This window comes from Methylobacterium sp. E-041 (assembly GCF_022829665.1).
Classification (GTDB): domain Bacteria; phylum Pseudomonadota; class Alphaproteobacteria; order Rhizobiales; family Beijerinckiaceae; genus Methylobacterium.
Genome location: NZ_JAKSYQ010000121.1, coordinates 1 through 54,894 on the forward strand (window position 1 = coordinate 1; position 54,894 = coordinate 54,894).

The following is a 54,894-nucleotide window of genomic DNA, read 5'->3' on the forward strand; positions in this document are numbered from 1 at the left end:
CGTGGCCTGGGCGGTGGCGATCACCTCGCCGGCCCGCTTCGTGATCTGCGCGCCCGAATGGGTGATCTCGTCCACCGTCGCCGCCGTCTCCTGCACCGCCGCGAACTGCTCCTCCACCGACGCCGCCTGCTCCTGCGCCGAGGCGCGGATCTCGGCCGCCGCCGCGTTCAGGTCCGACGTCGCCGCACGGTTCGTCCGGGCCAAGTCCGCAAGCCCAGAGACCATCCCGTTCAGCGCACGGGACAGCCGGCCGATCTCGTCGCCGCCGCGAACCTGCAGCGTCTGGGACAGATCGCCGCCGCCGACCGTCTCGGCGAACGCCATCACGCTCTCCAGCGGCCGCACCACCGCGCGGCTGATCAGGATCGTGACGAGGATCGCCAGGAGGACGCTGGCGAGCAGCGTCAGCAGGATCGAGAGCCGCGAGCGCTCGTGGATCGCGCCGATCCCGCGCTGGCCCACGGCGATGCTCTCGTCGAGGGCGACGCGGGTGCGCTCGACGGCGGCGATGGTGGCCTCGTAGGCGCGGCCGATCTCGGCGTTGCGGGCCTCGACGCCGGTGACGTCGCCGCCGACCGCGGCCACGAGCTGCGCCTCGCTCGCATCCCGGTACGGACGATAGATCGCGACGGCCTGCCTCAGGACGCCGTGCAGGCGGTCCCAGGCCGTCGTCCGATCCACCGAGAGGGCGCGGGCGCGGTAGGCGTCGGCCTCGCGGATCAGGTCGTCGAAGAGCGCGTCGGTCGATGCGGCCGTGCGACGCCAGGTGGTGAGGACGTCCTCGTCGCGCATGGGCTGCCCTTGCGCCTTCATCAGCGTGGCGAACACCGCGTTGCGGCGCAGGATGCCGAGGTCGCGCGTCTGGTTGCCGAGGATGTCGAGCTGGCGCAGCACCGCGAGGTCGCGGGCGACGATGGTGTCGGTGGCGTCGCGGACCGAGCCGATCTGGCCGATCGCGTAGAGGCCGAGGGCGATAAGCACCACCGTCACGGCCGTGAAGCCGAGGAGGATCCGTTTTCCGATCGAGATCGACAAGGCGGCTGATGCTCCGGGTCGGGCGGCGTCGTGGATCGCGCGCGTCTCGCGCCTCAAGGCAGGGTGCGCCGCAGCAGCTGCGGCAGGTCGATGACGACGAAGTCGCCGAGACCGGACGGGCCGGGATCGGCCGCGGCATAGCGCGAAACCGCTTCGCCGCCGAATCCGCCCTCCGCCGCGGCGGCCTCGGCGAGGTGGGCGAGCCCCAGCACGCGGTCGACGGCGAGCGCGATCGGCGTCGCGGCCGTGCGAAGGACGACGAGGTGGCCGCCTTCGACGCGGTCCGCGCCCGGGCGACCGAGCGCGCGGGCGAGGCCGACGACGCTGACGATCCGTCCGGACAGGGCGACGAGGCCGAGGATCGCGGGCGGCGCGCCCGGCACGGGCGTGCATGATCGCATGGGCACCACCCGCGCGACGTCGGCGAGGGGCAGGCCGAAGCGCTCCGGGCCGCAGGCGCAGACGAGATGGGCCTCGACCGGCACAGCTTCGCGCGCCGTCGCCCCGCGCCGGGCGAGGGCGGCCGTGCGGTCCGCGCGCAGCGCCGCCTCGCGCCTGTGCCGGCCGTCGCCCCGTTCCATCTGGCGATCCGCCGCGTTCACGACGCCCCCGTTCCGATGCCGTCGCGGATCGCCGCCGCGCTCAGGGCGATCTCCCCGGCACGCGCCCCGTCGCCCTCGGGCAACGCCGCATCCGGCGGCAGCGCTTGGCTCAAGGCGACCGCATTGTCCAGCGCCCGGCGGGCGTCGGCGGTCCGTCCGAGGGCTCCGAGCAGCAGGCCGAGATGGTAATGGGCCATCACGTAGCCGCGATCGAGGTAGAGCGCGCCGCGGAAGGCCCGCTCGGCTTCGGCCTCGCGGCCGAACCCGAGCGCGAGCAGGCCCTCGTAGAGCCGAAGGGACGCATCGGTCGGCCGCGCGGCGAGCGCGTTCCGCAGGAGGCGCCACGCCGCGCCGGTGTCGCCGGAATCGGCCAGCATGCGGATCGTGCGCGCCACGTCCTCCGCCGTCTCGTCGACGACGGTTGGAGCGCTCGCCGCCGGCACCGGACGGATCGCTTCGGCGACGGCGTCTCCGGCAGGCGCCGCGAGCAGCGCCTCGAGAGCCGGACCGGGTTCGATGGGAGTGGCGGCGGGCGGACGCTCGAGCCCGGCCGGCTCGGCAGGATCGGGAGGCGCGGGCAGTGACGCCGATTCGAGCGGGCGGCGATAGGCGACCGTGCCGGGGAGGTTCACCGCATCGAGCCAGCCCGCGAAGGCCGGATGGGGCTCCGCATGGCCGATCAGCAGCCAGCCGCCGGGCCGCAGGCGCCGGCCCAGCGCCCGCACGATCGCGGCGACGGTCTCGGCGCTGAAGTAGATCAGCACGTTGCGGCAGAGAATGAGATCGAACCCGTCGAAACCCTCGGCCGCCGTCCCGTCGACGAGGCTCATCAGGTTCTGGCGCTCGAAGCGCACCATGCGACGAAACTCCGGCCGCAGGGCGTAGCCGCCCTCGCGGGCCGCCCCGGGGCTCGCCGGGATGCGATGGAAGTGGCGCAAGCGCTCCTCGACCGGCAGCGTCCGCAGCGCCCAGCGGCCGTACTCGGCCGCCCGGGCGGTGGCGAGGGCGGCGACGCTGATGTCGGTGCCGACGATCGCGACGCGCCAGTCCGCCAGCGCCGGGCCGAGCAGCTGATGCAGCAGGATCGCCACCGAGTAGGGCTCGGCCCCCGTCGAGCAGCCGGCGCTCCAGACCCGGAGGCTGCGCTCGGCCGCGCGCCCGGCGATCAGGCCGGGCAGGATGGTCTCGCGCAACGCGGTGAACTGCTCGGCGTAGCGGAAGAAGAAGGTCTCGCCGATGGTGATCTCGGCCTCGAGCGCGGCCCATTCGCCGGCGCCCGCGTTCAGGCGCGCGTCGTAGGCCGCGGCATCGGCCACGTTACAGGCCTTGAACCGCCGCCGCAGGCGGTCGAACAGCAGGTCGTCCTTGTCGGCGTAGTAGTGATGGCCGGTGCGCGCGATGATCCGCGCCTTGAGGGCCGCGTAGCCCGGATCGTCGTGGGGGCTCGGACCGGGCGGCCGACGCATGGGGTCCCGCGCCTTCCGCTCAGGCAGCCGGCAGCGCGGCGAGGCGCGCCTTCGCCGCCCGCGTCAGGTGGCCGACCCGGGCGCGCTCCTCAGCGCTGAGCAGGCGCGCCGGGTCGAGGGCGTGGATCAGCCGGTCGCCCCGGGCGATCTCGGCGGAGACGCAGCCGTTGAGGCTCGCGCCCTCGGCGACGGGCCGGATCGCGGCGGCCTCGACGGCGACGAGGTCGGTCACCCGGTCGACGAGCCAGGCCGCGGCGGCGTCCGGCGTCAGGACCAGGTGGGCGTAGGAGCCCGGGTCGTGCGCGCCCTCGCGCAGGCCGAGAAGGCGCGCGAGGTCGACCACCGGAACCGGCTCTCCGCCGAGGTTGAGAAACCCCGCGAGCCAGCCGCCGCAGGCCGGCGGCCGGAACAGGTCCGGCAGCGGCAGCACCTCGCCGGCCGCGGATCGCGGCAGCGCGCATGGGGTGCCCGCGACGTCGAGGAGCAGGTAGCTGAGCGAGGCCGTCTCTGGCTGGGCCACCGGCGTTCCGTGCTCTCGCGCTCGTTGGGAGGGGGGGACGAGGATCGGTGATAGGCCGGGCGCCGATGCGGGGCAATCGCGCCGCGCGCCGTCGGGCCGGGCTGCGGCAAATGCTTCGCGGAGGCCGGATCCTTCGCGGCGGCCCGGCTCTCCGCCGGAATGCCGTTGACCATCGCCGAGGCCTTCGTTAAGACACCGGTCACTTTTCACGCGGAGCGCCATGCGGGCGGCCCGCGTTGGGCGAGAGATCGATCCCGATGACGACGATCCTTATCGTAGCGGAAGCGCCACCGACGGGGCGGCCCTGATCTCAGGGCCGCGATCCGGGCGGTGGCGCATGCAGGGTCCCTCGCGGGGCCCTTTTTTGTTGCCCGCGCCGATCGACGACATCGAGACGACGAAGACCAGCAAGGCGAGCAGGAGGAAGACGATGGGCGGCGAGGTCATGACCGGGGCCGAGATGGTCATCCGGGCGTTCCAGGATCAGGGTGTCGACACGCTGTTCGGGTATCCCGGCGGCGCGGTGCTGCCGATCTACGATGCGCTCTTTCACCAGGACGCGGTCAAGCACGTGCTGGTCCGCCACGAGCAGGGCGCCGTGCACGCCGCCGAGGGCTATGCCCGCTCGTCGGGCAAGGTCGGCTGCGTGCTCGTCACCTCGGGTCCCGGCGCCACCAACATCGTCACCGGGCTGACCGACGCGCTGCTCGACTCGATCCCGCTCGTCTGCATCACGGGCCAGGTCCCGACGCACCTGATCGGCACCGACGCGTTCCAGGAATGCGACACGGTCGGCATCACGCGCCACTGCACCAAGCACAACTACCTGGTCAAATCGATCGACGACCTGCCGCGCATCCTGCACGAGGCCTTCTACGTCGCCTCTCACGGCCGCCCCGGCCCCGTCGTCGTCGACCTGCCCAAGGACATCCAGTTCGCGAGCGGGCTCTACGAGCGTCCCTCGGTCGACGGGCACAAGACCTACAAGCCGGCGGTGAAGGGCGATGCGGACAAGATCCGCGCCGCCGTCGAGCTGATGGCGCAGGCGCGCCGCCCGGTCTTCTACACCGGCGGCGGCGTGATCAATTCCGGCCCCGAGGCCTCGCGCCTGCTGCGCGAGCTCGTCGCCGAGACGGGCTATCCGGTCACCTCGACCCTGATGGGCCTGGGCGCCTTCCCGGCCTCCGACGACAGGTTCCTCGGGATGCTAGGGATGCACGGCACCTACGAGGCCAACCTCGCGATGCACGAGTGCGACGTGATGATCTGCGTCGGCGCGCGGTTCGACGACCGCATCACCGGCCGGCTCGACGCGTTCTCGCCGTTCTCGAAGAAGATCCACATCGACGTCGACGCCTCCTCGATCAACAAGGTGGTCAAGGTCGACGTCGGCATCGTCGGCGATTGCGGATCCGTGCTCGCCGACATGCTGGAGGCATGGCGCGCCCTGCCGTCGCAGCCCGAAAAGTCCAACCTCGACGGGTGGTTCGCCAAGATCCGCACCTGGCGGGCGCGCGAGTGCCTCGCCTACTGGCCCTCGGGCACGATCATCAAGCCGCAGCACGCGGTGCAGCGCCTCTACGAGGCGTGCAAGGACCGCGAGACCTACATCACCACCGAGGTCGGCCAGCACCAGATGTGGGCGGCGCAGTACTTTAAGTTCGAGGAGCCGAACCGCTGGATGACGTCGGGCGGCCTCGGCACCATGGGCTACGGCCTGCCCGCGGCCATCGGCACGCAGCTGGCCCATCCCAAGGGCCTGGTCATCGACATCGCGGGCGAAGCCTCGATCCTGATGAACATGCAGGAGCTCTCGACCGCGGTGCAGTACCGCCTGCCGGTCAAGATCTTCATCCTGAACAACGAGTACATGGGCATGGTGCGCCAGTGGCAGGAGCTGCTGCACGGCTCGCGCTACTCGCAGAGCTACTCGGAGAGCCTGCCGGACTTCGTCAAGCTGGCGGAGGCCTACGGCGCCAAGGGCATCCGCTGCGACAAGCCGGGCGACCTCGACGCGTCGATCGCCGCGATGCTCGACTACGACGGGCCGGTCGTGTTCGACTGCATCGTCGACAAGAAGGAGAACTGCTTCCCGATGATCCCGTCGGGCAAGGCGCACAACGAGATGCTGCTCTCCGACTACCTCGGCGAGACCGGCATGGAGATCGGCGACGTGATCTCCGAGGAAGGCAAGATGCTGGTGTAGCCTCTTGGTTGCAGCCCGACCCTGGGGTCGGGCTGCGGTCCGCCGCCTCGGCGGCGACGCGCAGCCGTGCTTGCCTCGCGCCAGGGGTGCGAGACCGCGGATCGAACGAACTGGACGACGAGGACGCGCCCCGCGATGAACGCCATGAACACCCACTACCCCGATGCCGGCCGGATCGAGGCCGTCAACCGGCACACCCTCGCCGTGATCGTCGACAACGAGCCGGGCGTGCTCGCGCGCATCTCCGGGATGTTCTCGGGACGCGGCTACAACATCGAGAGCCTGACGGTGTCGGAGACGGAGGAGGCGCGCCATCTCTCGCGCATCACCATCGTCACCGCCGGCACCAACGCGGTGATCGACCAGATCAAGGCGCAGCTCGACCGCCTCGTGCCGGTGCACCGGGTCGTCGACCTGACCCTCCAGGGCAGCGCGCTTGAGCGCGAGCTCTGCCTGGTGAAGGTCGCGGGGCAGGGCGAGCATCGCGGCGAGGCGCTCCGGCTCGCCGCCGCCTTCGGCGCCAAGACGCTCGACGCGACGCTGACCTCCTTCGTGTTCGAGCTGACCGGCGCGACCGAGGAGATCGACCGCTTCATCCGCCTGATGACCGTGCTCGGCCTCGTCGAGATCTCCCGCACCGGCATCGCCGCGATGGGCCGCGGCGCCGACCCGATGTGACGGATTTCCGACGACGGTGCTAAGGTGCCGTCGCGATGCCGGAGGGCTGGGGATGCGGGCACGGCTCGAACGAAAAGGGGACGACCTCGTCCTCGCGGTGTCGGAAGACGACGTGCGCGAACTCGGGTTGGTGGTCGGCCAGGACGTCGAGATCCATCCTGTCCGGGTCGCATCCGCTTCCGAGCCCGCGCGGCGCTTCGTGAACGGTTTCCCGATCTATACGATGGCCGAGATGGCCGCGGAGATGCGGCGGCTCGGACCCGACTTCGAGCCTCCGACCGTCGATTGGGGGCCGGATGTCGGCTCCGAGATCATCGATGACGACGATCCCCGCTGAACGCATCCTCCGCCCCGGCGACTTGATCCTCGTCGACCTCGATCCTGTCCTTGGGACCGAGCAGCGCGGGCGACGTCCGGCCCTGATCGTTTCGACCCTCGAGATGAACACGCTGACCCGGCGGATCATCATCTGCCCGATCACACGGAACCTCGATCCCTGGCCGACGAAAGTTCTCCTGCCCGACGGCGTCGGCGCGGCGGGGGCGATCCTCGTCGATCAGGCTCGCTCGATCGACCGAAAGGCCCGAACGCTCCGGTCCCTCGGAGCCGTTCCCGCCCCCATCCTGCAGGAAGTCCGCTCGAAGCTGGCCGCTCTCATCGGCGTGCGCATCGGCGATGCGGCGGAGACAAGCGCGCGCCCATGACCACCCTCTACTACGCCCCCGGCGCCTGCTCGCTCGCCGCGCACATCGCGCTGGAGGAGGCGGGCGCGCCCTACGACACCGTGCGCCTCGACCTCGCCGCCGGCGACCAGCGCGCGCCGGAATACCTCGCGATCAACGAGCGCGGCCGGGTGCCGGCCCTGGTCGCGGGCGACTGGGTCCTCACCGAGAATTCGGCGATCCTGCGCCACGTCGCCCGCGCGCACCCGGAGGCGAGGCTCTGGCCCGAGGACCTGAAGGCGCAGGCGGTGGCCGACGAGTGGCTGTGCTGGCTCTCGATCAACCATCACCCGGCCTACGCCCATATCCGCCGGCCGGAGCGCTACAGCGACGACGAGGCGGCGCTGCCCGGCATCCGCGCCAAGGCGGCCGACACGTTCGGCGACCTGTGCACGATGACCGAGGTCCGGCTCTCGAACGGCGGCTGGGCTGTGCAGGATCGCTACAGCGTGGTCGACGCCTACCTGATGGTCTTCTGGGTCTGGGCCCGCGGCCCGACGCTGCGGTTCGACATGCCGGCGCGGTTCCCGTCCTGGACCGCCCATGCCCGCGCGATGGCCGAGCGGCCGGCCGTGCAGGCGGTCTTCGCCCGCGAGGGCCTGCCGCTTCCCGCCTGACGCGCGCCTGCGACTGGACACCTTGCGGCCGGCGCCGAATCGCCCTATCAGGCGAACCGTACGGTACGGTACGGCTCGGCACCCGATGGCAGCAGGCTCGGCGATCCACGACGCGACCCCCTCGGTCCGCCAGCAGGCCGTGCTCGACGCGGTCCTGGACCTGATGGTGGAGGAGGGCGACCAGCTCACCATGGATGCGGTCGCGCGCCGGGCGAGCTGCTCGAAGGAGACGCTGTACAAGTGGTTCCGGGACCGCGACGGCCTGCTGACCGCGACGGTGCAATGGCAGGCCTCGCGCGTGCGTGCCGGGCAGTACGAGGCCCGCGCGCTCGACGTCGCCGCCCTGAGCGAGAGCCTTCGCGATTTCGCGACGACCTGGCTCGGCGTGATCTCGAGCCGGGCCTCGATCGCCCTGAACCGCATCGCCATCGGCGACGCGGCGTCTCGGAAGAGCAACCTCGGCAGCATCGTGCTCGCCAACGGGCGCTTCGCGATCGGCGACCGCCTGAAGCCGGTGCTGGAGGCCGGCCGCGCGGCGGGGCTTCTCGCCTTCGACGACAGCGAGACCGCCTTCCGGACCTTCTTCGGCCTCGTCGGCCGCGACGTGCAGATCAGACTTCTGCTCGGCGATGCGATCGTCTTCGACGCCGCCGAGATCAGACGCGACGCCGCCCGGGCGGTGGAGCAGTTCCTGGCCCTCTACGGCCAGCCCAAGCGCTAACCACACCCCCTTCACGAGAGAGGACACACATCATGCGGGTCTACTACGATCGCGACGCCGACCTGAACCTGATCAAGGGCAAGAAGGTCGTCATCGTCGGCTACGGCAGCCAGGGCCATGCCCACGCGCTCAACCTGCGCGATTCCGGCGTGAAGGACATCGCCATCGCGCTGCGCGAGGGCTCGGCCACCGCCAAGAAGGCGGAAGGCCAGGGCTTCAAGGTGATGTCGGTCGCCGAGGCGGCCAAGTGGGCCGACGTCGTGATGATGCTCACCCCCGACGAGCTGCAGGGCGATATCTACAAGGAGTCGCTGGAGCCGAACATGAAGCAGGGCGCCGCCCTCCTGTTCGCCCACGGCCTCAACGTGCACTTCAACCTGATCGAGCCGCGTCCCGACCTCGACGTGCTGATGGTCGCCCCGAAGGGCCCCGGCCACACGGTCCGCGGCGAGTACCTCAAAGGCGGCGGCGTGCCGACCCTGATCGCCATCGCCCAGGACGCCTCGGGCAACGCCCACGACCTCGGCCTGTCCTACGCCTCGGCCAACGGCGGAGGACGTGCCGGCATCATCGAGACCACCTTCAAGGAAGAGTGCGAGACGGATCTCTTCGGCGAGCAGGCCGTGCTGTGCGGCGGCCTCGTCGAGCTGATCAAGGCCGGCTTCGAGACCCTGGTCGAGGCGGGCTACGCCCCCGAGATGGCCTATTTCGAGTGCCTGCACGAGGTGAAGCTCATCGTCGACCTCATCTACGAGGGCGGCATCGCCAACATGAACTACTCGATCTCGAACACCGCCGAGTACGGCGAGTACGTCACCGGCCCGCGCATCGTCACGTCCGAGACCAAGGCCGAGATGAAGCGCGTCCTGGACGACATCCAGTCGGGCATCTTCACTCGCAACTGGATGCTGGAGAACAAGGTCGGCCAGACCTCGTTCAAGGCCACCCGCGCCAAGCTCGCCCGTCACCCGATCGAGGAGGTCGGCGCCAAGCTCCGCGGGATGATGCCGTGGATCTCCGAGAAGGCGCTGGTCGACAAGACCAAGAACTGATTCTTTTCGGACCTTCGGTCGCGCCGTTCCCGACGACCGTCGACGAGGAAGGCCGGCCCCGTGGAAGCGGGGTCGGCCTTTTTCATGCGCCGGCCAAACGCGGCAATTGCCCACGCGGACGTTTGAGGGGACAGTGCCGCCGCGAAATTCCGGGACAACTCGGCGACGCAAGGATCGCGGAGGCTCGGCCGGCTCAGGAGGAAACCATGGCCTCGCTCTATTCGGACGCGCACCGCGCGCTCCAGCAGGAATTCAAGACCACCAAGCTCGCCGACCGCCTCGACACCCAATGGGTGCACGAGACGATCCAGGACGACGAGGCGGCCTTCATCGGCTCGCGCGACATGTTCTTCCTCTCGACCGTCGATCCCGACGGCATGCCGACCGTCTCGTACAAGGGCGGCAGCCCCGGCTTCGTGAAGGTGCTGGACGACCACACCCTGGTGTTCCCCGGCTTCGACGGCAACGGGATGTTCTATTCGATGGGCAACATCGAGGGGCAGGCCAAGGTCGGGCTGCTGTTCATCGACTTCGAGACGCCGCACCGCATCCGCGTTCAGGGCGCCGCCACGCTGCTGCGCGACGACCCGCTGATGGCGCGCTACACCGAGGCCAAGTACCTCGTGCGCGTCGACGTGTTGAAGATCTGGGTCAACTGCCCGCGCTACATCCACAAGTACGAGAAGGTCGCGCAGAACAAGTACGTCCCGACCCCCGGCAGGGAGACGCCGCTGGCCGCGTGGAAGCGCCTCGACCTCGCCGGCGACGTGATCTCCGACGCGGACAAGGCCCGCGTCGCCAAGGAAGGCCGCCTGGAGGTTCCGGAATACCAGGCGCTGGTCGCCCGCGGCGAGGCTTAGGCCTCAGGCGCCGAGCTGGCGCGCGAGGTCGGCGAGGTCGGCGGCCGCGAAGGTCACCGGCACGCTCGGCGCCGTCTCGCCGCCGGCCGGCCCGTGCTCGCGCGGACGGGCGACGTGGGCGGTCGCCAGCCCGTGCTGGGCGGCCGCCGCGAGATCGCTCGAATGCGCCGCGACCATCAGGGTCTCGGAGGCCGCGAAGCCGAAAGCCGCGACGGCGTCGCGATAAAGGGTCGGCTTCGGCTTGTAGTCGCGGGAATAGCCTGCGCCGAGGATCGCATCGAACCCCAGCCTGTTGCGCCGCGCCAGGTCGACCATCAGCCGGACAGGCCCGTTCGAGACCGGCGCGAGCAGGTGGCCGATCCGCAGGCGCGCCAGCGCCTCCGGCACCTCCGGCCAGGCGTCGAGCCGGTGCCAGGCTTGGACGAGCTCGGCCCGGACGGCCTCGGGAACCCCGGCGATGCCGAAGGCGGCGAGCACCTCCGGCAGCGACTCGCCCTGCAGCGCGTCGAGGTCGACGTAGGCGCGGGCGCCCGACCGCACCGTCTCCTTCGACGGCCCGTAGCGCGCCCGCCACGCATCGGCGAAGGCGCCGCCGTCGAGCGCCGCCGCGTAGGGCGCGAGCAGCCGCTCCGCCTCCCGCGCCACGCCCGAGCGCCAATCGACGAGCGTGCCGAAGACGTCGAAGACCAGCGCCCGGATCGTCATCACACGCTCCGCAGCCGGGTGCGGCGGACGAAGCCGACGATGTCCTTGACCGCGTCGAGGGTCGGCGCGGCGATCGCCTCGGCGCGCTCGGCGCCGTCGGCCAGCACCGCGTCGATGTGGGCGGTGTCGGCGGTCAGGCGCTTCATCTCGGTGGCGATCGGCGCCAGCGTCTCGACGGCGAGCTCGACCAGCGCGCCCTTGAAGGCGGAGAACTGCGCGCCGCCGTGATCGGCCAGCACCGCGTCGCGCGTCGTGCCCTTGAGCCCGGCGAAGATGCCGACGAGGTTGTCGGCCTCCGGCCGGCCGGCGAGGCCCGCGACCTCCGAGGGGAGGGCGTCCGGGTCGGTCTTGGCCCGGCGCACCTTGCTGGCGATCGCGTCGGCATCGTCGGTGAGGTTGATGCGCGAATTGTCCGAGGCATCGGACTTCGACATCTTCTTGGTGCCGTCGCGCAGGCTCATCACGCGGGCGGCAGGTCCCCCGATCAGCGGCTCGGTGATCGGGAAGAACCCGGCGCCCGCATCGTGCCCGTGCGCGGCGATCGAGCCGGCGAAGTCGGTGTTGAACTTCTGCGCGATGTCGCGGGTCAATTCGAGGTGCTGCTTCTGGTCCTCGCCCACCGGCACGTGCGTCGCGCGGTAGGCCAGGATGTCGGCCGCCATCAGCACGGGATAGTCGTACAGGCCGATCGAGGCCGCCTCGCGGTCCTTGCCGGCCTTGTCCTTGAACTGGGTCATCCGGTTGAGCCAGCCGAGCCGCGCGACGCAGTTGAACACCCAGGCGAGCTCGGCGTGCTGAGGCACCTGGCTCTGGTTGAACACGATCGAGCGGTTCGGATCGATGCCGGCGGCCAGGAAGGCGGCCGTGACCTCGCGGATCTGGCCTTTGAGCGCCTCCGGGTCCTGCCACAGGGTGATCGCGTGCAGGTCGACGACGCAGTACAGGCACTGCGCCTCGCGCGCCTGCATCTCGACGAAGCGCTTGATCGCGCCGAGGTAGTTGCCGAGATGCAGGTTGCCCGTCGGCTGCACGCCCGAGAACACCAGTTCCTTGAACGCGGCCATCGGCGCGGTCCCTCGAATGCCGGGCCGAGGCGATCTCGCGTCCCTGGAAGGCCGGGTTTCTGGCACCCGGGGGACGAACCGGTCAAGGCGAGGGCTGCTAGGGCTCGCGATAGGCGCCTTGCGCGCTCGGGCAGAGGTCGAGCAGCACGCAGCGGCCGCAGGCGGGCTTGCGGTGGTGGCAGACCTGCTGGCCGTGCAGCATCAGGATCTCGTGGTTGTCGTAGAGGTCCTGCGCCGACCAGTCGGCCGGAAGCTGCGCCCGCAGGATCGGGTGCGAGGGGCCGACATCCACCTTCGCGCCGATCAGCCCGAGGCGCTGGGCGACGCGGTGGTGGTGGCTGTCCACCGGCAGCGCCGCCATGCGCAGCACCGAGAACGACAGCACCGCCGCGCTGGTCTTCGGCCCGACCCCGGGGATCGCCTCGAGCCAGGTGCGCGCCGCCTCGACCGGCATGTCGGCCAGGAAGGCGAGGGACAGGCTGCCGCGGCGCGCCTCGACCGCCCGGAGCACGGCCTGGATGCGCGGCGCCTTCAGCTCCGGCCAGGTCACGCCGCGGATGGTGTCCTCGATCGCCTCCACCGGCGCGGCGAGCATGTCCGCCCAGTCGGGATAGCGGGCGCGCAGCGCCTTGAACGCGCGGCCCGAATCGGCGTTGCGGGTGCGGTGCGAGAGCAGCGACGACACCAGCTCCGAGAGCGGGTCGAGGCTGTGGAAATACGGGATCGGGCAGCCGTAGACCGGGCACAGCCTGCGGTGGATCTCGAGCGCCTTCGCCGCGAGGTCGGCGGGCGCGTCCTCCGGGACCGCGGCGGTGGGGCGCGGCGGACGTTCGGCGGCGAAGAGGTCGTGGCGGTTCGCGCTGGGCATGAGGGCGGAATCCGCGAGGATTCCCGCCGGTTCCGCCCGCGCGACGTCGCAGGTCCACCGCGTCGGCGCGTCGACGTTACCGCGTCAGCGCGTAGATGTTCACGTCGAGCTTGTCGTCGGCCTTGTCGTTCAGGTCGGTGACGTACTCCTCGATGAAGCGGTCCTGGACGACGATGTCCTTGGCGTCGAGGTAGGTCGTCAGGGTCTCGTAGGTGCCGTCGATGTCGTCGTAGGAGCCCTTGTGCGGGAAGCGCAGGGCCTTGCCGGAGGGCGTCGTGCCGAAGTGCAGGCCGTCGGCGGCGCTCGGCGCGGGCTCGGGGGCGGAGGCCACCGGGATCATCGCCTCGTAGACGAAGCCGTCGTCGTCGGTGCGGGTGAAGACCGCGAGCGGGCGCCCGGTCGCGGCGATGCCGGCCTTGGCGAGGCCCGCCTCGATCTTGGCAAAGGCTTCCTTCAGGCTCGGCACAGCCTCCTCCCACTTCGCCTTGCCGGACAGGATCGCGGCGGGCTTGGCCGGCAGCGTCACCGCGTCGACGTCGTCGGCGTTGGCCGGGGTCTCCACCAGGGTCTTCCACCCGGAGGCCTGAGCCGGGGACGGTGCCTGCGCCTGAGGCGGTGCCGGGGGCGGCGCCGGCGCGGGAGCGGGCGCCGACGGCAGGGTCGGCGACGTGATCGCCTTCTCGGGCGCGGGCGCGGACGACTTGTTAGGATCGGCGGGCGGGTTCGGCGCGGTCGTGGTCGGGAGCGGGTCCGTCACCGCGGGCGAGGGCGCCGTCGAGACCGGCGGCGGGGGCTGCTCGGCCAGGACCGGCAAGGCCAGGACGGGAAGGACGGCGGCGCCGAGAAGGCCGGCGGCGAGCGTGAGGCGAGGGCGGGTCAAGGCAGCGCTCCGGCAAAGGCATCGAGGCGACGACCGAAGGCCGCCGCGGACCGAATCGGCACGGTCCCGTCACGCCCGAACGTAGTGACGAACACCGGTCTTCGCGAGGCCGTCGATGCAGGTTCCGAAGCGCGGCGTGCGGGCGCGGCGGATCTGCCACGCTCCGGCGCGCGCGGAGCCGCCCCTCGCGTCGGACGCCGGCCTTGCCATATACGGGGCCTCGACGACGGGCCGTTCGGAGGCCCGACCCCGCATCCCGCGACGACGCAGCTCGAACCACCATGGCCGCATGAGCGCACTCGCCCACAGACGCTTCCTGAAGATGCACGGCGCCGGCAACGCGATCGTGGTGCTGGACCTGCGCGGCAGCGGCGTCCGCGTCGCCGCCGCCGAGGCGCGCGCCATCGCGGCCGACCCGTCCTCGAGCTTCGACCAGCTGATGGTGCTGCACGATCCGCGAAGCCGCGGCACCGACGCGTTCATGCGGATCTACAACACCGACGGCTCGGAATCGGGCGCCTGCGGCAACGGCACCCGCTGCGTCGCCTACGCGATGCTCGACGACCCGGCCATGGCGCGCCCCGTCGAGACCGGGCGGCTGGTCCTGGAGACCGATGCCGGCCGCGTGGAGGTGAAGCGCGTCGCCGAGCGCTCCTTCACCGTCGACATGGGCCGCCCCCGGCTCGCCTGGAACGAGATCCCGCTGCGCGACCCCTTTCCCGACACGCGGCGGATCGAGCTGCAGATCGGGCCGATCGACGACCCGATCCTGCATTCGCCGGGCGCGGTGAACATGGGCAACCCGCACGCGGTGTTCTTCACCGACCGCGACCCGGACACGTTCGACCTCGGGCAGATCGGCCCGATGCTGGAGAACCACCCGATCTTCCCCGAGCGCGCCAACATCTCGATCGCGCAGGTCCGGGGGCGGGAAGCGATCAAGCTCCGGGTCTGGGAGCGCGGCGCCGGGCTGACGCTCGCCTGCGGGACGGCCGCCTGCGCCGCCGTGGTCGCCGCCTCGCGCCTGCGGATGATCGGCCGGCAGGCCACCGTGAGCCTGCCCGGCGGCGAGCTGTTCGTGGAGTGGCGCGCCGACGACCACGTGCTGATGACCGGCCCGGTCTGCCTCGTCGCCGAAGGCCGCTTCGCCCCCGAATTGTTCGCGCAGGACGCCGCCTGATGGCGGTCGAGACGCTGACCTTCGGCTGCCGGCTGAACACCGTCGAGGCCGAGGTGATGCGCGGCCATGCCGAGGCGGCATCGCGCGACCGCGACCTCGTCGTGGTCAACACCTGCGCCGTCACGACGGAAGCCGGGCGGCAGGCGCGCAAGGCGATCCGCCGCCTGCACCGCGAGCGGCCGGGCGCCGAGATCGTCGTCACCGGCTGCGGCGCGCAGATCGAGACCGCGGCCTACGCCGCGATGCCCGAGGTCGCCCGCCTCGTCGGCAACGGCGACAAGCTCTCCTCCGCCGCGTGGCAGCCGGACCCCGACCGTCCGCGCGATGCCGTGGGCGACGTGTTCGCCGCCCGCCACGCCGCGCCGACGCGGATCGCGGGCGTGGCCGGGCACACCCGCGCCTTCGTCCCCGTGCAGAACGGCTGCGACCACCGCTGCACCTTCTGCGTCATCCCGTTCGGGCGCGGGCACTCGCGCTCGGTGGCGCCCGCGGCGGTGATCGATCAGGTGGCGCACATCGTCGCCCATGGCGGCCGCGAGGTCGTGCTCACCGGCGTCGACCTCACCGCCTACGGCCGCGACCTCGCCGGCGCGTCCGAAAGCCTCGGCACGCTGGTGCTGGCGATCCTAGCCGCGGTGCCGGACCTCGCGCGCCTGCGCTTGTCCTCGATCGACTCGATCGAGGCCGACGACGCCCTGATGCGCGCGCTCGCCGACGAGCCCCGGCTGATGCCGCACCTGCACCTGTCGCTGCAGGCCGGCGACGACCTCGTGCTGAAGCGGATGAAGCGGCGCCATGCGCGGTCCGACGCGATCCGCTTCTGCCGGGAGGTGCGGCGGTTGCGGCCGGACGCGGTGTTCGGCGCCGACCTGATCGCCGGCTTCCCGACCGAGACCGAGGACCAGTTCGCCCGCTCCCTCGAGCTCGTCGCGGAATGCGGCCTGACGCATCTCCACGTCTTCCCGTATTCGCCCCGGCCGGGCACCCCGGCCGCGCGGATGCCGCCCGTGGCCCCCGAGATCGTCCGGGGGCGCGCCGCCCGCCTGCGCGCGGCGGGCGCGGCGGCCCTCGTCCGCCACCTCGACGGCGAGGTCGGGCGCTCGCACCGGGTGCTGGCCGAGCGCGGCGGCATCGGCCGCACGGAAGGCTTCACGCCGGTGCGGCTCACGGCGGAGCCGGGCACGATCCGGACGGTAGCGATCCTGGGCCACGACGGCCGGGCGCTGCTCGCCGCCTGATCGCAGGCCGTCGGCTGCGCACCCCGCCCGCTCAGGCGGTCCAGCCGCAGGCGAGGAGCCCGCTCCGCATGTGCTCCGGCGCCGGCGCCTCGGCGACGACCGGCGGCTTCTTCGGGTAGAGCGGCAGGGCGAGCTGCCGGGCATGGAGCCGCAGGCCGGGTCCGCCGTGGCGCGGCGCGGTGCCGTAGATCGGGTCCCCGACGATCGGAAACCCCGATGCGGCGCAGTGGACGCGAAGCTGATGGGTGCGGCCGGTGACCGGCACGAGCTCGAGCCAGGCCTGGCTCCCGGACCGGCCGAGCACGCGCCAATGCGTCAGCGACGGATCGCCGGCGGGATCCGCCTTCATCCACCACGAGCGCGGATCGCTCGAGCGCCGGGCGAGCGGCAGGTCGACGCTGCCGGTCTCCTCCGTCGGGCCGCCCTCGACCAGGGCCCAGTACGCCTTCCGGGCCCGCCCGTCGGCGAACAGCTTGTTCAGGCGGGCGAGCGCCTGCGCGTGGCGCCCGAGCGCGAGGCAGCCGGAGGTGTCGCGGTCGAGCCGGTGCGCGGCCTCCGGGCGCCGCGGCAGGCCGAAGCGCAGCCCGTCGAGGTGGTCGGTCAGGGTCTCGCCGCCCTTCGGCCCCGGATGCACCGGCAAACCCGCAGGCTTGTCGATGACGAGGACCAGGGCATCGCGGTAGAGCAGGCGCGCGCCTATGTCAGGGTGGATAGCGGCGGGCGACGACATGCCTCCCGGCTAACGGTGCCGGGGCGCGGGAGCAAGGACGACATGAGTCAAGACGAGAAGCCGGGCTGGTTCGGCCGCCTGTTCGGGCGCAAGGGCGCGACCGAAGCCCCCGAGCCGCCGGCGGACTCGCCCGCCTCGCCGGCGGAGGGCCAGCCGGACTTCGCCACCGGCGCCGACGACGTGGCGCACGTGCCGTTGCCGCCGGCCGAGCCGTCGCCGGTCGACCCCAACCGCAACGCGGTGCCCGACGCGACCGAGGGCGCCGACCTGCAACCGATCGAGGGCGAGCCCGAGACGCCGCCGGCGGGCACCGCGGGCGACGACCCCGCCCACGGCGCGGGGCCGGCCGACGCCACCACCGTCGCCCGGGAACCGGCGACCGGGACCGAGACCGAGACCGAGACCGGTGCGGCGGCCAGCGCGCCCGACATCCAGCCGGTCGACGTCGCCGCCTCCCTCGCCCACGACGCCGTCAACGACGCGGCGCCGGCCGAGGCGGAGCCGGAGAAGCGCGGCTGGTGGACCCGGCTGACCTCGGGCATGAAGCGGACCTCCTCGGCCCTGTCCGACCGCGTCACCGGGTTGTTCACCAAGCGCAAGCTCGACGCCAACACCCTGGAGGACCTGGAGGACGCGCTGATCCAGGCGGATTTCGGCGTCGAGACCGCGACGCGGATCTCGGAGGCCGTCGGCAAGGGCCGCTACGAGAAGGGCATCTCCCCCGACGAGGTCCGGGCGATCCTGGCGACCGAGGTCGAGCGCGCGCTGGAGCCGGTGGCCAAGCCCCTGGTGATCGACGCCGCCAAGAAGCCGTTCGTGGTCCTGATGATCGGCGTGAACGGCGCCGGCAAGACTACGACGCTGGGCAAGCTTTCCCTCAGCCTCAAGGCGGAAGGGCGCTCGGTGATGCTTGCGGCGGGCGACACCTTCCGCGCGGCCGCGATCGAGCAGCTCAAGGTCTGGGGTGCGCGCACCGGCACGCCGGTGGTGAGCGGGGCGCAGGGCGCGGACGCGGCGGGCCTGGCCTTCGACGCCCTGAAGCGCGCCAAGGCCGAGGGCACCGACGTGCTCCTGATCGACACCGCCGGCCGGCTCCAGAACAAGGCCGGCCTGATGGCGGAGCTCGAGAAGATCATCCGCGTGCTGCGCAAGAGCGACCCGGAAGCGCCGCACGCCACGCTGCTGGTGCTCGACGCCACCGTCGGCCAGAACGCGCTGTCGCAGGTCGAGCTGTTCTCCAAGGCCGCGCCGGTCTCGGGCCTGGTGATGACCAAGCTCGACGGCACCGCGCGCGGCGGCATCCTGATCGCGCTCGCCGCGAAGTTCGGCCTACCGGTCCACTTCATCGGCGTCGGCGAGGGCGTCGACGACCTGGAGCCGTTCGCGGCACGGGACTTCGCGCGGGCGATCGCGGGGTTGGAGAAGGGCTGAGGCCGATCGCCTCCGGTAGACCTCACCATTCCCCGTCGATAGAGACGCCCTGACGTGACGGACCGTTCGGGGACGTGACGGACCGCTCGGATTCCCTGGCCAGACGCATGCAGATCGAATCCGTCCCCCCGCACCGCCACCTGCCGCCGGCCCTGAAGCTCGCCCTGGAGATGGGGCCGCTGGTGATCTTCTTCCTCGGCAACGCCTATGCCGAGCGCTTCGGCGTCGCCGCCGATCAGAAGCTGTTCGTGGCGACCGGGGTGTTCATCGCGGCGACGGTGCTGGCGCTCGCCGTGCACTTCGCCCTGGTGCGCCGGCTGCCGATCATGCCGATGGTCTCGGGCGTGGTGGTGGTCGTGTTCGGCGGGTTGACCCTCTATCTGCAGGACAAGACCTTCATCATGGTGAAGCCCACCATCGTGAACACCCTGTTCGGCCTGGTGCTGCTCGGCGGGCTCGCCTTCGGCAAGTCCCTGCTCTCGGTGGTGCTCGACTCGGTGTTCTCGCTCACCGAGGAGGGATGGCGGAAGCTGACCTTCCGCTGGGGCCTGTTCTTCCTCGCGCTGGCACTGATCAACGAGGTGGTGTGGCGGACCCAGAGCGAGGATTTCTGGGTGAACTTCAAGGTCTTCGGCATCATGCCGCTGACCGTGGTGTTCGCGCTGGCCCAGACGCCCCTGCTCACGCGCTACGAGCGCAAGAAGACCGACGCTTGAATCGGGCGCAAGCCGAACCGGCGCCGCCGGCTCGGCGGACGGCCCGCCCGGGCCGGTGAGGACCGTCCCTTCCTACTTCGCGGCCACCTTCCCGGCCGCCCGGATCTTGGCGATCACGTCCGCGAGGTTCTCCGGCGTGACGATGCCGACGAGCTTGTCGCGGATCACGCCGTCCGGGCCGATGATGAAGGTCTCGGGCACGCCGTAGACCCCGAAATCGATGCCGACGCGGCCGGTTTCGTCGTGGCCCACCGCCTGGAACGGGACGCCGTTCTTGGCGAGGAAGCGGCGCCCGTTCTCGGCCGCGTCCTTGTAGTCGATCCCGACGAGCCGGATGCCGGGCTCGCGCGCCAGCCGCATCAGCATCGGATGCTCGACCTGGCACGGCGCGCACCACGAGGCCCAGACGTTGAGCACCGTGACGCCGCCCTTCAGGTCGGCGCTCGACAGGCCCGGCACCGGCTTGCCGTCCGCGGTCAGGCCGGGCACCGCCGGGAGCGCGAAGCTCGGCACCGGCTTGCCGATCAGCGCGGAGGGGAGGGCGGCCGGATCGACGCCGGAGCGCAGGCGCAGGAAGAACACGCCGGCCAGCACCGCGAAGGCCAGCACCGGGACGACGACGAGGAGCGAGCGGCGGACCGGCTCCGGAGGGGCCTCGACGCTCACCGGCGATCCTCCGGCTGGAGCTGGGCCAGCGCCCGCCTCTGGGCCCGCCGGTCGCGGATCGCGTTGAGGACGAGGGCCGCCATCACCAGGGCGGTGAACGCGTAGGAGGCGAGGATGAAGCCGCCGTGGCTGCCGAGGTCGAAGGTCATGGGTTCAGGCGATCCGGATCGGTTTCATGCGTGGGCCGCCCGCTCGAGGGCGGCGACGTCCAGCTTGATCATGCCCTGCATGGCCGAGAAGACCCTGGCGGACACGGCGGGGTCCGGGTCGGCCAGGAGGCGGGGAAGCACCTCCGGCACAACCTGCCAGGGAATGCCCCAGCGGTCGCGGAGCCAGCCGCACATGATCGCGGTGCCGCCGTCGGCGGTCAGGCCCGCCCAGAGCCGGTCGACCTCGGCCTGATCGGCGCAGGAGACGGAGATCGACGCCGCCGTGCCGTACTCGACCGGCGTGCCGCCGTTCAGCGCCTGGAAGCTCTGGCCGCCGAGGGTGAACGCGACGAGGATCACGTCGCCCGCGGCGCCGCCCGGCCACGCGCTCGGCGCGCGCTGGATGTGATCGATGCGGGAATCGGGCACGAGCCCGACATAGCGGCGCACCGCCGCCTCCGCATCGGTGCCGAACCAGAGGCAGGTTCTCACCGTCTTCATGGGCCGCGTCTCCTTCCGGGATGCGGGGCGCGCCGCACGCGGGCGCGTCTCGCGATCAGACGGCCTGGCCGAGCGGCAGGTCGCGCCCGGCGTCCGAGGTCGACACGGTCGACCCGGCATCGAGGCGCTCGGCCTCGCGGATCGTCAGGGTCCGCACGCGCCGGCGCATGATCTCGGTCCGCATGGCATAGAGGTGCAGGGTGGTGCCGCCGAGGGTGGCGGCGCCGATCATCACCAGCAGCGGGTAGAGCATCGACGGGTCGATGGTCGAGCCGCCCATGCGCAGGATCGAGGCCGGCTGGTGCAGGGTCGACCACCAGTTCACCGAGAACTTGATGATCGGCAGGTTGATCGCGCCGACGAGCGTCAGGATCGCGACGGAGCGGGCGGCCCGGTTCGGGTCCTCCATCGTCCGCCACAGGGCGATGATGCCGCAGTAGATCAGGAACAGGATCAGCATCGAGGTGAGCCGCGCGTCCCAGACCCAGTAGGTGCCCCACATCGGCTTGCCCCAGAGCGAGCCGGTGACGAGGCAGATCAGGGTGAAGGCCGCCCCGATCGGCGCGGCGGCGCGCTGCGCCACGTCGGCGAGCGGATGGCGCCAGACCAGGGTGCCGATCGCCGACAGGCTCATCGACGCGTAGAAGAACACCCCGAGCCAGGCCGCCGGCACGTGGATGAACATGATCCGCACGGTCTCGCCCTGCTGGTAGTCGGGCGGGGCGACGAACCAGGACAGGTAGAGCCCGAGCGCGAGGATCGCGGTCGAGATCGCGGCGAGCCACGGCACCAGCGTGCCGGACCAGCGCATGAAGTGACTCGGGTTGGACAGGCGCGTCCACAGGGGCGTCGACATGGGCGATGTCTTAGCCCGGGGTGCGGTGCAGCGGCAATGCGCACGTCTGGCGCAGCCTCGCTCGGCGCGGGCACCGGCGGCATGAGCCCTCGACGCGCGCAGGCGTCGATGTCGCCGCATGCGCCGTCCGGTGAGCCCGGTCGGCCGACGCGGCGATCGATCACCTCGGCAAGCCGCCGATCCGTCGTGCGGCGTCGCAGGGTGGAACGGTCATTCGCACTCGGAGAGGACGAGCTTGCAGCTGGGGCACTTGTCGAAGGCCATCTCCTTGGCGGCGGCCTCGGTCCGGCCCCAGCCCACGCCGTAGGTGGTGCGATTGGAGACGTAGGCGCCGCAGGCGTCGAAGCGGGCGACGACCTTGCAGTTGTCGTTGCCCATCTTGGCGCATTGGCGCATCGCGGCGGCGCCCGCGGCCTCGCGCGAATCGCCCCAGCCGATGCCGTAGCCCTCGTCGCCGGCCTTCTGGCCCTCCTCGGTGTCCACGGCGAAGGCGCCGGCCGCGGCGGCGGGAGCGGTCGCGAGGAGCGTCAGGAGCAGCGCGGACATCAGGGTCTTCATCGTTACGTCCCCATCGAGCTTGACAGGGCGGCCGAACCCGTCGCGCCGCCGCTGCCAGCCGTCTGATAAGGCAGTGCGGCGCAAAGGAAATTGCACGACCGTTCCGATCTCTTGTGCGAGCGTCCCGCCCTCTATTCCGACCAGCGCAGGGCCGCCGCCGCCGCGAAGGTGCCGACCAGCGCGGCGATCAGGCTGAGGCCGGACAGGATCATCAGCGGGGTGGCGAAGGGGACGGTGCCGCCGAGGGCCGACTGCGCGGCCGAGACGCCGAAGATCAGCGTCGGGATCATCAAGGGCAGCACCAGCACGGCGAGGATCAGGCCGCCCCGGCGGATCGAGGCGGTGAGCGCCGCGCCGACCGCGCCGACGAAGGTCAGCGCCGGCGTGCCGACGAGCAGCGTCAGGGCGGTCGCGGCCATGGCGGTCCCGTCGAGCGCGACGAGCAGGCCGAACAGCGGCGAGGCCAGCGCCAGGGGCAGCCCGGTGGTGATCCAGTGCGCGATCACCTTGGCCAGCACCACGATCTCGAGCGGCACCGGCGCGGCGGTCATCAGGTCCAGCGAGCCGTCCTCCTCGTCGGCCTGAAACAGCCGGTCGAGGCCGATCAGCGTCGCCAGCACCGCCGAGAGCCAGAGGATGGCCGGGCCGATCCGCGAAAGCAGGTTGAGGTCCGGCCCGAGGGCGAACGGCACCAGCGCCACGATCATCAGGAAGAAGACCAGCGACAGCATGCCCGACCCGCCGACGCGGGAGGCCAGCGTCAGGTCGCGGGCGACGAGGGCTGCGAGGATGCGGATCACGCCCACGCCTCCTCCGCGTCGTCCGCCGGCTCGGGCGCCCGCGGGGCGGCCTGCGCGATGTGGAGGTTGCGCGCGTCCTCGAGCCCGAGGGCCTGGTGGGTGGCGGCGATGACGAGGCCGCCGGCCGCCCGGTGCTCGGCCATCAGCCCGGCGAGCACGCCCTGCGAGGCGGTGTCGAGGGCGGCCGTCGGCTCGTCGAGGAGCCAGAGCGGGCGCGCGCAGACGAGGAGCCGCGCCAGCGCCACCCGCCGCCGCTGCCCGGCGGACAGGTAGGCGACCGGCAGGTCGAGCGCGTGGGCGAGGCCGAGCCGGTCGAGCGCCGCCCGCGGGCTCAGCCGCTTCGTCCCGAGAAGGCTTTGCGCGAAGGCGAGGTTCTCGGCCGCCGTCAGGCTGCTCTTCAGCCCGTCGCGATGGCCGACGGCGTGCAGGCACTCGGGCAGGGCCGCCTCGCCCATGTCGTGGACGGTGAGCCGGCCCGAATCCGGCCGCAGCCGCCCGGACAGGATCGCGAGCAGGCTCGACTTGCCCGCGCCGTTGCGGCCGGTGACGGTGATCGCCTCGCCCGGGCCGATGGCGAAGGTCAGCCCGGAGAAGATTTTTCGCCCCGAGCGGCGGCAGCAGAGGGCATCGACGGTCAGCCGCACGAAGGTTGCCTGTTCAGAGAATGAAACGCTTCGATCTACCGGTAGATCGCGCGCCGGTGGCCGATCCGTACCACGACGACCCTGACGGTCGCGTCGTCGATCGCAGCGATGATCCGGTAATCGCCGACCCAATATTTCCAGAGGCCGCCCAGCCGCGAACCTTTGAGCGCCTCACCGAGGCTTCTCGGATCGTCCAGGGGCGACAGGCGATCCCGCAGGAAACGGAGAATCCGCGCGGCGGCCTCACGATCGAGCCTATCGAGTTCGCGTTCCGCGGACCGTTCGAACTCAATCCGACAAGCCATGCCGATCCATCACCGCCTGCAGCGTGACGGTCCGGCTCTCGCCGCTTTTCAGAGCTGCGACCCGGCTCTCCGCGAGCTCGACGTCCTCGATCTCGTCGAGGTGGTCCTGGATCGCCTCACGCACGTGATCGTACGCGCTGCGGCCGGTGCGTCGGGCCAGGGCGTCGAGGCGGCGTTCGATCTCCGGCGGCAGGTCGAGGGCGAGCATGGAAGTCTCCGAGGCGCGTCAGGCTTACGATGGCGGCGCGCATCCGTCCATTCTCGGCACCAAGCCCTCTTGCACGACGAGCCCACGGCACCCGCGCCGCCTTGCCCGATTGCGCAAGACGAAGGAGCCGCGCAACCTCACCGTCATCGGGCAAGCGGCGTTCCGCGATCGTGGGACGCCGGGACGCACCGCCGACACGGAGGATGTCGCCATGACCAAGCCGTCGCAATCCGCGAAGCTGCGCGTGAACGACCCGCGGGTCCGCACCGAAGCCGAGATGGCCCGGGATCCCGACGCGCTCGCCGGCCGCGCGATGGTGGAGGCGCGGGTCGCGCGCTGCACCGCGGACGAGCAGGCCGCGTTCTGGGCGGCGGTGCGGCGCTGCTTCGGCGGCCCGGCGCCGGAAGCCGCCGCCTGAGCCGGACGGGACCGAGGACGCGGGCGGACAGCCTCGCGGCACTGTCACCCGCGACCCGGTAGCGGGCAGATTCGAATCGTTCTATACGGTCCCCAGGCTGCGCCGCGCGACCTTCGAGCGTCCAATTCGCTCCTCGCGCACCCTCCTGCCCGGGCACCCCCGGGGCGGCGCGCGCTCCCTGCGAGCGCAGTCAGGCCGAACACCGGTTTCGTGGCGCGGGTTATGCCTGCGCGTGTTCGACAAACGCCAGCGAGGATCAGACCAGCCGTGGCTTCCATCGACAGCTTCAAGTCCCGACAGACGCTTCAGGCGGCGGGCAAGACCTACACCTACTACTCGATCCCCGAGGCCGAGAAGAACGGGCTCGCCAACTCCACGGCCCTGCCGTTCTCGATGAAGGTGATCCTCGAGAACCTCCTGCGCTACGAGGACGACCGTTCGGTCAGGAAGGGCGACATCGAGGCGACGGTCGCCTGGGTCGACAACCGCGGCAAGACCGAGACCGAGATCGCCTTCCGCCCCTCCCGCGTGCTGATGCAGGACTTCACCGGCGTGCCCGCCGTCGTCGACCTCGCCGCGATGCGCGACGCGATGGTGGCCCTCGGCGGCGACCCGCAGAAGATCAACCCGCTGGTGCCGGTCGACCTCGTGATCGACCATTCGGTGATCGTCGACGAGTTCGGCACGCCGAAGGCGCTGGCCGACAACGTCGCGCTGGAATACGAGCGCAACGGCGAGCGCTACACCTTCCTCAAGTGGGGCCAGTCGGCGTTCGACAACTTCTCCGTGGTCCCGCCCGGCACCGGCATCTGCCACCAGGTCAACCTCGAGTACCTGTCGCAGACCGTGTGGACGAAGCGGGACCCCGACGCCTCGGACGGCTCCGAGATCGCCTATCCCGACTCGCTCGTCGGCACCGATTCGCACACCACCATGGTCAACGGCATGGCCGTGCTCGGCTGGGGCGTCGGCGGCATCGAGGCGGAAGCCGCGATGCTCGGCCAGCCGCTGTCCATGCTGATCCCCGAGGTCGTCGGCTTCAAGCTCTCCGGCAAGCTGCCCGAGGGCACCACCGCCACCGACCTCGTGCTCACCGTCACGCAGATGCTGCGCAAGAAGGGCGTGGTCGGCAAGTTCGTGGAGTTCTACGGCCCCGGCCTCGACGAGATGGCGGTGGCCGACCGCGCCACGATCTCGAACATGGCGCCCGAATACGGCGCGACCTGCGGCTTCTTCCCGATCGACCGCAAGACCATCGACTTCCTGAAGGTCACCGGCCGCACCGACGAGCGCATCGCGCTGGTCGAGGCCTACGCCAAGGCGCAGGGCATGTGGCGCGACGCCCAGACCCCCGACCCGGTCTTCACCGACACGCTCGCGCTCGACATGGGCGACGTGCGGCCCTCGCTCGCCGGCCCCAAGCGCCCGCAGGACCGGGTGCTGCTCGACGCCGCCAAGCCCGGCTTCGCCGGCTCGATGGAGACCGAGTTCCGCAAGGCGGCCGACATCGCCAAGCGCTACCCGGTGGAGGGCGCGAACTACGACATCGGCCACGGCGACGTAGTGATCGCGGCGATCACGAGCTGCACCAACACCTCGAACCCGTCGGTGATGATCGGCGCCGGGCTGCTGGCCCGCAACGCGGTGGCCAAGGGCCTGCGCTCGAAGCCCTGGGTGAAGACCTCGCTGGCGCCGGGCTCGCAGGTCGTCGCCGAGTACCTCGAGAAGGCCGGGCTGCAGCAGCCGCTCGATGCGCTGGGCTTCAACCTCGTCGGCTTCGGCTGCACCACCTGCATCGGCAATTCCGGCCCGCTGCCGGCCGCGATCTCGAAGGCGATCAACGACAACGACGTCGTGGCCGCGGCGGTGCTCTCGGGCAACCGCAACTTCGAGGGCCGCGTGAACCCCGACGTGCGGGCGAACTACCTCGCCTCGCCGCCGCTCGTCGTCGCCTACGCCCTCGCCGGCTCGATGCAGATCGACATCACCACCGAGCCGCTCGGCACCGGCTCGGACGGCCAGCCGGTCTACCTCAAGGACATCTGGCCGACGACGGCTGAGGTGGCGCAGTTCATCGAGGCGAACATCACCTCGGCGCTGTTCAAGTCGCGCTATGCCGACGTCTTCACCGGCGACGCGAACTGGCAGGGGGTCGAGGTCACCGAGGCCGAGACCTTCGCCTGGAACGGCGGCTCCACCTACGTGCAGAACCCGCCCTACTTCGAGGGGATGCAGAAGGAGCCGGCGCCGATCACCGACATCCAGGACGCCCGCATCCTCGGCCTGTTCCTCGACTCGATCACCACCGATCACATCTCGCCGGCCGGCAACATCCGCGCGGCCTCGCCCGCCGGCGCCTACCTGCAGGAGCATCAGGTCCGGGTGCAGGACTTCAACCAGTACGGCACCCGCCGCGGCAACCACCAGGTGATGATGCGCGGCACCTTCGCCAACATCCGCATCAAGAACCAGATGGTGCGCGATCCCGCCGGCCAGGTGGTCGAGGGCGGCTGGACCCTGTTCCAGCCCTCGGGCGAGCAGATGTACATCTACGACGCGGCGCAGAGATACGCCGAGGCCGGCACCCCGCTCGTGGTCTTCGCGGGCAAGGAGTACGGCACCGGCTCGTCGCGCGACTGGGCGGCCAAGGGCACGAAGCTGCTCGGCGTGCGCGCCGTCGTGGCCGAGAGCTTCGAGCGCATCCACCGCTCGAACCTCGTCGGCATGGGCGTGGTGCCGCTGGTGTTCCAGGGCGAGACCTCGTGGGCCTCGCTCGGGCTCAAGGGCGACGAGACCGTCACGATCAAGGGCCTCGCCGGCGAGTTGAAGCCGCGCCAGACCCTGACGGCCGAGATCACCGCGGCCGACGGCACCAAGCAGGAGGTGCCGCTGACCTGCCGCATCGATACGCTGGACGAGCTGGAATACTTCCGCAACGGCGGGATCCTGCCCTACGTGCTGCGCTCGCTCGCAGCCTGAAGCTCGGGTCGGGCGGCCCTCGGGTCGCCCGGCCTCACGACCCGTCGTCGAGCCGCCGCGGGTCCGTCCCGCGGCGGCTCTTTTCATGCGGTGCGTGCCGGTCGGATCAGGCGGCCGCCTGCGCCGCGTCGAACGCCGCCGCGAAGGCGGCGCCGGGCCGCGCGGTGCAACGATCGACCCAGGCATCGATGGCCGGCACGCCGGGCTTGCCGAACCACGCGAAGGGCGAGTGCAGCAGCAGGTCGACCGCGGTGAAGCGGTCCCCGAGCAGGAACGGGCCGCCGGCGAGTGCGGAGGCCAGGCGTGCCCTGGCCTCCGCGCCGTTCCGGAACGTCTGCGTCAGGAACGGGTGATCCAGCCCGGCGGCCTCGACGACCAGAACCGGCTCCAGCACGCCCGCGTACCAGGCGAGCCACCCGAGATAGGCGCCGCGCTGCCTGTGCCCGTGGGGGACGGCGAGCCCGGACTTCGGGAACAGCTCGGCGAGGTACTGCACGATGGCGCTCGATTCGCGGACCAGCGTGCCGTCGTGGTCGAGCAGCGGCACCTTGCCCTCGGGATGCGGGTTGCCGGGATCGCGGATCCCCGACCCGTCCCTGCGCGGGATGGTCACCCGCTCGATCCGGACGTCGTCGAGGGCGTCGAGCTCCTTGAGCAGGGCGACGATGCGGGTCGAGCGGCTGTTGGGGGAATGGTAGAGCGTGATCACGGCGATCTCCTGCTGGCGGGTCGGCAGGGGATGGTCTAGCCAAGGTCTCCTGCCAGTTTCCGTCAGTTGCACGATGGCCCGAGCCGACCGGCTGCTCCGACTGCTGCATGCGATGCGCGTCCTGCCGGCGCCGGTGACGGCGGCCCGGCTGGCCGAGGAGACCGGGGTGTCGTTGCGCTCGATCTATCGCGACATCGACAGCCTGCGCACGGCCGGCGCCGGGATCGAGGGCGAGCGCGGCTACGGCTATCGCCTCGTCGAGGACGTCGCGCTGCCGCCGCAGACCTTCGACCGGATCGAGATCGAGGCCCTGGTGCTGGGTCTCGGTGAGGTCCGCCACATGGGCGACCCGGCGCTCGCGGAGGCCGCCGCCTCGGTGCTGGCGAAGGTCGCGGCAACGCTGTCCGACCGGCGCGAGCAGCACCTGCTCCACGCGGTGTCGCAGGTCCGCCGCTTCGGGACGCGCTACCCGGCGACCTTCGACATGACGACGATCCGCACCGGGTGCTGGCGCGAGGAGGCGGTGACCATCCGCTATGCCGACAAGGACGGAGCGACGACCGTGCGGACGATCCTGCCCCTCTCCATCGTCTACCTCGACGACAAGATGACGGTGCTGGCCTGGTGCTGCCTGCGCGCGGCGTTCCGCATGTTCCGCGCCGACCGCATCGCGGCGGCGGAACCGGCCGGCACCAGCTTCCGCCCGCGACGGGTGGCGTTGCTGCGCAGCTACGTCGCCGAGCTCGGCCGCCGCGGATGATGCGGGCCGGGCGCGCCGGCCGGGCGATGCGCGTCTGAGCCAGAAATAAGAGCCGGCGACCGCGAATAGATTGTGCGCAAGGGTGTTTTGCGGCCGCCGCCGCCCCATAACCTTCCGACCACAACCGGGAGATGCCCCATGAAGACCCTGAATGTCCTCGCCCTTGCCGGCCTGATGACCCTGTCCGGCGCCGCCTTCTCGGCCCAGGCGCTGGAGCGCGTCCGCGGCACGATCGAGAAGGCCGACGGCGGCATGGTGACGATCAAGACCGTCGACGGCGCGACCGAGACCGTCGACGTCGGCGGCGCCAAGTTCGCCTGGGTGGTGAAGTCGAGCCTCGACCAGATCAAGGACGGCGTCTTCATCGGCACCGCGACCAAGGGCGAGAACCCGATGACGGCGCTCGAGGTGGTGCTGTTCCCCGAGTCGATGCGCGGCACCGGCGAGGGCCATTACGGCTGGGATTCGATCACCGACCACACCGCCGCGGGCGGCACGGCGGTGAAGAGCTCGATGACCAACGGCACCGTCAAGGCCGAGTCGGGCACGCCGCGCGTCAAGAGCGCGATGACCAACGGCACGGTGAAGGCCGACACGGCCGGCGCCTCCGGCACCAAGACGCTGACCGTCGGCTACGGCAAGGACGGTGCGGCCAAGACCATCGAGGTGCCGCCGACCGCGCCGATCGTCGCCTTCGAGCCGGCCGACAAGGCGATCCTGATGCCCGGATCGAAGATCTTCGCCGTGGTCGACAAGGCCGGATCGAAGATCGAGGGCAAGCTGATCGCCGTCGGCAAGGACGGCCTCACCCCGCCGATGTGATCCCGGGCGCCGGCGGCACGCGGGTCCGTGCCGCCGCGCCTGACTGGTCATGTCCGAACGGCCGCGGGATCTCGGATCCCGCGGCCGTTCGCATGTCAGGGGGCCTTCGCGTCCGCGCCGACCGTGAACTCGCGCCACAGCAGCATCAGCGCCGCCATCACCGCCGGGCCGAGGAACAGGCCGAGCAGGTGGAAGGTCTCGACCCCGCCGAGGATACCAAGCAGCACCCACAGGAACGGCAGCTTGGTCGTGCCGCCGATGAGCGCCGGGCGCACGAAGTGGTCGGCCACGAACGTCACGACGAAGCCGGCCACGGCCACGATCACCGCCGCCTTCACCGAGCCGGCGGCCACCAGCAGCAGCGCCGCGATGGCGATGGCGAGCGCGGCGCCGAACGGGATCATCGCGGCGACCGCGGTGAACGCGCCGAGCAGCACCGGGTGCGGCACGCCGGCGAAGTAGTAGACGATGCCGAGCACGACGCCCTCGCCGAGGCCGACGAGGACGAGGCCGTCGACCGTGCCGTGCACCGAGGCGACCATCTGCCGGCCGACCCGCTCGCCGCGCGGCCCGAACAGGCGGTTGCAGGCGACGAGGACCTGATCGCGGATGGTGCGGCCGTCGCGGAACAGGAAGAACAGCGCGACCAGGCTGAAGCCGAACAGCACGACGCGGTGCACGACCTCCTTGCCGACGTTGCGCGACACCCCGATCACCGAATCGTTGTCGAGCCTGCGCAGCATGTCGGAGCCGGCATCCGGATGGCTGAGGTTGGCGCTCCACCACGCCGAGGCCTGCGCCGCGCCGTAGGGCAGGTGGTTGACGACGTCCGGCACCGGAATGCCGTCCTTCTCGGCCGCGCGCACGAAGTCGAGGACGTCGTGCGCCTCGCGCGCCGCCTGGATGCCGAGGACGACGAGCGGCGCGAGGAAGACGAGGGCGACGAGGAGCGTCGCGACGAGCGGGAGCACGACGTTGTGTCCGCCCGGCGGGAAGCGCCGCTCGACGCGCACGTAGAGCGGCCACAGCGCGATCGCGAGCACCACCGCCCAGGCCAGCGCCGGCAGGAAGCCGGACAGGATCCAGAGCCCGAGGGCGGCGAGCGCCAGCACCAGCACGACGCGGGCGACGCCCTGGCCCCTGGCCTTCTCCACCGGCGGAAGCGGCGGCGCGTGTTCGGTGCGAAGCGTCTGGTCCATCAGGCGGGTCCTCCGGCGCGATCCGCCGCGCGCTCATGTAGGCCGCCGCGGGACCTTTGCCATACGCGGAATCCGGGCCCCGGGGGCGGCACGGTTGCCGGGCCGGACCCCCTCGTGTAGAGGTCGCGGCCACATGACGGGGCGGCGCGCGGCGCCCTCCGCCACTGGGCCGTGCGGATGGGGGCGCCGCGTCGAGCACCGGCGGCGGCCCGTCGCACCAATCCCGATTCGGCGAGAACGCATGTCAGACCAGCCCAGCACCGGCACCGCCACCTTCGAGCGCGTGGCCGATATCATCGCCGACACCGCCGACATCCCGCGCGAGAAGATCACGCCCGAGAGCCACGCGATCGACGATCTCGGCATCGACAGCCTCGCCTTCCTCGACATCGCGTTCGCCGTCGACAAGGCCTTCGGGATCAAGCTGCCGCTCGAGCGCTGGACCCAGGAAGTCAACGAGGGCAAGGTCCCGGCCGAGGAGTACTTCGTGCTGAAGAACCTCTGCGCCCGCATCGACGCGCTGGTCGCGGAGAAGGCCGCCAAGGTCTGATCCCGGGGTCTCGGCACCGAGACCGGCACCGGCAAGACCCGGGCGGCGACGCCCGGACCGAACGACCCTCCGAAAGCCTGCGGATCGGCAGCCCATGCGCCTCGAATATTTCGAGATGATCGATTCCGTGGTGAGCCTCGACCGCGCCGCCGGCCGGATCGAGGCCCTGGCCCAGGTGCCGATGGAGAGCCCGGTCTTCGAAGGGCACTTCCCCGGCCATCCGCTGGTTCCTGGCGTGCTGCTCACCGAGACGATGGCGCAGGCCTCGGGCTACCTCGTGCTCGCGCACCTGAACTTCGCGCAGATGCCGTTCCTGATGGCGGTGGACAAGGCGCGCTTCCGCTCCTTCGTCGGCCCCGGGGCGACGCTCAGCGTCACCGCGAGCCTGGAGCATGACGGCTCGGGCTACGCCGTGACCAAGGCCGCGATCCGCCACGACGGCAAGCTCCTGGCCGATGCCGAGCTCCGCTTCCGCACCATGCCGTTCCCGGACGGGCTCGACGCGCTGATGCGCGCGCGCACCGCGAAGATCGGCCTGGTGATGGACGGGGATCCGGCGGAGGCCCCGGCAGGAGAACCCGCATGAGCCGCGCCGTCGTCGTCACCGGGATCGGCCTCGTCTCCTGTGCCGGCGAGGGCTTGGCCGCCCATCTCGACGCGCTCGCGGCCGGCACGCCGCCGCGGACCGACGCGACGACGTTCGCGCCCTATCCCGTCCACCCGGCGCCGGCGCTCGCCTGGGACGGTCAGATCCCGAAGAAGTCCGACCAGCGGCAGATGGAGGCGTGGCAGCGCCTCGGCGTCTACGCCGCCGGGCTCGCCCTCGACTCGGCCGGCGTGAAGGACGACGCCGCCTTCAAGCAGGCGCTCCACCTCGTGGTCGCGGCCGGCGGCGGCGAGCGCGACTACGCGGTCGACGGGGCGATCCTCACCGGCCTGCGCGATGCCGCCGATCCCGGCGCCTATCTCAACGAACGGTTGCAGAACGACCTGCGGCCGACGCTGTTCCTGGCGCAGCTCTCGAACCTGCTCGCCGGCAACATCGCCATCGTCCACGGCGTCAGCGGCGCGTCGCGCACCTTCATGGGCGAGGAGGCGGCCGGCGTGGACGCGCTGCGCATCGGCCAGGCGCGGATCGCCTCCGGCCAGATCGACGCGATGCTGGTCGGCGGGTCCTACAGCGCCGAGCGGCCGGACGTGATGGTCGTCCACGAGATGGGCGGCTTCCTGCGCAAGCCCGACTACGCGGCGGTCTTCGCCCGCGAGGACGCACCCGGGTTCATCCTGGGCAGCTGCGCGGCCTTCCTGATGCTCGAAGCCGCCGAGACCGCCGCGGCCCGTGGGGCGCGGGCGCTCGCCCGCCTCGGGCCGGTCGCGAGCGACCGCACCCGGCGCGCGCCCGGCAGCGTCTCGACCAGCCTCGACGCCCTGTGGCGGCAGGCCGGGATCGGGCAGGCGCAAGCGGTCGTCTCCGGCGCCACCGGCGTCGCGGCGATCACCGGCGAGGAGCACGCGCGCCTGTCCGCCCTGGCGCCCGACCGGCCGGTCCATGCGCTGGGCGACCTGATCGGCCACGGCCTCGAGGTGACGGCGCCGTTCGGGGCCGCCCTGGCCGCCGGGCTCGTGGCCGATCGCGGCCTGTCGGAGGTCGCGGTCACCGCCGTGGGCCACCGCCGCGGCGAGGGCGTTCTGCGCCTGATGGCCGTCTGAGCGGCGGCCGTCGTGACAGTCTCCCCGATGCGCCTTCGGCAAGGGCCACTCCGACCCGCCGCCTCATCCTGAGGCGCCCGCCTCGGCGGCCCTCGAAGGAGGCCTCCCGCCGACGCGCGATCCCTCAAGGTCTCCTTCGAGGTCTCCTTCGCGGCGGCTCGCGCCGCGCCTCAGGATCAGGGGGGGAATGGGAGTCGGCCGCCACGGGTCGACCGCTTCGTCCCTGCTTTCCGGTCCTACTTCGCCGCCGTCGTCAGCGGGCAGCCGCTGGCCTCGGCGGTGGCGAAGGCCTCCGGTCCGGGCACGGTGGCGAGCTTCCTGTAGAGGTCCCACTCGCCCTTGGATTCGGCGGGCTTCTTGACCTCGAACAGGTACATGTCGTGGACCATGCGCCCGTTCGGCAGCACCTTGCCGCCCTTGGCGAAGACGTCGTCGACCGGCATCGTGTGCAGCAGCGTGTTGACCGCCTCGGTCTCGTCGGTCCCGGCGGCCTTCACCGCCTTGAGGTATTGCAGCACCGCCGAATAGGTGCCGACGTGGATCATGTTGGGCATCTTGCCGGTGCGCTTCATGAAGCGCTGCCCGAAGGCGCGGGTCTCGTCGGTGAGGTCCCAGTACCAGCCCTCGGTGAGCGTCAGGCCCTGCGCGACCTTGAGGCTGAGGCCCTTCACCTCCGCCAGGGTGAACAGCAGCGCCGCGAGCCGCTGCCCGCCCTCGACGATGCCGAACTCGGCGGCCTGCTTGATGCTGTTGGAGGTGTCGAGGCCGGCATTGGCCAGCCCGATCACCTTGGCGCCGGAGCCCTGCGCCTGGAGCAGAAACGAGGAGAAGTCCTGCGCCGAGAGGGGGTGGCGGACGTTGCCCAGCACCTTGCCGCCCTTCGAGGTGACGTAGCGGGCGATCTCGGCTTCCAGCGAGTAGCCGAAGGCGTAGTCGGCGGTCAGCATGAACCAGGTGTCGCCGCCCTGCTGCACCAGGGCGCCGCCGGTGCCGACCGCGAGCGCGTGGGTGTCGTAGGCCCAGTGATAGCCGTAGGGCGTGCAGGCCTTGCCGGTGAGGTCGGCGGTGGCCGCGCCGGTGGTGATGGTGATCTTGCGCTTGTCCTTCGACAGGCCCTGGACCGCGAGCGCCACCGACGAGGTCGTCAGCTCCATGATCGCGTCGACGTTGTCGCGGTCGTACCATTGCCGCGCGATGCCCGACGCGATGTCGGGCTTGTTCTGGTGGTCGGCGGAGACGAGCTCGATCGGCGTCCCGTTCATCGAGCCGCCGAAATCCTCAACCGCCATCCGAGCCGCCTCGATCGAGGAGCGGCCGCCGAACTCGGCGTAGGTGCCGGACTGGTCGTTGAGGATGCCGATCTTCACGACCCCGTCCGAGAAGCCCTGCGCGGCGGCGGGTGCGGCGGGTGCGGCGAGCGCGGCGAGCGCGACCGCCAGCGCGAGACGGACCTGTCCCTTGGTCATGCGTATCCTCCCGGAAGACGTGATCTTGTCGATCGGCCGCCGTTCGGGCGGTCCGGGGCGCATGCTAGGCGAAGGGCGGCCGCGCAACCACGGCGGGCGTCGCCCTCCGTGTTACGCTTTGCGCGGAGCTTCATTCTCGAGGAAGGGGCGGAGCGCCGCGAGGGTCGCGGCCGGGTTCTCCTCGGCCAGGAAGTGGCCGGACTCGATCTCGGCGCCGACCGCGTTCGGCGCCAGCGTCCGCTGCCACGCCGCGAGCGCCGTCTCCGGCTTGTCGCGATCCAGGTAGCGGCTGCTGGCGAGAACGAGGACCGGCATCGCCAAGGTCCGCCCGGCGGCGATGTCGGCCCGGTCGGCCGCGCGGTCGGGGCCGGCGCCCGCGCGGTAATCCTCGCACATCGCATGGATGCGCTCGGGCACGGACCAGGCCTGGGCATAGAGGTCGAGCGCGCGCGGGTCGAACGCCGAGAGGTCCTTGGCCGACGTCCAGCTGGCGATCAGCGTCCGGAAATAGCCGTCGGGATCCCTGCCGATCGCGGTCTCCGGGTTCGGGGCCGGCTCGGCGAGGAACGGCCAGTGCGGGTTGGCGCCCGGCGCGGCCTCGATCCGCTCCCACTGGACCGCCGTCGGCACGACGTCGAGCAGCGCGAGCGTCGAGACGCGGGCGGGCTGGTCCAGGGCGAGGCGGTAGGCCACCCGCGCGCCGCGATCGTGCCCGGCGAGCGCGAAGCGGACATGGCCGATCCGCTCCATCAGCGCGACGATGGCGGCGCCGATCCGGCGCTTGGAGTAGCCGTCGTGGGCCGGATCGCCCTCTGGAGCGGCCGACCAGCCGTAGCCCGGCAGGTCGAGGCAGATCACGCGGTGGTCGCGGGCGAGGTCGGGGGCGATGCGGTGCCAGAGCGCGTGGCTCTGCGGGAAGCCGTGGAGCAGCAGGAGCGGCGGTGCATCCGCCGGGCCGCCGACGCGGGCGAAGGCCTTGCCCCAGGCGGCCTCGGTCCACAGCGCCTCGAACCCGGGAAACAGATCGTCGCCACCGCTCGACATGGGCCTTGCTCCAACCTTCGCCGATCGCGACCCGCGGGTGGCGGCGTCGCGCGCCAGCGTCAAACGCGCTCAGGGGCGTCGGGCTCCGGCGGCGATGCGCCCACGCGCGGCAGGGAATGCGAATAAAATCTTAATCCCTGTCGTGGAGGGTCGCATCACGACTGATGGTGCCCGAATGCCCGTTCAAACCCTGGAAGAGCTCGCGAGGATCGACTCCGACTGGGTCTGGCAGACCGATGCCGCGCAGAACTTCACCTATCTGTCTCCCGAGGTGGAACGCTTCCTCGGCCGAACCGCCGGCGCGCTGACCGGCACGTCGCGGATGACGATCGCCGCGAACGGCGGCGACGGCAGCTTCTGGGAGCCCTACTTCACGGCGCTCGACCGGCGGCAGGCCTTCACCGGCTTCATCTATCCCTACGCCCATCCCGACGGCCACGTGCGCTGGTTCCGCATCAGCGGCGAGCCCGTCGTCGCGCCGGACGGGACCTTCTGCGGCTATCGCGGCACCGGCACCGACATCAGCTCCGAGGGCCAGGCGCGCAGTGCCCTCGCCGACGCGCTCGCGGAGCTGCGCACCTCGCACGCCAGCCTGGTGGAGCAGAACAAGCGCTTCGAGGCGGCGCTGAGCAACATGACCCAGGGCCTGTGCCTGTTCGACGAGGCGGCACGCCTCGTCGTCTACAACCAGCGCTATTGCGAGATCTTCGGCCTGGCACCGGAGGCCCTGCGGATCGGGATGTCCCAGCGCGAGATCTGCGCGATGCTGGTGGGGGCCGGCTGCTATCGCGGAGGCACCACCGTCGACGCCCTGTGCGAGGGCACGCGCCAGGCCCTGCTCGACCCGGACCCGAAGCCGATCCAGCGCGAGCTCGCCGACGGCCGGATCCTCGCCGTGTGCTATCGGACGATCGAGGACGGCGGCTGGGTCTCGACCTTCGAGGACATCACCGAGCGCCGCCGCAACGAAGCGCGGATCGCGCACATGGCGCGCCACGACGCGCTCACCGACCTGCCCAACCGCACGGCGTTGCGCGAGCACGGCCTCAGCATGCTCGGCAAGCCGCGGCGTGCGGGCGAGACCACGCGGCTCGCGATCCTCTGCCTCGACCTCGACCGGTTCAAGGCGGTCAACGACACGCACGGGCACGGCGCGGGCGACGCGCTCCTGCGCGCGGTGTCCGAACGGCTCTGCGCGCGGGTCCGCACCGGCGACCTGGTGGCGCGCCTCGGCGGGGACGAGTTCGCGGTGCTGCACCGCGTCGCCGACGCGGCCGGCGCGCTGGCCCTGGCCGAGCGGATGATCGAGCTGGTGAGCACGCCCTACGATCTCGACGGCTACACCGTCGAGATCGGCATGAGCGTCGGCATCGCCATCGCCGACGAGGCGGCCGACGACATCGACCGCCTGCTCAAGAACGCCGACACGGCGCTCTACCACGCCAAGGGCAAGGGCCGCGGCACCGCCTGCCTGTTCGAGGCGGCGATGGACGAGACCGCCGAGGTCCGCCGCGCGATCGAGCGCGACCTCGCCGACGCCCTGAAGCACGGGATGTTCGAGGTGCATTACCAGCCGCTGGTCAACCTCGACAGCAACCGGGTCACCGGCCTGGAGGCCCTGGTCCGCTGGCGCCATCCGGAGCGCGGGCTGATCCCGCCGGCCACCTTCATCCCGGTGGCCGAGGAGACCGGGCTGATCGTCGCCCTCGGGGAATGGGTGCTGAACCGGGCCTGCCGCGACGCCGTCGCCTGGCCGGCCGGGATCAGCGTCGCCGTCAACGTCTCGGCCGTGCAGCTGCGCCACCGCACCTTCGCGCAGACGGTGCTGCTCGCCCTGGCAGCGAGCGGGTTGCGGTCCGACCGGCTGGAGCTCGAGATCACCGAGAGCGTCCTGCTCGACGACACCGAGGCCAACCTCGAGACCCTTCATCTGCTGCGCCGGACCGGCATCCGCATCTCGATGGACGATTTCGGGACCGGCTACTCGAGCCTGACCTACCTGCGCCGCTTCCCCTTCGACAAGATCAAGATCGACCGGTCCTTCGTCCAGGATGCCGGGAAGGCGACCGAGGCCGGGGCGATCATCCGCGCCCTGGTGAGCCTCGGCACCAGCCTCGGCATCACCACGCTGGTCGAGGGCATCGAGACCGCGGAACAGCTCGCCGCCGTCCGGGCCGAGGGCTGCCAGGAGATGCAGGGCTTCCTGTTCAGCCGGCCGCGCACGGCCGACGAGATCACGGCGATGCTGACGGCCGCGCGCGACGAAGCCGCCGCAGCCTGAGACCGGCATATACAACTCCGGATTGTATTTACACCTTTCCTTAAGCCGAAACCCATACGGTAGGTTGCATGGCCGGTTTGCGATGCAAGCTCATGGGATCGCGTGCGATGGGAACGAGGGCGGGACGCGGGGGTGGAAGGCTGGCGGCCTGCCGCGGCGGAAACGCGGCGGTCGAGTTCGCGCTGGTCACGCCGCTCCTGCTGCTGCTGTTCGCCGGCATCTCCGCCTTCGGCATCTATCTCGGCGCCACGCACACCCTGCGCGAGATCGCGGCGGAGGCGGCACGCGCCTCGGTCGCCGGCGTCAGCGACGGCGAGCGCGCCTCCCTCGCCCAGGCGGTGGTGCAGCGCAGCCTCGCCGCCAGCGCGATGTTCAAGGCCGGCAGCGTCGGGGTCTCGGTCGGCACCAGCCCGAGCGACGCCACCGTCTACACGGTCACGCTCACCTACGATTCCTCCGGGCTCGGGCTGAAGTCCCTCGGCAAGCTGGTCCCGCTGCCGCCGGACATCTTCACCAGCACGGTCAGCGTGCGCCGGGGCGGGCTGTGAGCCGCCGGGCGCGCGACCTGCGATCGGCCCGGGGCGGCTCGGTCGCGGTTCTGGTGGCGCTCGGGGCCACCGCGCTGATGGGCGCGGCCGCGGTCGGGATCGATCTCGGCATGGTGGTGCAGACCAAGCGCAAGGCGCAGGGTGCCGTCGACATCGCCGCGATGCTGGCCGCCGCCGGCGGCGGCGGGGCCGACGCGCTCGCCCGCCGCTCGCTGGCCGACAACGGCTACGCCGCCGCCACGGTGACGGTCTCGCCCGGGAGCTACGCCGGCAACGCCAGGATCGCGCCCGCCAGCCGGTTCCAGGCCGGCGCCAGCCCCGCCAATGCCGTCCGCGTCGGGCTGCGGACGGGGGTGCCGGTGCATTTCGCCCAGGTGCTCGGCCTGCCCAGGACCGTGCCGATCCAGGTGACGGGCACGGCCGCGAGCGCGCAGTTCGCCGCCATCTCGATCGGCTCCGGCGTGGCCGCGCTCGATGGCGGCATCGCCAACGCCCTGCTCGGGGCGATGCTGGGGACGAAGCTCTCGCTCTCCGTCCTCGACTACAACGCGCTGCTGTCGATGCAGGTCGACGCCTTCCGCTTCCTCGACGCGCTGGCGACCAACCTGAACCTCCAGGCGGCGGACTACACCGACCTCGTCGCCGCCAACGCCAGCGTCGGGCAGCTCACCGCCGCCCTCAAGGTCGCGGCACAGGGCACGTCGGGGGCGGGCGCCGCGGTGACGGCGCTGACGAAGCTGATGGGCGCGCTGCCCAACGCCGGCGCGCTGATCCCCGTGGCGCAGGTCGTCGACCTCGGGGATGCGGCCGCCCTGTCCCCGGCGCGGGGCGCGGCCGGCCCCCTCGTCGGCCTGATGGACGTGATCTCCGACATCGCCGCCAACGCCAACGGCCAGAACCAGATCGCGCTCGACCTCGGCGCGACGGTCCCGGGCCTGCTCAACACGCGGCTGACGCTGGCGATCGGCGAGCGGCGCCAGGATTCCGGCTACGTCCAGCCGGGCACGCCGAACGCGACGGTCCACACCGCGCAGGTGCGGATGCTGCTTGAGACGACGCTGACCGCGCCGCTCGGCCTCGGAACCGTGACCCTGCCGATCTATCTCGAGGCGGCGCAGGCCTCGGCGACCCTGCGCGGGGTCGCCTGCCCCTGGACCGCCTCGACCCGGCGGCAGGCGACGGTGGATGCGCAGCCCGGCCTCGCGACCCTCGCCGTCGCCAACGTCCCGCGCAGCAGCATCGCGGTCGGCGCCGGCACGCCCGACCTGAGCCGGTTCGCGAACCTCATCGCGCTGCCGCTGCTGACGGTGCAGGGAACGGCGCGGACGACCATCGCCAGCCCGGCGCCGCAGACCCTGATCTTCTCCGACGACGAGATCACGCGGCAGGTCACCAAGACCGTGTCCACCACCGGCCTGACGCAATCGCTGACCGGAAGCCTGGTCCAGGGCCTGTCGCTCTCGATCAACGGGTTGATCGTGCCGCCCCTGCTCGGGCCGCTGCTGTCGACCGCGCTGATGGCGGTGACCCCGGCCCTCGACAGTGTGCTCGACACGACGCTGCGCATCCTGGGGCTGCGCCTCGGCTACGCCGACGTCACCGTCGACGGCACGATGTGCAACCAGGCCGTGCTGGTACAGTAGCACGCCGCCGCTTCGGCCCGGCGCCTGCCGGACGCCCGGCCCGGCACGATCGATGTGCCGAAGCCCGGCCTCGCCGGCGGCGCGGCGGCACGCGCGCCGCACCGGCCGGTTCGACGATCAGTGCCCGCGCCCCGGCCCGCGCGACAGGGCGGCGATCTGCTGGCCGAGGCTGAGGAGCAGCACGTCGACGAGAAGACGCAACTCCGAGTTGTCGAGCTGATCGATCGTCTCGCGGCAGGCCAAGGCGTGGGCGGCGGCGGTGTCGAGGATCGCCGAGGGGTCCTTCCGCTCGATCTCGGCGAAGGCGCCGAGGTCGAGATCGCCCTCGGTGACGTCGATGATGATCCCGTGGCCGTGCAGCACGGTCCCCGACTCGTTGCGGACGAGCCGGCCGCGATCGAGGATCCGGCGGACGCGGCCGGCGGTCGAGACGGTGCGGTATTCCGCGACGAACAGGCCCCCGCTTCGGCGCAGGCGCTTGAAGTGGCGCGACAGCTTCGGCAAGTCGTCGGGATGGACGCGGGCCTTGGCCCGCTCGAACGGCACGGGCAGCCCGGCGATCGCATGGTCTCCCGCCAGAACGTCGGCGGCCCCGGCATCCAGAATGCAGCGGTCGGGCTGGGCCGACCAGGCCCAGGTTCCGACCACGCCGGAGGCCGACAGGGCCGCCGTCAGGTCGACGGGCCGCGAGCGGGACCGGTCGATCGTTTCTGAGCGCATGGAGGACCTCCACGGTTCGGTTGCAGTTTCGCTTGGGAACCGCCGACATACAACCCAAGATGGAATTAACAACGCGTTAATTCAACACTCGGATCAGGCTCGACACCGCTGCATTCTACCGATTCCTGGGGGATGCAGGGCTATCCGATGCTGGGAATGCTGTTCGAGCCCAGTGCAGGCGCGCAGGCCCGGCCGACGAGGCCGAGACGTCGCCCCGTTCGATTCCCGACATCGCTCGGGCGAGGCCCGAGACCGGACGAGGGGGGACGATCAGCCGATCTGGCTGAACAGGGTCACGGCCCCGAAGATCAGAACGGATACGACCACGACGGCGATCAGGATCAGGGCCGCACGCGATTCCTGCAATTCCGGCGACATGCCCGCTCCATCACAGCCGGCGGACACGATGCCTCCGGCCGGCGCTATCCCGAACGAAACCTTGCATCGATCGATCCGGCTGTCGAGATGCGCGCGGTCGCCGGCCGCGGTGCGACAGCGCACAGCTTGGCCGCACGTTCACCCCTACGTTGAAGTCCTGCCGAAGGCCGACCCGTGCTCGCGCGTGAACGGCCGAGCCGGCATGGAGTGATGATCATGACATCGTCCCTGCGCATCGCCGCCCTCGTCCTCGCCGCCCTGCCGATCGCCTCGGCTCACGCCGGCGACACCCGGTCGAAGCCGCTGAGCCCGCGCGACCGCGCCGCCCTCGAGACCGCCCAGAAGTTCTCCGCCCGCATGAGCCGCCTCGATGCGCTGATGGGCGGCGTCCCGCAGAGCCCGGGGACGGCCCGCTCCCGCTCGGCCAACGCCGAGCACTAACGCGACGGCATCCCACCGAGGCCGCCGGCCTCGACGACGAAGCGCGCGACCGCGTCGGCTCCCGCGCCCTCCCGCAGGGATGCGAACACGTAGGGCCGCGGCCCGCGCATGCGCCGGGTGTCCGCCTCCATCACCCCGAGATCGGCGCCGACCAGCGGCGCGAGGTCGGTCTTGTTGACGATGAGCAGGTCCGAGCGGGTGATGCCGGGGCCGCCCTTGCGCGGGATCTTCTCGCCGCCCGCCACGTCGATGACGTAGAGGGTGATGTCGGCGAGCTCCGGCGAGAAGGTCGCCGCGAGGTTGTCGCCGCCCGACTCGATCAGGATCAGGTCGAGCTTCGGGAAGCGCCGGCGCATCTCGGCCACCGCCGCCAGGTTGATCGAGGCGTCCTCGCGGATCGCCGTATGCGGGCAGCCCCCGGTCTCGACCCCCATGATCCGCTCCTCGGGGAGCGCGCCGGCCACCGTGAGGATGCGGGCATCCTCCTTGGTGTAGATGTCGTTGGTGATCGCGCAGATCTCGTAGGTGTCGCGGAAGCGCTTGCACAGCTGCTCCATCAGCGCGGTCTTGCCCGAGCCGACGGGCCCACCGATGCCGACGCGCAGGGGTCCGTTGTTCGATGCCATGGGGGCAAGCTCCGTCAGAGGATCACGAGCGGAAGATCCGCGAATACTGGGTCTCGTGCCGGAACGAGCCGAGATCGAGGCGAAGCGTCGCCGAGCCGAGGTCGTCGAGGCTGCAGGCCTCCGCCTGCTGGGCGAGCGCGGCGATGCGCGGGCTCAGGCCGGCGATGATCCGCGTGCCCGCGGCCTGCCCGATCGGCGCGGCGCGCAACGCGGCCGAGACGAGGTTCTGGACGAAGGCGAGTCCGTAGGTGGCCAGCATCCCCGGCCGGTCCATGCCGTGCGCGCCCGCGGCGGCCCCGACCGCGACCGGGTAGGCGACCGCCCCCGGCAGCGCCCCGGCGACCCCGTCGAGGGGTGGGCACGGCCAAGCCGCCAGGGTCGCGTCGAGGAAGCTGCGGCCCTGCTGGCTCGTCTCGAGGTGAAGCTCGCGCGACGGCGCCAGCGCCAGGGCGAGATCGTTGATCCCGGCGAGGTCCGGCAGAGCCGCCGCCGCCGCGGCGCGGTGGGCGTGGGCCGCCAGGATCAGGTCGTTGCGGCCGGCCCCGTGCTCCATCACGTCGCCGAGCCAGCCGGAGATGCCCGCCTCGTCGGCGACGTCGCCCGCCTCCACCGCCCATTCGAGCCCGTGCGAGTAAGCGTAGGCGCCGACCGGGTAGGTCGGCGACAGCCACGCCATCAGCCGGATGCGCTCAATCATGGGTGTGGTAGCGCCCGTCGCCGTGATGATGGGCGCGGCCGCCCGCGAGCTCGCCAGGGTCGCCGACATCATGGCCATGCGCCTGGGCGTGGCCGCCGGCATAGGCGCCCCCTTCCGGTCGGAACGGGCGCTCGACCGGCTCGGCGCTGCCGCCGAGGCCCCGCACCATCTCGGCCAGCACATGGTCGAAGGCGATGAACACCGCGTCCGCGGTGATCTCGGCCGGGATGTGCCGGTTGCCGATATGCCAGATCAGCTGCTTCAGGGCGTGGTCCGACCCGGCCCGGACCTCCAGCAGGCGCTCGGGCGCGGCCTCGACCCAGACGAGCCGCCCATCCTCCAGCGCCAGCGCGTCGCCGTCGTCGAGCACCATGGGCTCGGGCAGGTCGAGCAGGAAGGCGAGCCCGCCGACGCCGCGCATCGCCATGCGGCGGCGATGCCGGTCGCCGTGGTCGAGCACGATGCGGTCGACGATCTCGGCTCCGGCGAGAACGTCGGCGCGGATGACGCGGGTGGCGCGGATCATGGGGTCAGGACTGATCCAGCAGGTCGGGCTCCTTGGGCAGGTAGTCGAGGTCGAGCGCCTGAACGACCGTGAACGGCGGCACCTCGGGAAACAGCGTGAAGTCGATGCCGGTCTCCTTCGACGCCAGCAGGCGGCCGGACAGGTAACACGCGTCGAAGACATCCGCCGGGTAGCGCTTGAGGCTGGGGCTGGCGCGCAGAACACGGCCGATCCGGGTCCGCTGCTCGAAGATCGTGGCCGTCCAGCTGTTGTTGCGCAATCCCGGCTGGTACTTCCACTTGAGGAGATGGCCGAGAAGAACGTCCAGGCGGCTTTCGATCTGGTGCTTCTCGCTGCCGCCCACGCTCCTCACCTCGTCGATCAGGTTCCTCAGGTCGAGCTCGTCGAACCGGCGTGCCCGCAGCAGCTCGGCCTGGGCCTGCGTCCAGAGATAGAAGTCCGTCTCATAGGGATCGGCCGCCGGAGGCGGTCTCAGCGCGGCGTTCGACATCGTGGCTCTCCTCGAACGTGCCGATCCTACCTCAAAACAAAAAGTACCGCTGCGCCATCGGCAGCACGTCGGCCGGCTCGCAGACCAGCAGCTCGCCGTCGGCGCGCACGTCGTAGGTCTCGGGATCGACCTCGATCTCGGGCGTCGCGTCGTTGAGGATCATGCTCTTCTTCGAGATGCCGCCGCGCACGTTCTCCACCGCGACGAGCTGCTTCTGGACACCCAGGCGCTCGCGCAGGCCGTCCTCGATCGCGGCCTTCGAGACGAAGGTCAGCGCGGTCGCGAACGGCGCGCGGCCGTAGGCGCCGAACATCGGGCGGTAATGCACCGGCTGCGGCGTCGGGATCGAGGCGTTGGGATCGCCCATCGGCGCCACCGCGATCATCCCGCCCTTGATCACGAGGTCGGGCTTCACCCCGAAGAAGGCCGGCGACCACAGCACGAGGTCGGCGAGCTTGCCCGGCTCGACCGAGCCGATATGGGCCGACACGCCGTGCGCGATCGCCGGGTTGATCGTGTATTTCGCGATGTAGCGCCGCGCCCGCATGTTGTCGTTGCCCGAGGCGTCGCCGGGGAGGGCGCCGCGCTGGCGCTTCATCTTGTCCGCCGTCTGCCAGGTGCGGATCGCGACCTCGCCGACCCGGCCCATGGCCTGGCTGTCCGACGACATCATCGAGAGCGCGCCGATGTCGTGCAGGATGTCCTCGGCCGCGATCGTCTCCTTGCGGATGCGGCTCTCGGCGAAGGCGAGATCCTCCGGGATCGACGGGTCGAGGTGGTGGCACACCATCAGCATGTCGAGATGCTCGTCGATGGTGTTTTTCGTGTAGGGCCGCGTCGGGTTGGTGGACGAGGGCAGCACGTGCGCGAGCCCCGCCACCTTGATGATGTCGGGCGCGTGCCCGCCGCCGGCGCCCTCGGTGTGGAAGGCGTGGATGGTGCGGCCGGCGAACGCCGCGATCGTGTCCTCGACGAAGCCCGACTCGTTCAGCGTGTCGGTGTGGATCATCACCTGCACGTCGTGCTGGTCGGCGACCGTCAGGCAGGTGTCGATCGCCTTCGGCGTGGTGCCCCAATCCTCGTGCAGCTTGAGCGCGCAGGCGCCGGCCCGCACCATCTCGACGAGAGCGTCGGGGCGCGAGGCGTTGCCCTTGCCGGCAAACGCCAGGTTCATCGGAAAGCTGTCCGCCGCCTCGATCATCCGGGCGATGTGCCAGGGGCCCGGCGTGCAGGTGGTGGCGAAGGTGCCGTGCGCCGGCCCGGTGCCGCCGCCGAGCATGGTGGTGATCCCCGAGCACAGGGCCTCGTCGATCTGCTGCGGGCAGATGAAGTGGATGTGGCTGTCGAAGCCGCCGGCGGTGAGGATCTTGCCCTCCCCGGCGATCACCTCGGTGCCCGGGCCGACGACGATGTCGACGCCCGGCTGGATGTCCGGGTTGCCGGCCTTGCCGAGCCGGACGATCCGCCCCTTCACGATCCCGACGTCGCACTTCACCACGCCCCAATGGTCGAGCACGACCGCGTTGGTGATCACCGTGTCCACCGCGCCGTCGGCGTTGGTGACCTGGCTCTGCCCCATCCCGTCGCGGATCACCTTGCCGCCGCCGAACTTCACCTCCTCGCCGTAGGTGGTGAAGTCGCGCTCGACCTCGATCTCCAGGCAGGTGTCGGCGAGCCGGATGCGGTCGCCGGTCGTGGGCCCGAACATGTCGGCATAGGCGGCGCGGGGGAGGGCGGCGCGGGGGGGCGTGTTGGCCATGCTAGAGCGCCCCCATCACGTCGCCGCGGAAGCCGTACACCGTCCGCCCGCCGGACAGCGGCACCAGGGCCACCTCCCGCGTGGAGCCGGGCTCGAACCGCACCGCCGTGCCCGGCGCGATGTCGAGGCGCCGGCCGCGGGCCTTCTCCCGGTCGAAGCGCAACCCCGGGTTGACCTCGAAGAAATGGTAATGCGAGCCGACCTGGATCGGCCGGTCGCCGACGTTGGCGACCTCGACCACGGTGCGCTCGCAGCCTTCGTTGAACACGATCTCGCCCGGCAGCGTGGTGACGGCGCCCGGCACGTCGGGGGAGGGCGCGCCGCGCACCGGATGGTGCACAGTGACGAGCTTGGTGCCGTCGGGGAAGGTCGCCTCGACCTGGATGTCGTGGATCATCTCGGCGATGCCCGGCATCACCTGGTCCGTGGTGAGCACGTTGGCGCCCGCCTGCATCAGCTCGGCGACCGAGCGCCCGTCGCGGGCGCCCTCGACCACGACGTCGGTGATCAGCGCGATCGCCTCCGGGTGGTTGAGCTTGACGCCGCGGGCAAGGCGGTTCCGCGCGACCTGAGCGGCCATGGCCACGAGGAGCTTGTCTTTTTCGCGAGGCGTCAGCAGCACGAGGAGCCCTCTCGGATTTCGGCCGGTCCGGACTCATTTCGGCCGGTTCGGACCTGGAGCAAGGATCATGCTGGTGCGACGGTCAAGCCTCACTAAAGCTTATCACCACATCAAACAAAAAATCATCGTCTGCTCAGAGCGTTATAACACCAACCTACCGTGGGAAGACCGCAGGCACAATGGTCAAAAAGGTACCGTGGAAGGCTGTTTTTGACGCCATCTGTGACAGAAAGTGTGACAGGATTCTTCGAAGCACCGATGATCTTCGTAACTAGACGAACACGCGCGTGGCCTGATCATATCGAGGGGCAACAAGTTGATGACGCAACCAACCTCTTGCTGAAAACCCATTATGGATATCACGGAAACAGAAATAGCTAGGACCAAAAATAAAATGCTCCCGTGCCTTGCATACTTCTAAAACCCATGCGAATTTTAGAATTCAGGCTGCGCTATCACAACTATGAACCATAAATCAAAACGAGATGTCTAACTTATAGCATTGTACGGTTTGTACAGAATTCTAGATACTGGACAACAATCATGTCTAACACTCATGATCTTGCAAAGCTGGACGAACGTTCCTTTGAGCATATGATAAATTTTTTAGCGATGAAGGTCTTAGGCCCGGGAGTCACGACATTCGGCCCAGGATCTGATGGCGGTCGCGATGGTTATTACCAGGGTACGGCTCCTTATCCGAGCACATCCGATACTTGGAGTGGTATCTGGTACATCCAGTCGAAATTTCATCGCCCTCACTTAACAAAGGACTCTCAGGCGTGGGTTCTTGAGCAAATAAGTGATGAACTTAAAGAATTTGCCAAACCAGGAACAAACCGAGTTTGGCCGAACATATGGATTTTCGCTACCAACGTAGATATTTCAGCCGTTCCAGACAATGGGACTTTTGACAAAGCAAGAAAACTAGTTCGAGAAACTAATCCCGCCCTAGAAGGCAGGTTCCATATTTGGTCTGGCAACAAAATCATTGGATTATTAAATATACACAATGAAGTAACCAAACAATATCTTCACTTATTGACGCCTGGTCATGTACTCGCGAGTATATTTGATGGACTACAGGACGAGCGCGCTTCGGTTGAGGAACTTACTAGGTACCTGATAGTCAATCAATTTGACGATCAGCAGTACACAAAATTGGAACAGGCTGGATCGAGCACGGACATTCGCCCTGGAATCCAAAGACTTTTCATAGACCTTCCATATATTTGTACGACGACCCCGGTGGCTGGTAAAGCTGCGCAAAGTATTGCGCATTCTCTGGCACGCAACCACCAAATCGACGCGAGAATAGATAAATCAGACAACTGGCAATCGTGGTCTCGCAACCCTCAACGATCGAGGATCTGGTTCATCAAAGCTGGACCGGGACAAGGTAAATCGACCATAGGTCAATATCTGAGTCAAATTCAGAGGGCTGCATTTATCACGCATGAGAATGGACCACGAGTCAATTTTCAGCAAATGAATACGGCGCGAGAGGTAAAGGAAATTGCAGTATCCCAAAACCTGTGGCCGGCGTCACCACGCATTCCAGTATACGTTGAGTTGAAAGATTTTGCTCAATGGGTTAGCAGGCAAAAAAATCTTGATTCTACTGGTATACTTGTTTATCTTTCTAGCCTATTTTCTGCGAAAATTAACAAATTAATGCTGCCCGGGACGTTCAAACGTGCATTATCTGCCGGAAAATGGTTATTCATTTTTGATGGATTGGACGAAGTTCCCTCTAATTTCAAAGATAAAGTTGCACAAGAAGTCACTCTATTCATTGATAATCTCCTTATCGAAGTCGACTCTGACGCGATGTCCATTTGCACTTCGAGGCCGCAGGGTTACTCTGGACAGTTCTCGGATCTCCATTCGGCTGTCGTTATACTATCAGACCTAAGCGCCGAACAGGCACTAGCTTGCGCTCGACCGATATTAGAAATAGGAAGAACTCAAGACGAAGCGGAAAGGAATATTGAGATACTTAAAGAAGCGCTGTCGTCTCAGGCGATTACAGAGATTATGAAGACACCGCTTCAATCTCATATCATGGCAGTGGTTGTGCGCGATGGCGGCAGGCCGCCGGAGCGACGCTGGCAATTGTATGATAATTTCTATCGGGTCGTAAAAAAACGAGAAGCTAATAAGGCAAGTCCGAACCACGGGCTGGCTATTCTTCTTCGCGATGGCGATAAACTTATAAAAGCTCTCCACAACAAACTGGGATTTGAATTACACAAAAGTGCAGAACTTGGCGAAGGCTCTGATACAAGTCTTTCAAAAACCGAATTGCAAGCAATAGTGTACAATGTTACTTCATCTAAACTTGATGATGGTATTGCAGAAACTTCTGCCATCTTAATGGAAGCAACAACCGACCGGCTTGTTCTTGTCAATACACCGGAGACAACGGAAAAAGTTCGTTTCGACGTTCGGCAGCTTCAAGAATTTTTTGCTGGTGAATATATTTACGAAGGCGTTGAACATGAGTTGCTTCATAAAAGATTGTCCGTCATTGCGTCAGATCAGCACTGGCGCGAGGTCATGCATTTCGTTTTGAGCGCGATTGTCGAAAATCGCCAGCAAACAAACCTTGCTGTAGCTGTTTCTGTACTCAATAGTATTGATTCGTCCGACGATCCAGATGTAAGAATATATCGCAGGCGTTTAGCTATTGGGGGGTTAATAGCGGCTAGACTTCTCTCAGAAGGAGTTTTAGAGCAAGACAAAAGGGATCGTCAGCAATTTAGAACTTGTTTCTCGACATTGCTCGCGTCAGCTGATCATACGCAGTTAAATTCGCTGATACACGTTCGAGGAACTCAATCGCGCGTTTGGTTGCGTGAAGTTGCTGCTGATCATCTATTTGACCAATCGCCTTCTGAAACCCTTGGCGCGGCATACATATGCCTATTAACGATGCCAGATGACTACAAACGACTCCCACAAGTCGCGCAATATCTATCAGCGACTACCAAATGTTATAAAGTAGCTTTGCTTTCGATGCTGCCGGCTCAGAGAAGCTTGACAATACCCGATCTGCCTCAGTGGTCTATTAGGTTCATTTTAAATTTTCTTTCTAGCACCGACTGTTCCGACATCAGTGAGACACTTGCGAGCAACTTGATATCTATTCTCGACGCGCAGCCCACCAAAATTCCTGTCATGTCTGATTATTTCGGAATTGATGTACGGCATATCTCACTCATAACGCCCTTCTTTAGCGATGTACCGCGCCGTGATTTTAGAGAGCTATCAGTTTTTGATCAGGAGCACATTGGTCCGTTAGTTGTCCATCGACATAATGCTCCGCCTGACCTTTGCACCGAGAATTGGTCAGAGGAAATGTGGCTGATCGTGCGTCAACTTCCTGGAATTCTGTCAATTTTGTCATTCTGCTTGGATTGTTTTATCGCAGATAACAATGAGAAGCTGTCTGATGCGTTAGAAAAACTTGTAAGATCACTGGATAAACACCCCATACCAGACCAATGGCAAATTTTGCTGCCTCCGGAATTTACGTTCTGTAATAGCAACTATGCGCTTGGGCTTAAATTATGGCGATCTGCAAGAAAGCAGGCTGATAGAATTCCTTCGCTGGTATCTACCCTTTCACTTTCAGGACATGAGCCAATAGATATTCATCAGCTTGAGTATCTGCAAAATCGTTTTCCGATGATACTTTTCGATTATCTTATGGATTTCAAAAAAATTCCGCACCCAGGGATTGAAGAATTGCTGCAATCCAGCGATGGGGCATCATCTGTCCTTCGAACGTTTCAGAACAACCCTGAACTCGTGCAGTATGTTCCCCACCGGTGGGGCCAATTTATAAATCTTAATCTCACAACTTCGCCCGGTTTTCGAAAAATTATAGCAACTCAGCAATCAGTGCCTTATAGAGATGCCTCTATAAGAGAAATTTATGCGTTCCCAATTGATGTTCAAAGTGAACGGCATCTACTGCCGTCGATAGTAAAAGTCATCGTTCAGTCGATGTGGCACGTAGAGTATGACGTTTTTGAAGTTGAGGAATCAAGCTTCGCTCGTCGGGCTACTGTGAGGGCATTGGTAGGAGAATACGTTCAAGATTCCTCACAACTACTTGATGTTGTCTTAGATAGCACTGTCAGTAATGAGACCAGAAGCGCAGCAGCTATGCTATATCTTATGCACCCAGAAGAGAAAAAACCGCTGTTGTATGACTGTCTCGCAGTTATGATTGATAATTATGACAGTCATACAGATTGGTATTTGATAGCAGCTAGTTCAGCGTTGATCGAGAACATTCCTAGAGACTCGGTTTCACTCAAAGCGATAGGAAGGCTACTTAACCTAGGCCGAACGGACTTCCTTGGTCGTATCGAAATGAACAAAGCGCTTGGGGTTTGGCGAGAACGATCGACGGAACCCGTTTCGCATGGAATATCGGGGATGTTCTGATAGAAAGCGAGGGGGTTGGAACTAAGAGTCTACAGGATTTATGTTACTTGTTTGGGTAGACGCTTTCGAGGCACCCCCGCGAGACACCCGGTGTCACCCGTTCCATATGAGCGGGTGTCTTTTTTGACTCGACTTTCGCGTTTCGAGACACGATAGTGAGTTGGTCTAGAGTCAAACAAGACGGTTCGCTATGGCTTCCTACGGCTATGCAAGAGTGTCGAGTTCATCCCAATCCCTCACAATCCAGCAAGTGGCGTTGAAGGCGGCCGGGTGTGAGGTTGTCCGCGCCGAGACCCACACAGGGACGAAGGTCGAAGGCCGCTCAGAGCTAGAAACGCTTCTGCAGTTTGCTCGACCAGGGGACCGGATCGTCGTTACCCGTATCGACAGGCTAGCACGTTCGGTCTCCGACCTGTGTGGGATCGTCAAACGGCTGGAAGCGGCTGGTGTAGCCCTGGTAGCGTTGGAACAGCCCATCGACACGTCCACAGCGGCCGGACGGTGCTTCTTACAGATGCTTGGGGTGTTTGCCGAGTTTGAGACCGCTATCAGATACGAGAGGCAGATGGCGGGTGTCGCGGCAGCACGTCAGAAAGGCGTCTACAAAGGGCGCAAGCCGTCTATCGATGCGGACCGGGTGAAAGCCTTGGCTGCATCGGGCTTGGGTGGAACGGCCATCGCGCGTGAACTGAACGTGTCGCGGGCATCGGTATACCGACTGCTAGGGGTGCAAGGCTGACGCTTGGTACCCGGCCCGAACGTCCGCGGTGGGTGGTTTTCTGTCCGTCCGCTTCGCGATGGCGGATGGACCGAAGCGGACATTGCCCGCGAGACCGGTCACGACCCCATCTTTGCCATTCAGAGCTTCTGCTAAGGGCGCCGTCCCGCTAAACGGTGCCCCTCGGTGATAAGCGGAACGACGGCGCAGAGGACAGCGGCTACGATTGAACCGCAACGGTGATGCGACTTCGACGTGATAAAAAGAGAGTCGCGGTTCCGCGAACGACCGTGCTATCGGTATGGGAGGTCAGATACCGCTTCCATGTTAAACTCCAAGGCAGACTACTTCTCTCAGTCGCGCGGTCAGGGCTTGCCTAACCGATGCCCTATCCTAGAGGGTTGCGGGCGGCGTGCGAGAACACTGTCTATAGCGGATCAACGCGGAGGCGCAGCGAACTACGACACCGCAATCCGGTATCCGGAGATCGGAGATGGGGCCTACTTGATCTCTGGTTCGTCGAATTACATATTTGGTAATTGCTGCCCAGAAGTATCGCTTTTTGAGGGAAATCTATTTTTTGCAGGTTGCTCGGGAAAACCACTTACGTCTGGGCAGTACGACAAATTCGACGATCCGCAGTTCCGAGTAATCGAGACTGGACATTTTTCCGAGTGTGCTGAGTACAACGCCGTAATCGCAGCTGGGCCTTCCACCCAACAAAAGCCGTGGGAAACAACCGGCGGCTACGGGTTGGCCGAGAAAAATCAAGCACGGCTTGAAGAGCTACGGGTAAGCCAGCTCCCGCCCGCCGCCGCTAAGGTCGCTCAGGACCTACGGAAGCACATGGCGGCGATCAAGGACGACACAACGCGTGCCTTCGTGGCCGAAGCCATCCAGTGCCACGAATCCGGACTCTACCGGTCGGCCATTGTCATGTCGTGGCTCGCCGCCGTCAGCGTCCTGCACAACGAGGTCATGGCCAACTATCTGGCTGCCTTCAACGCCGAAGCGAAGAGGGTCGATGGCAAGTGGAAGGCTGCCGCGACGACGGACGACCTTGGGAGGATGAAGGAAGTCGATTTCCTCGACCGGATCGTGGCTATCGGCATCATTGGCAAGAACGTGAAAGCGCAACTCGCGAGCGGCCTGACCCTGCGGAACGGCTGCGGCCACCCGAACAGCCTCAAAGTCGGCGCCAACGTTGTGGCCGCGCATATCGAAATGCTGCTCATGAATGTATTCGACAAATTCTCGACCTAACAGCCGATCAGCCGAAGTCTGGCCGACAGCACGGCGTGGTGTGGCGCCGAGTCCGTGGCGCTAGCGGCGAGCGCTAAGCGGAGTTCCCCTTCCCGGCACCTATCTAACTTCGGCTCGCCACCCGTAGCCGAAGTTGCCGTAGGGCTGACGAATGGCCGCTTCGGAGAAGCGTCCACGGCGATCTGGGCGGCCGGGTTGGGTCGTGAGCGGACGGTACCAGGCGTTGGGTTCCGACCACTAGGCCGGCTGTTGGTGCGTGAGGCCAATGGATAGGTACGCCTGAAACGGTGTAGCTTCGCCTCACAGCACCGTTCCACCCAGGCGTCTTGCAATGCGTCACAGCTATCTCGGGGCCCTCCTAGGAGTGATCCTCACGACCACCACGGCCGGTTCAGCCACGGCAGAAGTCACCATCACCGTGGACAAGGCCGTCCAGAGGATGATCGTCACGGTGGGTGGCCAGCCGCGGTATGATTGGCCGGTCTCGACGGGCGCGGACGGATACGACACACCCGGGGGATCATACCGGCCACAGCGCATGGAACGGACGCACTTCTCCCGTGAGTTCGACGATGCCCCGATGCCGTTCGCGATCTTCTTCACAGGCCAAGGCCACGCTATCCACGGGACGAACCACCTTCGTCAGTTAGGTAGCGCGGTCTCGCATGGTTGCGTCCGCCTTTCGGTTCGGAATGCCGCTGCTCTGTTCGCGCTGGTCAAAGCCGAGGGCACTGGAAACACCCACGTTCAGATTGAGGGTGACGATCTGAGCATGGCCGGTGGGAACGGTGGCTATCAACAGACTGCCCGAACACGACGCGGTTACGATGTAGACTCGGTCATGTCAGCAGGGGACCAGATGGGTCGGGGAATGTAACTTCGCACGCCTTCATCCGTCAGCGCCTGAAATTCGTGTTTTACTATATACTCGTAGATATCAAGAACGACCTGATATCAATACATAATAGTAAGCACGGACGAACAGCATATGATACCAACGCTAAAATCTACAGAAAAAGACTACGTCGTCGATCTTGTGGGGCTATCCTGCTCCATTGTCCTAGATCGCGGCAACAAACTATGGGACTCGCGAGAACATGCTGATTGCGTTGCCCTACAGGTCATCTATATACAAACAGGCATAGAGCAATACGACGAAACCGGCACATTAGACCCGGCAGTTATCCTGTCCGCGTATAACTTATTCTCTAACTTCTACCATCAGATTGATGATGATGCCCGCAGCTTCTTATGCGGCACCGTAAAAGATGAACTTTCGAGGCTTACCCTGAATGGATAAGACAGAGGATGACATCGGTTTCCGTCTTTACACTTTGTGGTTATGTGACAAGACGATGCGTCAGTTGAAACATTTTGCTGTCGATGATGGCGTTAGTGTTGCGTCGATGGTAAGAAAATTGATTGACGAATATATTCGCATCCGGGCCGGGTTAGATATTTGATCACGCAACGGTGCAGATTGAAACCACACTTGACAGAGGCGCTCCGGCTAGGGTGTCTATGAACACAACGTGGCCATACCCATCCGATCCACACCCCTAGCAATAATGAACTTTTTATAGAAAAGGAATTTGCATCGAATGAAGTCAGCTGTGTACTATCCCCATACTCAATTAAAGCAGCCGGGCGTACTGAAAAGCGCATTACTGCTGTGGGACAAGCTCGAATTTATCGTGCCTTACAAAGATTTCGAACTAGAGCATCCTGATAAAGATGTACAAGATGGCTTGGAAGTCATCGGATCCGCATATTGCCCAAGTGAAGAGGATAAATCAAATGCTCACGCTATGATAGAAGACTTTGCAACTGGTCCTTTGCCGGAAAGTTTCCTCTATCACGGAGATAGAGTCAACGATTTCTATCGTTATGGAATGTTTCCTGAAAAGCTCCTACCAGAAACGTGGGGTATGCTCAGAGAGCTACGCCTAGTTGGGCGGGATAGTTACAATGGGCATGTTCCCCTGGAGGATTCTGCTGGCCTTGCTCTTATGTCGATTCTAGCCGATTGCTGCGCGGGTAAAACGAAAACAAGGATAACGGATCGAGGAATTGCTTATGCTGCGTTAAC

59 protein-coding genes (1 of these 59 only partly in view) are annotated in these 54,894 nt (G+C 68.1%); 29 read left to right on the forward strand and 30 right to left on the reverse strand.

What is annotated here, in order from left to right; all coding sequences use genetic code 11:
• The 4 genes from MKK70_RS10820 to MKK70_RS10835 all read right to left on the reverse strand — a co-directional run.
• Positions 1–1,035: HAMP domain-containing protein (locus MKK70_RS10820; protein WP_243947575.1), on the reverse strand; the 1,035-nt coding region annotated here is incomplete at its 3' end.
• Positions 1,036–1,088: 53 nt separating this feature from the next.
• A complete protein-coding gene (locus tag MKK70_RS10825; protein ID WP_243947578.1) occupies positions 1,089–1,616 on the reverse strand; it encodes a chemotaxis protein CheW in 528 nt (175 codons plus the stop codon).
• A 17-nt stretch (positions 1,617–1,633) separates the two neighbouring features.
• On the reverse strand, positions 1,634–3,103 hold the full coding sequence (locus MKK70_RS10830) for a CheR family methyltransferase (protein WP_243947580.1): 1,470 nt from the start codon (positions 3,101–3,103) through the stop codon (positions 1,634–1,636).
• A gap of 19 nt (positions 3,104–3,122) precedes the next feature.
• The gene (locus MKK70_RS10835; protein WP_243947582.1) at positions 3,123–3,623 is read right to left on the reverse strand and encodes a chemotaxis protein CheW; all 501 of its coding nucleotides are present in this window, start codon (positions 3,621–3,623) and stop codon (positions 3,123–3,125) included.
• Positions 3,624–4,053: 430 nt separating this feature from the next.
• Between MKK70_RS10835 and MKK70_RS10840 the strand changes: the two genes are divergently transcribed.
• From MKK70_RS10840 to MKK70_RS10875, 8 genes are all read left to right on the forward strand, one after another.
• Entirely contained in the window at positions 4,054–5,829 is a 1,776-nt protein-coding gene (locus MKK70_RS10840; protein ID WP_243937598.1) for an acetolactate synthase 3 large subunit, read from the forward strand.
• 135 nt (positions 5,830–5,964) lie between these two features.
• Positions 5,965–6,507 carry an acetolactate synthase small subunit gene (gene ilvN / locus MKK70_RS10845; RefSeq protein WP_147727992.1) on the forward strand — a complete coding sequence of 181 codons (543 nt, stop codon included), beginning with the start codon at positions 5,965–5,967 and terminating at the stop codon, positions 6,505–6,507.
• A gap of 52 nt (positions 6,508–6,559) precedes the next feature.
• On the forward strand, positions 6,560–6,844 hold the full coding sequence (locus MKK70_RS10850) for a MazF family transcriptional regulator (protein ID WP_147727991.1): 285 nt from the start codon (positions 6,560–6,562) through the stop codon (positions 6,842–6,844).
• Positions 6,825–7,211 (forward strand): type II toxin-antitoxin system PemK/MazF family toxin, encoded by a 387-nt coding sequence (locus MKK70_RS10855; protein ID WP_147727990.1) that lies wholly within the window; start codon positions 6,825–6,827, stop codon positions 7,209–7,211. Before MKK70_RS10850 ends, MKK70_RS10855 begins: the two co-directional genes overlap by 20 nt.
• Positions 7,208–7,846, forward strand: a complete 639-nt coding sequence (locus tag MKK70_RS10860; protein WP_243947585.1) for a glutathione S-transferase family protein — start codon at positions 7,208–7,210, stop codon at positions 7,844–7,846. The genes MKK70_RS10855 and MKK70_RS10860 overlap by 4 nt, the downstream gene beginning before the upstream one ends.
• Before the next feature lie 85 nt (positions 7,847–7,931).
• Positions 7,932–8,567 carry a TetR/AcrR family transcriptional regulator C-terminal domain-containing protein gene (locus tag MKK70_RS10865; protein ID WP_147843872.1) on the forward strand — a complete coding sequence of 212 codons (636 nt, stop codon included), beginning with the start codon at positions 7,932–7,934 and terminating at the stop codon, positions 8,565–8,567.
• A gap of 32 nt (positions 8,568–8,599) precedes the next feature.
• On the forward strand, positions 8,600–9,619 hold the full coding sequence (ilvC, locus tag MKK70_RS10870; RefSeq protein ID WP_147727987.1) for a ketol-acid reductoisomerase: 1,020 nt from the start codon (positions 8,600–8,602) through the stop codon (positions 9,617–9,619).
• 206 nt (positions 9,620–9,825) lie between these two features.
• Positions 9,826–10,479 (forward strand): pyridoxamine 5'-phosphate oxidase family protein, encoded by a 654-nt coding sequence (locus tag MKK70_RS10875; protein WP_243947587.1) that lies wholly within the window; start codon positions 9,826–9,828, stop codon positions 10,477–10,479.
• Between the two features lie 3 nt (positions 10,480–10,482).
• On the opposite strand, the gene MKK70_RS10880 is transcribed toward MKK70_RS10875, so the two are convergent.
• The 4 genes from MKK70_RS10880 to MKK70_RS10895 form a co-directional block, all read right to left on the reverse strand.
• Entirely contained in the window at positions 10,483–11,184 is a 702-nt protein-coding gene (locus MKK70_RS10880) for a haloacid dehalogenase type II (protein WP_243947597.1), read from the reverse strand.
• On the reverse strand, positions 11,184–12,248 hold the full coding sequence (trpS, locus tag MKK70_RS10885; protein ID WP_147844138.1) for a tryptophan--tRNA ligase: 1,065 nt from the start codon (positions 12,246–12,248) through the stop codon (positions 11,184–11,186). Before trpS ends, MKK70_RS10880 begins: the two co-directional genes overlap by 1 nt.
• A 97-nt stretch (positions 12,249–12,345) precedes the next feature.
• Positions 12,346–13,116, reverse strand: a complete 771-nt coding sequence (nth, locus tag MKK70_RS10890; RefSeq protein WP_147844139.1) for an endonuclease III domain-containing protein — start codon at positions 13,114–13,116, stop codon at positions 12,346–12,348.
• A gap of 76 nt (positions 13,117–13,192) precedes the next feature.
• Positions 13,193–13,996, reverse strand: coding sequence for a GyrI-like domain-containing protein (locus MKK70_RS10895; RefSeq protein WP_243947599.1), 804 nt, complete (start codon positions 13,994–13,996; stop codon positions 13,193–13,195).
• Between the two features lie 289 nt (positions 13,997–14,285).
• On the opposite strand from MKK70_RS10895, the gene dapF reads away from it, so the two are divergent.
• Both dapF and mtaB read left to right on the forward strand, forming a co-directional pair.
• Positions 14,286–15,176 carry a diaminopimelate epimerase gene (dapF, locus tag MKK70_RS10900; protein ID WP_147844141.1) on the forward strand — a complete coding sequence of 297 codons (891 nt, stop codon included), beginning with the start codon at positions 14,286–14,288 and terminating at the stop codon, positions 15,174–15,176.
• On the forward strand, positions 15,176–16,414 hold the full coding sequence (gene mtaB, locus MKK70_RS10905; RefSeq protein WP_243947601.1) for a tRNA (N(6)-L-threonylcarbamoyladenosine(37)-C(2))-methylthiotransferase MtaB: 1,239 nt from the start codon (positions 15,176–15,178) through the stop codon (positions 16,412–16,414). The genes dapF and mtaB overlap by 1 nt, the downstream gene beginning before the upstream one ends.
• A 31-nt stretch (positions 16,415–16,445) precedes the next feature.
• Here the strand turns inward: mtaB and MKK70_RS10910 are convergent, their stop codons facing one another.
• Positions 16,446–17,144 (reverse strand): RluA family pseudouridine synthase, encoded by a 699-nt coding sequence (locus MKK70_RS10910; protein ID WP_243947603.1) that lies wholly within the window; start codon positions 17,142–17,144, stop codon positions 16,446–16,448.
• A 42-nt stretch (positions 17,145–17,186) separates the two neighbouring features.
• Here MKK70_RS10910 and ftsY point away from each other — a divergent pair, with 42 nt between their 5' ends.
• Positions 17,187–18,575: a signal recognition particle-docking protein FtsY gene (ftsY, locus tag MKK70_RS10915; protein ID WP_243947605.1), complete on the forward strand. Its 1,389-nt coding sequence runs from the start codon at positions 17,187–17,189 to the stop codon at positions 18,573–18,575.
• Between the two features lie 107 nt (positions 18,576–18,682).
• Positions 18,683–19,291, forward strand: a complete 609-nt coding sequence (locus MKK70_RS10920) for a septation protein A (RefSeq protein WP_147842500.1) — start codon at positions 18,683–18,685, stop codon at positions 19,289–19,291.
• A 72-nt stretch (positions 19,292–19,363) separates the two neighbouring features.
• On the opposite strand, the gene MKK70_RS10925 is transcribed toward MKK70_RS10920, so the two are convergent.
• From MKK70_RS10925 to MKK70_RS10965, 9 genes are all read right to left on the reverse strand, one after another.
• Entirely contained in the window at positions 19,364–19,957 is a 594-nt protein-coding gene (locus tag MKK70_RS10925) for a DsbE family thiol:disulfide interchange protein (protein WP_147728613.1), read from the reverse strand.
• Positions 19,954–20,106 carry a heme exporter protein CcmD gene (gene ccmD / locus MKK70_RS10930; protein WP_147728614.1) on the reverse strand — a complete coding sequence of 51 codons (153 nt, stop codon included), beginning with the start codon at positions 20,104–20,106 and terminating at the stop codon, positions 19,954–19,956. The genes MKK70_RS10925 and ccmD overlap by 4 nt, the downstream gene beginning before the upstream one ends.
• Positions 20,107–20,130: 24 nt before the next feature.
• A complete protein-coding gene (locus MKK70_RS10935) occupies positions 20,131–20,607 on the reverse strand; it encodes a VOC family protein (RefSeq protein WP_243947607.1) in 477 nt (158 codons plus the stop codon).
• 55 nt (positions 20,608–20,662) lie between these two features.
• Positions 20,663–21,463 carry a heme ABC transporter permease gene (locus MKK70_RS10940; RefSeq protein WP_243947614.1) on the reverse strand — a complete coding sequence of 267 codons (801 nt, stop codon included), beginning with the start codon at positions 21,461–21,463 and terminating at the stop codon, positions 20,663–20,665.
• 210 nt (positions 21,464–21,673) lie between these two features.
• Entirely contained in the window at positions 21,674–22,021 is a 348-nt protein-coding gene (locus MKK70_RS10945) for a DUF4189 domain-containing protein (protein WP_243947616.1), read from the reverse strand.
• Between the two features lie 131 nt (positions 22,022–22,152).
• A complete protein-coding gene (gene ccmB, locus MKK70_RS10950) occupies positions 22,153–22,821 on the reverse strand; it encodes a heme exporter protein CcmB (protein ID WP_243947618.1) in 669 nt (222 codons plus the stop codon).
• Positions 22,818–23,465 (reverse strand): heme ABC exporter ATP-binding protein CcmA, encoded by a 648-nt coding sequence (gene ccmA, locus MKK70_RS10955; protein ID WP_147842504.1) that lies wholly within the window; start codon positions 23,463–23,465, stop codon positions 22,818–22,820. The genes ccmB and ccmA overlap by 4 nt, the downstream gene beginning before the upstream one ends.
• A gap of 35 nt (positions 23,466–23,500) precedes the next feature.
• Positions 23,501–23,770 carry a type II toxin-antitoxin system RelE family toxin gene (locus MKK70_RS10960; protein WP_243947620.1) on the reverse strand — a complete coding sequence of 90 codons (270 nt, stop codon included), beginning with the start codon at positions 23,768–23,770 and terminating at the stop codon, positions 23,501–23,503.
• Positions 23,754–23,978 carry a TraY domain-containing protein gene (locus tag MKK70_RS10965; RefSeq protein ID WP_243947631.1) on the reverse strand — a complete coding sequence of 75 codons (225 nt, stop codon included), beginning with the start codon at positions 23,976–23,978 and terminating at the stop codon, positions 23,754–23,756. The genes MKK70_RS10960 and MKK70_RS10965 overlap by 17 nt, the downstream gene beginning before the upstream one ends.
• 211 nt (positions 23,979–24,189) lie before the next feature.
• On the opposite strand from MKK70_RS10965, the gene MKK70_RS10970 reads away from it, so the two are divergent.
• Entirely contained in the window at positions 24,190–24,396 is a 207-nt protein-coding gene (locus tag MKK70_RS10970; RefSeq protein ID WP_147727329.1) for a hypothetical protein, read from the forward strand.
• 267 nt (positions 24,397–24,663) lie between these two features.
• Entirely contained in the window at positions 24,664–27,375 is a 2,712-nt protein-coding gene (gene acnA / locus MKK70_RS10975) for an aconitate hydratase AcnA (RefSeq protein ID WP_147727321.1), read from the forward strand.
• 106 nt (positions 27,376–27,481) lie between these two features.
• Here the strand turns inward: acnA and MKK70_RS10980 are convergent, their stop codons facing one another.
• The gene (locus tag MKK70_RS10980; RefSeq protein WP_243947633.1) at positions 27,482–28,084 is read right to left on the reverse strand and encodes a glutathione S-transferase family protein; all 603 of its coding nucleotides are present in this window, start codon (positions 28,082–28,084) and stop codon (positions 27,482–27,484) included.
• 73 nt (positions 28,085–28,157) lie between these two features.
• Here MKK70_RS10980 and MKK70_RS10985 point away from each other — a divergent pair, with 73 nt between their 5' ends.
• Positions 28,158–28,844, forward strand: coding sequence for a helix-turn-helix transcriptional regulator (locus tag MKK70_RS10985; protein ID WP_243937424.1), 687 nt, complete (start codon positions 28,158–28,160; stop codon positions 28,842–28,844).
• Between the two features lie 138 nt (positions 28,845–28,982).
• Positions 28,983–29,666, forward strand: a complete 684-nt coding sequence (locus tag MKK70_RS10990; protein ID WP_243947635.1) for a metal ABC transporter permease — start codon at positions 28,983–28,985, stop codon at positions 29,664–29,666.
• A gap of 95 nt (positions 29,667–29,761) precedes the next feature.
• Here the strand turns inward: MKK70_RS10990 and MKK70_RS10995 are convergent, their stop codons facing one another.
• Positions 29,762–30,865 carry an AI-2E family transporter gene (locus MKK70_RS10995; RefSeq protein WP_243934893.1) on the reverse strand — a complete coding sequence of 368 codons (1,104 nt, stop codon included), beginning with the start codon at positions 30,863–30,865 and terminating at the stop codon, positions 29,762–29,764.
• A 241-nt stretch (positions 30,866–31,106) separates the two neighbouring features.
• On the opposite strand from MKK70_RS10995, the gene MKK70_RS11000 reads away from it, so the two are divergent.
• The 3 genes from MKK70_RS11000 (at position 31,107) to MKK70_RS11010 (ending at position 33,125) form a co-directional block, all read left to right on the forward strand.
• The gene (locus MKK70_RS11000; protein WP_147727326.1) at positions 31,107–31,415 is read left to right on the forward strand and encodes an acyl carrier protein; all 309 of its coding nucleotides are present in this window, start codon (positions 31,107–31,109) and stop codon (positions 31,413–31,415) included.
• 94 nt (positions 31,416–31,509) lie between these two features.
• Positions 31,510–32,001, forward strand: coding sequence for a 3-hydroxyacyl-ACP dehydratase FabZ family protein (locus MKK70_RS11005; protein WP_147727327.1), 492 nt, complete (start codon positions 31,510–31,512; stop codon positions 31,999–32,001).
• Positions 31,998–33,125: a beta-ketoacyl-ACP synthase gene (locus MKK70_RS11010; protein WP_243947637.1), complete on the forward strand. Its 1,128-nt coding sequence runs from the start codon at positions 31,998–32,000 to the stop codon at positions 33,123–33,125. Before MKK70_RS11005 ends, MKK70_RS11010 begins: the two co-directional genes overlap by 4 nt.
• A gap of 236 nt (positions 33,126–33,361) precedes the next feature.
• Here MKK70_RS11010 and MKK70_RS11015 read toward each other — a convergent pair whose 3' ends face one another.
• Together MKK70_RS11015 and MKK70_RS11020 are read right to left on the reverse strand one after the other, a co-directional pair.
• Positions 33,362–34,591, reverse strand: a complete 1,230-nt coding sequence (locus MKK70_RS11015) for an ABC transporter substrate-binding protein (RefSeq protein WP_243947639.1) — start codon at positions 34,589–34,591, stop codon at positions 33,362–33,364.
• A 111-nt stretch (positions 34,592–34,702) separates the two neighbouring features.
• On the reverse strand, positions 34,703–35,635 hold the full coding sequence (locus MKK70_RS11020; RefSeq protein ID WP_243947641.1) for an alpha/beta fold hydrolase: 933 nt from the start codon (positions 35,633–35,635) through the stop codon (positions 34,703–34,705).
• 175 nt (positions 35,636–35,810) lie between these two features.
• On the opposite strand from MKK70_RS11020, the gene MKK70_RS11025 reads away from it, so the two are divergent.
• The 3 genes from MKK70_RS11025 to MKK70_RS11035 all read left to right on the forward strand — a co-directional run bounded on the left by MKK70_RS11025 (position 35,811) and on the right by MKK70_RS11035 (position 40,107).
• Complete coding sequence (locus MKK70_RS11025; RefSeq protein ID WP_243947643.1) at positions 35,811–37,916, forward strand: putative bifunctional diguanylate cyclase/phosphodiesterase; 2,106 nt, start codon at positions 35,811–35,813, stop codon at positions 37,914–37,916.
• 107 nt (positions 37,917–38,023) lie between these two features.
• Positions 38,024–38,464 (forward strand): TadE/TadG family type IV pilus assembly protein, encoded by a 441-nt coding sequence (locus tag MKK70_RS11030; protein WP_243937449.1) that lies wholly within the window; start codon positions 38,024–38,026, stop codon positions 38,462–38,464.
• On the forward strand, positions 38,461–40,107 hold the full coding sequence (locus MKK70_RS11035) for a TadG family pilus assembly protein (RefSeq protein WP_243947645.1): 1,647 nt from the start codon (positions 38,461–38,463) through the stop codon (positions 40,105–40,107). The genes MKK70_RS11030 and MKK70_RS11035 overlap by 4 nt, the downstream gene beginning before the upstream one ends.
• Before the next feature lie 117 nt (positions 40,108–40,224).
• Here MKK70_RS11035 and MKK70_RS11040 read toward each other — a convergent pair whose 3' ends face one another.
• The gene (locus MKK70_RS11040; protein ID WP_147729382.1) at positions 40,225–40,827 is read right to left on the reverse strand and encodes a PAS domain-containing protein; all 603 of its coding nucleotides are present in this window, start codon (positions 40,825–40,827) and stop codon (positions 40,225–40,227) included.
• 270 nt (positions 40,828–41,097) lie between these two features.
• On the reverse strand, positions 41,098–41,328 hold the full coding sequence (locus MKK70_RS11045) for a hypothetical protein (RefSeq protein WP_187275569.1): 231 nt from the start codon (positions 41,326–41,328) through the stop codon (positions 41,098–41,100).
• 93 nt (positions 41,329–41,421) lie between these two features.
• Here MKK70_RS11045 and MKK70_RS11050 point away from each other — a divergent pair, with 93 nt between their 5' ends.
• Positions 41,422–41,646, forward strand: a complete 225-nt coding sequence (locus tag MKK70_RS11050; protein WP_147843749.1) for a hypothetical protein — start codon at positions 41,422–41,424, stop codon at positions 41,644–41,646.
• Here MKK70_RS11050 and ureG read toward each other — a convergent pair.
• The 6 genes from ureG to MKK70_RS11080 are packed head-to-tail and all read right to left on the reverse strand — an operon-like array spanning position 41,643 to position 46,366.
• Positions 41,643–42,272, reverse strand: coding sequence for an urease accessory protein UreG (gene ureG / locus MKK70_RS11055; RefSeq protein WP_147729384.1), 630 nt, complete (start codon positions 42,270–42,272; stop codon positions 41,643–41,645). The two genes, MKK70_RS11050 and ureG, sit on opposite strands and share 4 nt — an antisense overlap.
• Before the next feature lie 22 nt (positions 42,273–42,294).
• On the reverse strand, positions 42,295–42,969 hold the full coding sequence (locus tag MKK70_RS11060; protein WP_243947647.1) for an urease accessory protein UreF: 675 nt from the start codon (positions 42,967–42,969) through the stop codon (positions 42,295–42,297).
• Positions 42,962–43,495 carry an urease accessory protein UreE gene (locus MKK70_RS11065; protein WP_243947649.1) on the reverse strand — a complete coding sequence of 178 codons (534 nt, stop codon included), beginning with the start codon at positions 43,493–43,495 and terminating at the stop codon, positions 42,962–42,964. The genes MKK70_RS11060 and MKK70_RS11065 overlap by 8 nt, the downstream gene beginning before the upstream one ends.
• 4 nt (positions 43,496–43,499) lie before the next feature.
• Positions 43,500–43,985, reverse strand: a complete 486-nt coding sequence (locus MKK70_RS11070; RefSeq protein ID WP_147843752.1) for a DUF29 domain-containing protein — start codon at positions 43,983–43,985, stop codon at positions 43,500–43,502.
• A gap of 31 nt (positions 43,986–44,016) precedes the next feature.
• Positions 44,017–45,744, reverse strand: coding sequence for an urease subunit alpha (ureC, locus tag MKK70_RS11075; protein WP_243947651.1), 1,728 nt, complete (start codon positions 45,742–45,744; stop codon positions 44,017–44,019).
• Between the two features lies 1 nt (position 45,745).
• Positions 45,746–46,366 carry an urease subunit gamma gene (locus MKK70_RS11080; protein ID WP_147729308.1) on the reverse strand — a complete coding sequence of 207 codons (621 nt, stop codon included), beginning with the start codon at positions 46,364–46,366 and terminating at the stop codon, positions 45,746–45,748.
• Between the two features lie 543 nt (positions 46,367–46,909).
• Between MKK70_RS11080 and MKK70_RS11085 the strand changes: the two genes are divergently transcribed.
• The 6 genes from MKK70_RS11085 to MKK70_RS11110 form a co-directional block, all read left to right on the forward strand.
• Positions 46,910–50,824 (forward strand): NACHT domain-containing protein, encoded by a 3,915-nt coding sequence (locus MKK70_RS11085; RefSeq protein WP_243947654.1) that lies wholly within the window; start codon positions 46,910–46,912, stop codon positions 50,822–50,824.
• Between the two features lie 190 nt (positions 50,825–51,014).
• On the forward strand, positions 51,015–51,563 hold the full coding sequence (locus MKK70_RS11090) for a recombinase family protein (protein ID WP_243947656.1): 549 nt from the start codon (positions 51,015–51,017) through the stop codon (positions 51,561–51,563).
• An 825-nt stretch (positions 51,564–52,388) separates the two neighbouring features.
• On the forward strand, positions 52,389–52,805 hold the full coding sequence (locus MKK70_RS11095) for a hypothetical protein (RefSeq protein ID WP_243947658.1): 417 nt from the start codon (positions 52,389–52,391) through the stop codon (positions 52,803–52,805).
• Between the two features lie 364 nt (positions 52,806–53,169).
• A complete protein-coding gene (locus MKK70_RS11100; RefSeq protein WP_409568264.1) occupies positions 53,170–53,682 on the forward strand; it encodes a L,D-transpeptidase in 513 nt (170 codons plus the stop codon).
• A gap of 415 nt (positions 53,683–54,097) precedes the next feature.
• Entirely contained in the window at positions 54,098–54,268 is a 171-nt protein-coding gene (locus MKK70_RS11105) for a hypothetical protein (RefSeq protein WP_243947662.1), read from the forward strand.
• 138 nt (positions 54,269–54,406) lie between these two features.
• On the forward strand, positions 54,407–54,894 hold the 5' portion of the coding sequence (locus MKK70_RS11110) for a hypothetical protein (RefSeq protein WP_243947664.1). 547 nt of this gene lie beyond the right edge of the window; the window shows 488 of its 1,035 coding nt (coding positions 1–488); the start codon lies at positions 54,407–54,409; its stop codon lies beyond the right edge, outside the window.

What these genes read in the sequence shown, in the direction of transcription:
- MKK70_RS10825 (WP_243947578.1), bottom strand. Translation starts at nt 1,616, where the DNA reads ATGGAACGGGGCGACGGCCGGCACAGGCGCGAGGCGGCGCTGCGCGCG.
- MKK70_RS10830 (WP_243947580.1), bottom strand. Translation starts at nt 3,103, where the DNA reads ATGCGTCGGCCGCCCGGTCCGAGCCCCCACGACGATCCGGGCTACGCG.
- MKK70_RS10840 (WP_243937598.1), top strand. Translation starts at nt 4,054, where the DNA reads ATGGGCGGCGAGGTCATGACCGGGGCCGAGATGGTCATCCGGGCGTTC.
- ilvN (WP_147727992.1), top strand. Translation starts at nt 5,965, where the DNA reads ATGAACGCCATGAACACCCACTACCCCGATGCCGGCCGGATCGAGGCC.
- MKK70_RS10850 (WP_147727991.1), top strand. Translation starts at nt 6,560, where the DNA reads ATGCGGGCACGGCTCGAACGAAAAGGGGACGACCTCGTCCTCGCGGTG.
- MKK70_RS10855 (WP_147727990.1), top strand. Translation starts at nt 6,825, where the DNA reads ATGACGACGATCCCCGCTGAACGCATCCTCCGCCCCGGCGACTTGATC.
- MKK70_RS10860 (WP_243947585.1), top strand. Translation starts at nt 7,208, where the DNA reads ATGACCACCCTCTACTACGCCCCCGGCGCCTGCTCGCTCGCCGCGCAC.
- MKK70_RS10865 (WP_147843872.1), top strand. Translation starts at nt 7,932, where the DNA reads ATGGCAGCAGGCTCGGCGATCCACGACGCGACCCCCTCGGTCCGCCAG.
- ilvC (WP_147727987.1), top strand. Translation starts at nt 8,600, where the DNA reads ATGCGGGTCTACTACGATCGCGACGCCGACCTGAACCTGATCAAGGGC.
- MKK70_RS10875 (WP_243947587.1), top strand. Translation starts at nt 9,826, where the DNA reads ATGGCCTCGCTCTATTCGGACGCGCACCGCGCGCTCCAGCAGGAATTC.
- MKK70_RS10880 (WP_243947597.1), bottom strand. Translation starts at nt 11,184, where the DNA reads ATGACGATCCGGGCGCTGGTCTTCGACGTCTTCGGCACGCTCGTCGAT.
- trpS (WP_147844138.1), bottom strand. Translation starts at nt 12,248, where the DNA reads ATGGCCGCGTTCAAGGAACTGGTGTTCTCGGGCGTGCAGCCGACGGGC.
- nth (WP_147844139.1), bottom strand. Translation starts at nt 13,116, where the DNA reads ATGCCCAGCGCGAACCGCCACGACCTCTTCGCCGCCGAACGTCCGCCG.
- dapF (WP_147844141.1), top strand. Translation starts at nt 14,286, where the DNA reads ATGAGCGCACTCGCCCACAGACGCTTCCTGAAGATGCACGGCGCCGGC.
- mtaB (WP_243947601.1), top strand. Translation starts at nt 15,176, where the DNA reads ATGGCGGTCGAGACGCTGACCTTCGGCTGCCGGCTGAACACCGTCGAG.
- MKK70_RS10910 (WP_243947603.1), bottom strand. Translation starts at nt 17,144, where the DNA reads ATGTCGTCGCCCGCCGCTATCCACCCTGACATAGGCGCGCGCCTGCTC.
- ftsY (WP_243947605.1), top strand. Translation starts at nt 17,187, where the DNA reads ATGAGTCAAGACGAGAAGCCGGGCTGGTTCGGCCGCCTGTTCGGGCGC.
- MKK70_RS10920 (WP_147842500.1), top strand. Translation starts at nt 18,683, where the DNA reads ATGCAGATCGAATCCGTCCCCCCGCACCGCCACCTGCCGCCGGCCCTG.
- ccmD (WP_147728614.1), bottom strand. Translation starts at nt 20,106, where the DNA reads ATGACCTTCGACCTCGGCAGCCACGGCGGCTTCATCCTCGCCTCCTAC.
- MKK70_RS10935 (WP_243947607.1), bottom strand. Translation starts at nt 20,607, where the DNA reads ATGAAGACGGTGAGAACCTGCCTCTGGTTCGGCACCGATGCGGAGGCG.
- MKK70_RS10940 (WP_243947614.1), bottom strand. Translation starts at nt 21,463, where the DNA reads ATGTCGACGCCCCTGTGGACGCGCCTGTCCAACCCGAGTCACTTCATG.
- MKK70_RS10945 (WP_243947616.1), bottom strand. Translation starts at nt 22,021, where the DNA reads ATGAAGACCCTGATGTCCGCGCTGCTCCTGACGCTCCTCGCGACCGCT.
- MKK70_RS10960 (WP_243947620.1), bottom strand. Translation starts at nt 23,770, where the DNA reads ATGGCTTGTCGGATTGAGTTCGAACGGTCCGCGGAACGCGAACTCGAT.
- MKK70_RS10965 (WP_243947631.1), bottom strand. Translation starts at nt 23,978, where the DNA reads ATGCTCGCCCTCGACCTGCCGCCGGAGATCGAACGCCGCCTCGACGCC.
- MKK70_RS10970 (WP_147727329.1), top strand. Translation starts at nt 24,190, where the DNA reads ATGACCAAGCCGTCGCAATCCGCGAAGCTGCGCGTGAACGACCCGCGG.
- MKK70_RS10985 (WP_243937424.1), top strand. Translation starts at nt 28,158, where the DNA reads ATGGCCCGAGCCGACCGGCTGCTCCGACTGCTGCATGCGATGCGCGTC.
- MKK70_RS10990 (WP_243947635.1), top strand. Translation starts at nt 28,983, where the DNA reads ATGAAGACCCTGAATGTCCTCGCCCTTGCCGGCCTGATGACCCTGTCC.
- MKK70_RS10995 (WP_243934893.1), bottom strand. Translation starts at nt 30,865, where the DNA reads ATGGACCAGACGCTTCGCACCGAACACGCGCCGCCGCTTCCGCCGGTG.
- MKK70_RS11000 (WP_147727326.1), top strand. Translation starts at nt 31,107, where the DNA reads ATGTCAGACCAGCCCAGCACCGGCACCGCCACCTTCGAGCGCGTGGCC.
- MKK70_RS11005 (WP_147727327.1), top strand. Translation starts at nt 31,510, where the DNA reads ATGCGCCTCGAATATTTCGAGATGATCGATTCCGTGGTGAGCCTCGAC.
- MKK70_RS11010 (WP_243947637.1), top strand. Translation starts at nt 31,998, where the DNA reads ATGAGCCGCGCCGTCGTCGTCACCGGGATCGGCCTCGTCTCCTGTGCC.
- MKK70_RS11015 (WP_243947639.1), bottom strand. Translation starts at nt 34,591, where the DNA reads ATGACCAAGGGACAGGTCCGTCTCGCGCTGGCGGTCGCGCTCGCCGCG.
- MKK70_RS11020 (WP_243947641.1), bottom strand. Translation starts at nt 35,635, where the DNA reads ATGTCGAGCGGTGGCGACGATCTGTTTCCCGGGTTCGAGGCGCTGTGG.
- MKK70_RS11025 (WP_243947643.1), top strand. Translation starts at nt 35,811, where the DNA reads ATGCCCGTTCAAACCCTGGAAGAGCTCGCGAGGATCGACTCCGACTGG.
- MKK70_RS11030 (WP_243937449.1), top strand. Translation starts at nt 38,024, where the DNA reads ATGGGAACGAGGGCGGGACGCGGGGGTGGAAGGCTGGCGGCCTGCCGC.
- MKK70_RS11040 (WP_147729382.1), bottom strand. Translation starts at nt 40,827, where the DNA reads ATGCGCTCAGAAACGATCGACCGGTCCCGCTCGCGGCCCGTCGACCTG.
- MKK70_RS11050 (WP_147843749.1), top strand. Translation starts at nt 41,422, where the DNA reads ATGACATCGTCCCTGCGCATCGCCGCCCTCGTCCTCGCCGCCCTGCCG.
- ureG (WP_147729384.1), bottom strand. Translation starts at nt 42,272, where the DNA reads ATGGCATCGAACAACGGACCCCTGCGCGTCGGCATCGGTGGGCCCGTC.
- MKK70_RS11060 (WP_243947647.1), bottom strand. Translation starts at nt 42,969, where the DNA reads ATGATTGAGCGCATCCGGCTGATGGCGTGGCTGTCGCCGACCTACCCG.
- MKK70_RS11065 (WP_243947649.1), bottom strand. Translation starts at nt 43,495, where the DNA reads ATGATCCGCGCCACCCGCGTCATCCGCGCCGACGTTCTCGCCGGAGCC.
- MKK70_RS11070 (WP_147843752.1), bottom strand. Translation starts at nt 43,985, where the DNA reads ATGTCGAACGCCGCGCTGAGACCGCCTCCGGCGGCCGATCCCTATGAG.
- ureC (WP_243947651.1), bottom strand. Translation starts at nt 45,744, where the DNA reads ATGGCCAACACGCCCCCCCGCGCCGCCCTCCCCCGCGCCGCCTATGCC.
- MKK70_RS11085 (WP_243947654.1), top strand. Translation starts at nt 46,910, where the DNA reads ATGTCTAACACTCATGATCTTGCAAAGCTGGACGAACGTTCCTTTGAG.
- MKK70_RS11090 (WP_243947656.1), top strand. Translation starts at nt 51,015, where the DNA reads ATGGCTTCCTACGGCTATGCAAGAGTGTCGAGTTCATCCCAATCCCTC.
- MKK70_RS11095 (WP_243947658.1), top strand. Translation starts at nt 52,389, where the DNA reads ATGGCGGCGATCAAGGACGACACAACGCGTGCCTTCGTGGCCGAAGCC.
- MKK70_RS11105 (WP_243947662.1), top strand. Translation starts at nt 54,098, where the DNA reads ATGGATAAGACAGAGGATGACATCGGTTTCCGTCTTTACACTTTGTGG.